Source organism: Bradyrhizobium australiense (assembly GCF_013114825.1).
Classification (GTDB): Bacteria; Pseudomonadota; Alphaproteobacteria; order Rhizobiales; family Xanthobacteraceae; genus Bradyrhizobium; species Bradyrhizobium australiense.
Map to the genome: position 1 here is coordinate 55,971 of NZ_JAAVLX010000003.1, position 57,100 is coordinate 113,070.

Here is a 57,100-nt window from a genome sequence, read left to right on the forward strand (position 1 = left end):
CAATCCGCGCAACGCCTCGGTCGCGGCCTCAGCCATCTGCAACTCTTCCGGACACGCTGCCTTCAATTCGGGCGCATCGATGCCGCGAAGGCGGATGCGCGTGGTCGGATCGAGGCCGGGCGACAAATGCACCCGCGCCTCAAACGTGTCGCCATCAATGATCCGTATGACATCAACGCCGTAGCGCATATCAGGACTTCCGGCCCGCTTCCAGACCATCTCGGCATCGCGCGCCGCCTGGCTGTCGGCGAAACTCGGCAACCACCGGCGTACCCAGTCCCGCACCGGCAGCATCGTGCTCGCGGCCACGCAAAACACGAACACCCACGGCAGTGCTGCCGAAAACCAGCGGCGTCGCGGACCCCGGCGCGAGGACCGGTATGTATTTGTTCTCTCATAGGGAGGCATGTTCCCGACTAAGAGCTGAGTCGGGTCGTCGGGCAAGGGCCCATTGCCCTCGCTTCGACCATCAAAAATCCGAAGCGATCCCTTTGCGCTCCCAATCGCCATAGCGGGTCGGTTCCGGTCCCTTCGGGCCCTGGAATTCCTTCTGCAGCGTGGTGGCGCTGGCTTCCGCAGCCTTGCGACGCGCGTCGGCCTCGGCAAGTGCGCGCTGGGCCGCGGGCGTCAGCATCTTGCGTTCCGCAACCGGCGCGGGGGATGAATAATAATTGGTCATCGCAACTCTCCCATAGCACGGGATGGGCGCACAGATGACATCACATTCGTGAATTTGTCTGTGGCGATTCTTACATTTGGCATATTCGCATGCCAAAAGAGCGTTTCATTTCATTGGCATGAGCCGAAACCTTTCCGCCTTCCGAGACATTCCTGCTCCATGCCCCCTTCAAGATTCGCAGTACCTTCAGAAGTGCCCGGCCTCGCCGCGCGACGGATCGCGGCTGATATTCTCGACGGCGTGCTGCACAAGCATCGCACCCTCGACGATCAGCTCGACGGCTCGGGCGCCCACCCCGGACTGAAAGCGCTCGCCGATCGCGACCGCGCGCTGATGCGGCGACTGGTCGCGACGATCCTGCGCCGGCTCGGCACGCTCGGCCATTTGCTTTCGCGCCTGCTCGATCGCGGCGTCCCGACGGACGCGCCGCGCGCACAGAGCGCGCTGCTGATCGGCGCGGCGCAGATTCTCTGGATGGATGTACCCGATCACGCCGCCGTCGATCTTTCGGTTCGGCTGGTGCAATCGGACCGGCGCGCCGCCAAATATGCCGGCCTCGTCAACGCCGTGCTGCGCCGCTGCGCCCGCGAGGGGCAACCGCTGATCGAGGAAATCAAATCACAGACGCTGGACATTCCGCCGTGGCTGCTCGCGCGCTGGATCGGCGCCTATGGCGAGGCCACCGCGCGGGAGATGGCGCGCGCCATCGGCCACGAGCCTTCACTCGACATCACCGTGAAAGCAGACGCGCCGCAATGGGCGAACCGCCTGCATGGTGAAACCTTGCCGACCGGAACCGTGCGTACGCTGCTGCAGGGTTCGGTGACCATGCTGCCCGGTTTCTCCGAGGGACAGTGGTGGGTGCAGGACGCCGCCGCCGCGCTGCCGGCGCGGTTGTTCGGCGATGTCGCCGGCAAGAGCATCGTCGATCTCTGCGCCGCGCCCGGCGGCAAGACCGCGCAACTGGCGCAAGCCGGCGCGCGCGTCACCGCGGTCGATCGCTCGCCGGCGCGCATGGCGCGGCTGCGCGACAACCTGGCCCGGCTGTCGCTGCAGGCCGATGGCGTCGTGACCGATGCAGCCGAATGGCATGGCGGCGGCAATGGCGGCTTTGACGGCGTGCTGGTGGATGCGCCCTGCACCTCCACCGGCACTATCCGCCGCCACCCCGATGTCGCCTGGCTGCGTCAGGAAGCCGACATTGCGGCGCTGTCGGCGTTACAGAAGCGATTGCTGCAAAAGGCGGTCGCCCTGCTCAAGCCGGGCGGAACGCTGGTCTATTGCACCTGTTCGCTGGAGCCCGAGGAAGGCGAGCAAGCGGTCGCGTCCTTGCTCGCGACCGAACCGGGCGTGCGCCGTGCCCCGATCGAAGTGGGCGAGGTTTCGGGTTTGAGCGAAATCGTGACCGCAAGCGGCGATTTACGCACCCTGCCCTGCCATTTGCCCCATGCCGACCCCCGGCTCGGCGGGCTGGATGGATTTTACACGGCGCGCCTGGTTAAAACCTGATTTTAGGCCGGAATCTCCCTGGCTTCGGGTGATTCGACCGTTTTCAAGATGGTGTCTTACCGGCGTTTCCGGATTAAAAGGATTCGCCAGAATACCCCTCCCTCCCTAAGCCAAGGCACGGCGTGTCGGTCGCTCAACGCAGACGCATCTCGACGCTTATCATGAGCCGCTCGGCGCGGACCGTGATCGCGCGCGCGACCGGCGCCACGGTGGCGGTATCGCGGCTGTGGCCCGGCCGCGCCGACCGGCTGATCATTGCCCCGCACGATCTGCGCACCGCCGATGCCACCCGCGCTGCGGAAATCTATGCCGGCCGCTTCGTGTTCGCCGGCAAAATCGTCACCTGCCATGGCCGCTCGATCTTCGATCTCGAACCGCCATCGGAAGATTGGGAAGTGGCGCTGCTCGGCTTCGGCTGGCTGCGCCACCTGCGCGCCGCCGATACCGCGCTGACCCGCGCCAATGCCCGCTCGCTGGTCGACGACTGGATCTCGAATCCGGCGCGCAAGCGGCCGCTCGAACGCCGCCCCGACGTGCTGGCGCGCCGTGTGATCTCGCTGTTGTCGCAGGCGCCGCTGGTGCTCGGCGACACCGACGGCAAATTCTATCGCAAATATCTGCGCGGGCTGACCCGCGAGATTCGCTATCTGCGCTACACGATGCTCGACATCGCCGACGGCGTGCCGCGGCTGCAGGTCCTGATCGCCCTGTGCTACGCCTCGCTGTGCCTGGCCAATCAGGCGCGGCACATCCGCTCCGCCACGCGACGGCTTTCCGACGAACTGCAGCGCCAGATCCTGCCCGACGGCGGGCATATTTCGCGCAACCCCGGCGCGCTGGTCGAACTGCTCAGCGATCTGCTGCCGCTTCGCCAGACCTTTGCCGCCCGCAATATCGCGCCGCCGCCGGCGCTGTTGAATGCGATCGACCGCATGATGCCGATGCTGCGCTTCTTCCGTCACGGCGACGGCAGCTTCGCGCTGTTCAACGGCATGAGCAACGCGCCCTCGGACCTGGTGGCGACGCTGCTCGCCTATGACGACACCCATGGGGTGCCGATGGCGAACATGCCGCATACCGGCTTCCAGCGCCTCGACGCGGGCACCACGACCGTCATCATCGATACCGGCCCGCCGCCGCCGCCGAATGTCAGCCAGGAAGCGCACGCCGGCTGTCTCTCATTCGAATTGTCGTCCGGTCCGAGCCGGATCGTGGTCAATTGCGGGATGCCGTCGACTGGCCGAGACAATTGGCGCAGCTTTGCGCGCAGCACCGCGGCGCATTCGACCCTGACCTATCACGAGGCGTCCTCGTGCCAGTTCGTCGAATTGTCGGCGATGAAACGCCTGTTGCAGGGCGCGCCGGTCTTCAGCGGTCCGGCCAATGTGGAAAGTTACCGCGAGGCGGTGGCCGACGGCGATCTCCTGACCACCTCGCATGACGGCTATCTTGCACGCTTCGGCGTCGTGCATCGCCGGGTACTGATGATCTCCAATGACGGCGCAAGGTTCGACGGCGAGGACACTGTGTCGCCGGCACCGGGATCGCGCATCAAGGGCGGCGAGACCGATTTTGCCCTGCGGTTTCATCTGCATCCCGCGGTGAAGGCCAGCCGCCTCAGCGATGCGCGCGGCGTCATGCTGGTATTGCCCAACCGCGACGTCTGGACCTTCGAGGCGCTCGACGACAAGGTCGACCTCGAGGACAGCGTGTTTCTGGCCGGCAATGACGGCCCCCGCCGCACCGCCCAGATCGTGATTCGCCAGGATTCCCGCCACGCCTCCTCTGTCCGCTGGAGCTTTGTCCGCTCGAGCACGTCGACGGCCACAACCGCCCGGCGCAATGCGCGGCGCGAGCCGGAATTGCCGCTGTAGAGGATCGTCGTTGCGAGCGAAGCGAAGCAATCCATCTCGCTGTAGGAAAGAAGATGGATTGCTTGGTCGTGGAGCCTGTCATCGGGCGCGCATTCGCGTGACCCGTTGGCTCATCGCAATGACGACGAAACGAGCTGCTTTTGATCTCGCGTTTTGCATGCGCTGGAACTGCCGGTCAAAATCTTCTGCAGAGACAACAATCCGCCCCCATTGTGAACCTCGCCAAAAACTGCTAACCAGCCCGCGCTCGCGCGACTGGCGACTTTGGATGGAGCACCATCGGGAAGCGCGAGAGTAATCGCCGCGCGCCTGGGCATAAGCATCCCCTAACAAAGGACCTTGCCCATGACCGATACGACCCGCCGCGTAACCCGCGCTCTGTTGTCCGTTTCCGACAAGACCGGCCTGATCGAATTTGCCAAGGCGCTCGCAGGCCACGGCATCGAGATGGTCTCGACCGGCGGCACGGCGAAGGCGATCGCTGCCGCGGGGCTGCAGGTCAAGGACATCTCCGAGCTTACCGGCTTTCCCGAAATGATGGACGGCCGCGTCAAGACGCTGCATCCCAAGGTGCATGGCGGCCTGCTCGCGATGCGGGACAACAAGGAGCATGCCGATGCGATGAAGACGCACGGCATCGCGCCGATCGATCTGCTCGTCGTCAACCTCTATCCGTTCGAGGCGACCGTCGACAATGGCGCCGGCTATGAAGACTGCATCGAGAATATCGATATCGGCGGTCCGGCGATGATCCGCGCGGCGGCGAAGAACCATGACAATGTCGCCGTTGTCGTCGAGGCACAGGATTTTCAGGCCGTGCTCGACGAGCTCGCCGCCAACAAGGGCGCCACAACGCTCGCTCTGCGCCGCCGCCTCGCCGCAAAGGCCTATGCACGCACCGCGGCCTATGATGCCGCGATCTCGAACTGGTTTGCCATACAGCTCAAGGACAACGCGCCGGATTTCCGCGCCTTCGGCGGCCGGCTGATCCAGTCGTTGCGCTACGGCGAGAATCCGCACCAGACCGCGGCGTTCTATGCGACGCCCGACAAGCGCCCCGGCGTCTCCACCGCCCGCCAGTTGCAGGGCAAGGAGCTGTCCTACAACAACATCAACGACACCGATGCGGCTTACGAATGCGTCGGCGAGTTCGACCCGAAGCGTACGGCGGCCTGCGTCATCGTCAAGCACGCCAATCCCTGCGGCGTTGCGGAGGGACCTGATCTCGTCACCGCCTATCGCCGCGCGCTCGCCTGCGACTCGACCTCGGCCTATGGCGGCATTATCGCGGTCAACCGCAAGCTGGATGCGGAGGCCGCGCGCGCCATCATCGGCATCTTCACCGAAGTGATCATCGCGCCCGACGCCACCGAAGAGGCGATCTCAATTATCGGCGGCCGGCGCAATCTGCGCCTGTTGCTCGCCGGCGGCCTGCCCGATCCGCGCACGATCGGCCTGACCGCCAAGACGGTTGCCGGTGGCCTGTTGGTGCAAAGCCGCGACAATGCCGTGGTCGAGGACATGGACATCAAGGTTGCGACCAAGCGCGCGCCGACCGACGCTGAAATGCGCGATCTCAAATTCGCGTTCCGCGTCGCCAAGCATGTCAAGTCGAACACCATCATCTACGCCAAGGATCTCGCCACCGTCGGTATCGGCGCCGGCCAGATGAGCCGGGTCGATTCCGCGCGTATCGCCGCCCGCAAAGCACAGGATGCTGCGGCCGAAATGAAGCTCGCCGAACCGCTGACCAAAGGCTCCGTCGTCGCATCCGACGCGTTCTTCCCCTTCGCCGACGGCATGCTGGCCTGCATCGAAGCCGGCGCAACGGCGGTGATCCAGCCTGGCGGTTCGATGCGCGACGAAGAAGTCATCAAGGCCGCCGACGACCACGGCATCGCCATGGTGTTCACCGGCGTCAGGCATTTCAGGCACTGATGCGCGCTGTCCCTGCGAACGCAGGGAGCCATAACCACAGGCTTGCCTTGTTGACGAAAGCCGTCTACCCGCGCGCCAAATAATTCACGCCGCGGCGTAGTGGGGTCCCGGGGCGCGCTCGCGTTGCTCATTTGCCCGGGACGACGAGAGCAAACTGCCCGACGCAAACGCGCCTTCGACCTCTACAGAACTGCGACAAATTCACTTGTCGGGCAAATCATTTCTGATTTTCCGAAACCGTGTCAAGCCCGGGAATCAAAAATATTTCGCTTAACGCGAGACGCAAATCAGTCGCATATTTCCGCCCGTCTCACCCGATTGAGGGGCGGGTCGCGATCGTCACGAACGTGCGGTGAGATGCGGTGGACGCGAAAGGCGCACAAGACGGTGGCGCCCGACGCGTACGGCGAAGTCGTGTGGTCCTGATGCCGCGGTGCTGGCATTAAGTTGCGCTGGGGTTCATTTCCTGCGCAGCGACGGTGGCAAGAAAGCCGTTCGCCGGGGAGAGCTCGAAGTAAGCCGTAAAGCCACTGCGCAGGGAAGGCCGGGATGCTCCCGCTGTACCTGTATGCTCGTGTGCGTTTTCTTTTGCGCACTTTGCACACGAGATCGCGGGTGCAGCAAGCACCCGGTCTTCCCTGCGCCCTCTGACCAAGAGGGCGGGAAAATAAGATGCAAATCTCGGGCACATGATGCTGCGGGATCGCGAAATCATATCTGGTTTTTGCAACGTGTCCGCACGCCGTCACCCCACGAAAGAATGCTCCCTCCCCCCTTGCGGGGGAGGGTTAGGGAGAGGAGTGGCGGCATCGGCAGTGCGTGTGGCTTACCCCTCTCCCCAGCCCTCCCCCGCAAGGGGGGAGGGAGCCGACTGCCCGTGCGTCAAGACTGTCCGCTCGCAATAACATCCGAAAGCGCGGTGCGAGCTCATCGTTCCTCACTCTCTCACGCGCATCAGCAGCGCCAGCCCCGCGACGAAGAACGCCACCAGCAGCGCCATGCCGGCCTTCTGGCTCGCGGTCACGGCCGTGATCGCGCCGATCAGGAGCGGACCGATGAAAGACGTCACCTTTCCGGTCAGCGCGAACAATCCAAAATATTGCGCGATGCGATCCTTCGGCGCGAGACGGATCAACAGCGTGCGCGATGCCGCCTGCAGCGGGCCGCCGGCCGCGCCGATCAGGCACCCGAGCACGAGATAGGCGCGCTCGGCGGCGCCGGAGAACAGCGCGCCACCGGGCGCCGGCGGGGTGACTTTCACGAACAGGATCGAATGCTTGTCGACCAGCAAAATGGCGGCGAGCGCAAACAGCAGGATCGTGAGGCTGCCGGCGATGACGCGCTTGGGTCCGAACCTGTCGTCGAGCTTGCCGCCGAGCCAGGCGCCAAAGGTGCCCGCGATTGCCAGCAGAATTCCGAATGTCCCGATCTGGATCGTATGCCAGCCAAAAATGCCGGCGGCGTAGATGCCGCCGAAGGCAAACAGCGACACCAGCCCGTCGGTATAGATCATGTTGGCGAGCAGGAACGTCGCCACCGATTTCTGCTTCGGCAATTCGACGAGCGTTCGCTTGAGCCCGCTCATTCCTTCGCGCAACGCCTCGCGGATCGGGCGCCTGGCCGGATAATCCGGTGTGAACAGGAACATCGGCGTCACGAAAATGATGAACCAGATGCCGGTCAAAGGACCGGTGATGCGGTCGCCCTGGTGTGTGACCGGATCGAGACCGAACAGCGGCGCCAGGCCGAACAGCGTACGCCCGGTCTCAGGGCTCGCGGCGAGGAAGCCGAGCACCAGGATGAGGCTGAGAATGCCGCCGATATAGCCGGTCGCCCATCCGGTGCCGGACAACCGTCCGATACGATCCGGCGGCACCAGCGTTGGCATCATCGCGTTGTTGAAGACAGTGGCGAATTCGACACCGACGCTCGCGATCGCATAGGAAAGCAACAGCGGCGGGACGACGCCAGGATCGCCAGGCTTTCCGAACCACATCAGGCAGGAGCCGATCACCAAAAGCGAGCCGAAGGCGGCGATCCACGGCTTGCGGCGGCCGCTGGCGTCGGCGATCGCGCCCAGCACCGGCGACAGCAGTGCGATCATCAGGCCCGCGGCCGCGGTGGCGAAGCCCCACAGCGCCTGCCCGCTCGCCGGATCCGGCGCGACGAAGCTCGCGAAATAGGGCGCGAAGACAAAGGTGGTGATCAGTGTGAAATAAGGCTGCGCCGCCCAATCGAAGAAGACCCAGCTGATGACGGCGGCGCGGCACGGATATGCCTGCGGAATCTCGGCGCCAACTGCCTCGGAAGCGATCACCGCCATGCCGGATATTTCCTTCAAAAATCTCGCCAAGCGTTTTGCGCGCCAAATCCAAACCCATATAGCATGCGTCACCAACGCTGGTGCTGTTGCCCACGCGCCACACAGGCTCAAACTGCGGCGGATTTTCGATGACGATCTTTCAAATCAGCCGGCGCAAGGCGATTGCCGCAATCGCGCTGGTATTTGCCTGCGGCGCGACCGCGTTTGCGCAGGAACGCCGCTTTTATTCGCCGCCGGACCTCTCCACCGTTCGCTCCATTTCAGCCGAACACGGCATGGTGGTCGCCCAGGAAAGGATCGCGGCGGAAGTCGGCGCTGACATCCTCCGGCAGGGCGGCAACGCGGTTGATGCCGCGGTCGCGACCGGCTTTGCGCTTGCCGTCACCTACCCGCGCGCCGGAAACATCGGCGGCGGCGGCTTCATGGTGATTCATTTGGCCGAGCGCAATGAAGACGTCGCCATCGACTATCGCGAAACCGCACCGGCCGCGACCACGCGCGACATGTTTCTGGGACCGGACGGCAAGCCCGATACCGACAAGTCGCGCAATTCCGCGCTTGGTATCGGCGTGCCCGGCACGGTGGCCGGGTTGGCGCTGGCGCTGGAGAAATACGGCTCCGGCCGTTTCACGCTCGCGCAAATCCTCAAGCCCGCCATCGAGCTCGCACGAGAGGGCTTCGTCATCGCCGACGACACCGCCGACACGCTACCAGACATGTATCGCCGGATGGCACGCTGGCCGAACTCTTCCAGGGCGTTCTTCCGCGACGGCGGCACGGCGCTGCGAGAGGGCGACCGTCTGGTTCAGGCCGATCTCGCGGCAACGCTGTTGGCGATTGCCGAGCAGGGACCGCACGGATTTTACCAAGGGCCGGTCGCCGAACGGGTGGCAAAAGCGGTCCGCGATGCCGGCGGCATCATGACGGCGGACGATCTCAAATCCTACGAGGCGGTGATCCGCAAGCCCGTGCGCGGCAATTATCGCGGATACGAGATTGTGTCGATGCCGCTGCCCTCCTCCGGCGGCACGGTGCTATTGGAGACGCTGAACATTCTCGAAGGATTTGCGATGGCGGAGATGAAGCAGGGCTCGGCGCCCTCGCTGCATGTCATGATCGAGGCCATGAAGCGCGCCTACGCCGACCGGGCGCGCTATCTCGGCGATCCCGCCTTCGTCAACGCGCCGGCGGATATCCTGATCACCAAGGATTATGCCGCCAAACAGCGCGCCAGCATCGATCTGGCCCGCGCCACGCCATCCGCCGAGGCGTTGCTGGCGACGCCGCACGAGGGCAGCAATACCACGCATTATTCCGTCGTCGACTCCGGCGGCAATGCGGTCAGCAACACTTATACCCTGAATTTTTCCTACGGTATTGGCCTGGTCGCCGAGGGTACCGGTGTGCTGCTCAACAACGAACTCGACGATTTCACAGCGGCGCCCGGCGCGTCGAACGCGTTTGGCCTGGTCGGCTTCGAAGCCAATTTGCCCGGCCCGGGCAAACGACCGCTATCGTCGATGTCGCCCACCATCGTTCTGAAGGACGGCAAGCCGGTGCTGGTCACGGGTTCGCCCGGCGGCAGCCGGATCATTTCGGCGGTGCTGCAGGTCGTGGTCGACGTGCTCGACTACAAGATGGATGTCGCCGCCGCCGTGGCCGCACCCCGCCTGCACCATCAATGGATCCCGGATGTGGTACGCGTGGAGCGCGGCTTTTCCGAGGAGGTGCTGGCCGAGTTGAAGGCAAAAGGGCACCAGGTGACCGAGCCGCTCGGCCAGACCTCGGCCAACTCGATCGCCGTCACGGCCAGCGGCCTGCTCGGCGCCCCCGATCCGCGGACGCGAGGTACGGCAGCGGCGGGACAGTGAGCGTTGCGACAATGAGGACGCGCACTCGTGAGGGACGCAGGTTTGCAAGGAACGTACCGGCGGACGGGTTCCCTCCCCCCCTTGCGGGGGAGGGTTAGGGAGAGGGGTGCCACTTGCTCGAGTGCCCGACTCACGGCACGGATAACACTCGCTCGGCCTCATCGATCGTTTCGCGAGGCTGGTTGATGCAGATCACATTACGGCTGCCGTCTGCGCCCGTGGCTTACCCCTATCTCCAACCCTCCCGCGCAAGGGGAGGAGGGAGCCGTTCGTTCGTGCGTCCATAACCGGAGTCTCATTATGACATCCCTCAAGGACAAAACGCTGTTCATCTCGGGCGCCAGCCGCGGCATTGGGCTGGCGATTGCGCTTCGCGCGGCGCGTGACGGCGCGAATGTCGCGATTGCGGCGAAGACCGCCGAGCCGCATCCGAAACTCAAGGGCACCATCTACACCGCGGCGGAAGAAATTCGCACCGCGGGCGGCAAGGCGTTGCCGGTGCTGTGCGACATCCGCGATGAGGCGCAGGTGATGGCGGCGATCGAGCAAACGGTCGCCGAGTTCGGCGGCGTCGATATCTGCGTCAACAATGCCAGCGCGATCAGCCTGACCAACTCGCAAGCAACCGACATGAAGCGGTTCGACCTGATGATGGGAATAAATACGCGCGGCACGTTCATGGTTTCGAAATACTGCATTCCGCACCTGAAGAAGGCGAACAACCCGCACATCCTCATGCTGTCGCCGCCGCTCGACATGAAGACAAAATGGTTCGAGCATTCCACCGCCTACACGATGGCGAAGTTCGGCATGAGCATGTGCGTGCTGGGCTTATCGGGTGAGTTGAAATCCGCCGGCGTCGCCGTCAACGCGCTGTGGCCGCGCACCACCATCGCCACCGCAGCCGTCGGCAACCTGCTCGGCGGCGAGGCGATGATGCGCGCCAGCCGCACGCCCGAGATCATGGGCGATGCGGCGCACGCGATCCTGACGAGACCGGCGCGGGAATTCACCGGGCAGTTCTGCATCGACGACAAGGTGCTGTACGCCTCCGGCGTCAGGGATTTCGAGCACTACCGCGTCGATCGTTCCGTGCCGTTGATGTCGGACTTTTTTGTCCCCGACGATGACGTGCCGCCGCCCGGCGTCACCGTGCAGGCGCTGCCCTCGGTCGGCGCCGCGCAGACGTCACGCTAGAGGCCTCGCGGAGCATGTGAAGTTGCGAAAGTGGATCGCCCCGGCTGGTGCAGGAAGTAATTTCCGAGGCAGCCCTGACTCCCTGTCCTCGCTTTTGCGGGAGGGGGTCAGGGTGAGGGGCCGCTTCCGCAATTTTGAACGTGGACTGAATGCGCGGATCAACGCCCGACCACATACGGCCCGCCCTTTTCCAGCGCGCGCGCATAGGCCGGGCGCGCGTGAATGCGCTCCAGGAAAGCCATCGCCTTGGGATGACCTTGCTCCAGTCCGCCGCGGGCCGCGGCAGCTTCCAGCGGAAAGCTCATCTGGATGTCGGCGCCGGTGAACTCGCTGCCGGCGAACCACTCGCTCTTCCCGAGTTCGCTCTCCCAATAGTCCATGTGCTGCTTGAGCTGCGGATTGACCAGCGTGGTCAGCGCCTGGTTGGAAACCTTGCGCACCAGCGGCCGCAGCAAGGCCGGCGCGCGCTTTGGCATCAGCGTAAACAGCAGCTTCAGGAGCAGCGGCGACATCGCCGAGCCCTCCGCATAGTGCAGCCAATAGGTGTAGCGCAGCCGCTCCGGCGTGTTCGGCGGCGGGATCAGGCGGCCATTGCCATAGGTGCCGGTGATGTATTCGCAGATTGCGCCGGACTCGGCGATGGTGTTGCCGTTGTCGATAACGACGGGCGATTTGCCGAGCGGGTGAATGGCACGCAATTCCTTCGGCGCCCGCATGTCCGGCTGGCGTTGGTAGCGGACGATCTCATAAGGGACGCCGAGTTCTTCGAGGAGCCAGAGCACGCGCTGGGAGCGCGAGTTGTTGAGATGATGAACCGTCAGCATGGCGTCCCCTTAGAGTTGGCGTGGCGTTGGTGCCAGCCGGGGGACGGAAAGTCGAGACGGCCTTGAACCTGGGTCAATATTTACCCGGATGATATTGACATCATAATTTATCCGGGTAAATATAATGTGCCAAAATCCAGAGTATCTCCAATGGCCGACAAAACCCGCCCCCTATTCACAGCCTTCATAGGCCCACAACGCCTGGCGGAAGGCCCGCTCGCCGAAGTCGCGCTGGCGGTCATGCAGGCTTCCCGGAGGCCTGCCGTGTTGCCGATCATCATATTCAGCGACGCGACCGGCCAGCCGATCGATCTCGACCTTCGCGGCACCGAACGCGACGTCATTGCCCGCCTGCCTCAACCGGCCTCGCCTTCGGATATCGAAGCCGATGAGGCCGCGGCGGCAGAGCCGCGCGGACGCGGCCGGCCGAAACTCGGCGTGGTCGCGCGCGAAGTGACCCTGTTGCCCCGCCATTGGGAATGGCTCGGAGCGCAGCCCGGCGGCGCGTCGGTCGCCTTGCGCAAGCTCGTCGACGAAGCGCGCCGCAACAATGGCGATGCGGACCGCGCCCGCGCGGCGAGAGACGCCGCCTATCGCTTCATGTCCGTGATGGCCGGCAATCTTGCCGGCTTCGAGGAAGCCTCGCGGGCATTGTTCGCCGATGACCGGCGGAGCTTCGTCGGCCTCGTCGCCGGCTGGCCCGACGATATCCGCGACCATGCCGTCAAGCTCGCCTTCAGCGATCGCGGCGAGCCGTAGGCGCGATCCGAATTTCCAAAGTCTCTCGCACGCCACGCCTTCCAGAATATTACGATCGTCATAAGACTGTGGACGCGGCGGCTGCCTTGCGCCACAATGCGCCAAAACATCCAAGGAGACTGCCGTGAGCTCAAATCCACAATTCCTGTTCGATTTCGGCAGCCCTAACGCCTTCCTGAGCCATGAAGCGATCCCGGCGATCGAAAAGCGCACCGGAGTGAAGTTCGAATATGTCCCGATCCTACTCGGCGGCATATTCAAGGCCACCAACAACAAGTCGCCCGCCGAAACGCTCGCCGGCATCAAGAATAAGCGCGAATTCCACGCACTGGAAACCGAGCGCTTCGTCAAGCGGTTTGGGGTCAAGCGCTACGTCTGGAACCCGTTCTTCCCGGTCAACACGCTGAACCTGATGCGCGCGGCGGTCGCCGCCCAGTTCGACGACGTGTTTGAGCAATATGTCGAGGCTGCCTTTCATCACATGTGGGTCGAGCCGAAGAAGATGGACGACCCGGAAATCGCAGCCAAGGCGCTGGCATCGTCCGGCCTCGACGCCGCAAAGCTGCTCGCGCGCTCGCAGGACGCTGACGTCAAGGCCAGGCTGATCGAGAATACGAAAAACGCGGTCGACCGCGGCGCGTTCGGCTCGCCGACATTCTTCGTTGGCAGGGAAATGTTCTTCGGCAAGGAGCAACTTCGCGAAGTCGAAGAAATGGTCTCGGACAAATAGCCGCTTCGATTCGACTGTTTGGCGGGAAGTGATAAAGAAGTGAGTGGCGAATGGCGAATAGCTGGGACTAAGAAAGCAGCCGGCATCTTCCTGCTCGCCTCCCTGCTCGCCACTCGCCGATTCTAAGACCAACAACAAAAGGAAGCCATCGCATGCGTATTCTCGTGGTCGGGGCCGGCGCCATCGGCGGCTATTTTGGCGGCAGGCTGCTTCAGGCAGAAAACGACGTGACCTTCCTGGTCCGGCCGAAGCGCGCTTCCGAACTCGCGAGCGCAGGTCTCGTCATCAAGAGCCCCGGCGGCGACGTGACGCTCGATAACCCGCCGACAGTGCAGGCCGACAAGCTCACCAAGAAATTCGACGTCGTGCTGTTGAGCTGCAAGGCGTTCGATCTGGAGGATGCGATCAAATCTTTTACTCCTGCGGTCGGGCCGCAAACCGCAATCATCCCGCTGCTCAACGGCATGCTGCACCTCAACGTGCTGGACAAGAAGTTTGGAGCCGAGCGCGTGCTCGGCGGCCTCTGCGCCATCGCGGTGATGCTCAACGAGGCCCGCGAGGTGGTGCAGCTCGCGCCGATGCAGTCGCTCAACTTTGGTGAGCGCGACGGCGCGATGTCGGAGCGGGTGCGCGCGATTGCAAGAGTGTTCGACGGTGGCAAGTTCGGCGCCGTGGCCAGCGAACACATCATGCAGGACATGTGGGAGAAGTGGGTCTTCCTCGCTTCGCTCGCAGCATCGACCTGCCTGATGCGCACCTCAGTCGGCAATATCCTGGCGGTCGCCGGCGGCAAGGATTTTCTGCTCGGCATGCTCGACGAATGCAGCGCGATTGCAAAGGCGTCGGGCTACGAGCCGACCGGCCCGTTCTTCCAGCGCACCAGCGGGCTGTTGACCACCGAGGGCTCGCCGATGACCGCCTCGATGTTCCGCGACATCAAGGCGGGACTGCCGGTGGAGGCCGATCACGTGATCGGCGATCTTGTCGCGCGCGCCGATGCCGCCAAGATCCCGGTGCCGAAGCTGCGCATCGCCTATACGCATCTTAAGGCGTACGAGAAGCAGCGCTCCGCGTAGTCATCCGACTCTATCTCGGTCGTCCCTGCGAACGCAGGGACGACGAGCATTTACAAATGCGCGAGATAATGCGCGAGTGCTTCGATCTCTTCCTCGCTGAGGGAATAGGCAACATCCGCCATCGCAGCCATGGCGCCGCCGGATCGCACTCCCGATTTGTACTCGCGCAACGCCTTGACGAGGTATTCCTCGCGCTGGCCAGCGATGCGGGCGACCCCCTTGATGCCGGCGTAGCTATCGGTGTGGCATGAGGCGCAGCGCCGGCCGGCGGCCGCCTGCGCGCCCTTCCTCGACAAGTCGGGATTGTCGTCAGGCTTCGATGCCTTCCGCGGCTCAAGCGAAGCGAAATAGGCGCCGAGGTTGCGGATATCCTCGTTGTTGAGTTGTTCGACGATCGGCTGCATTTGCTCGTTCTTGCGGGTGCCGGCACGAAAGAACACGAGCTGCCACTGGATGAATTGATCGGGCTGCGCCGCCAGCGAGGGAATGTTCTCGATCTGCGAAATGCCGCCTTCGCCATGACAGCCGACGCACAGCTCGGCTTTTGCCTTGCCGGCCGCGATATCGGCGGCGCGGGCGAACGGCACGCAGATCATGAGCGCCAGCAGCGACCCCATCAATGCACTTCGCATTCAACTACTCTCCGCTCTATCCATCAAACAACAAAGGCTGCGGCCACCCGTTCCCGGGCAAACTGCAGCCTCTGCCAATACAAATCCTACTTCTTGGTGTAGCTGATGCGATAGATCGCACCGGCCCAGTCGTCGGACACGAGGATCGAACCGTCCTTATCCAGCAGGATATCGTTCGGGCGGCCGAGATAGCCCTGGTCGCCTTCGAGCCAGCCGGAGGCAAAGATTTCCTGCTTGGCGTTCTTGCCATCGGCATCGACGATCACCCGCTTGATCCGGGCGCCCTGGTACTTATGCCGGTTCCAGGAGCCGTGTTCGGCAATCAGGATGTTGTTCTTGTACTCGGCCGGGAATTGATCGCCGGTATAGAACTTCATGCCGAGCGGCGCGACGTGCGCGCCCAGATTGACGACGGGTGGCGTGAATTCCGAACACTTGTGACCCATCGCGAATTTCGGGTCCGGCATGTCGCCCTGGTGGCAATAGGGATAGCCGAAATGCTCGCCGATCCTGGAGATCATGTTGAGCTTGTCGCTCGGCATGTCGTCACTGATCCAGTCGCGGGCGTTCTCCGTGAACCAGTATCGCCCGCTGCGTGGATCGATGTCGCCGCCGACGCTGTTGCGGACGCCGAGCGCCCAGATCTCGGCATTGCCGGTCCTGGGATCGACGCGGCGGACCTGCGAAACACTTGTCGGCGGAATGCCGATATTGAAGGGAGGTCCGAACGGGAGATAGAACCAGCCATCCTTGTCGACGGTGATGTATTTCCAACCATGGGCGATGTAGGACGGCATGTCGTCATACACCACCTTGCCGGCGCCGAGGTTGTCGAGATTGGCCTCGGCGTTTTCGTATTTGATCAGCTTGTCGACTGCGATGACGTAGAGCGCGCCGTCGAGAAAGGCGAGGCCGGTCGGCATCTTGAGGCCTTTGAGGACGGTCTTCACCTCTTTCTTGCCGCCATTATCCTTGATCGCGTAGACATTGCCGAGGTCGAACGAGCCGACGAACAGCGTGCCCTTGTCGCCCCAGGCCATCTGCCGAGCAGACAATACATTGGAGGCATAGACTTCGATCTTGAAGCCGTCCGGCAGCTTGATCTTCTTCATCAGCGCAGCCAGTTCTGCTTCCGAGGCGCCGGTCGGCGGGCCTGACGGTGGAGCGAGACCCTTTTGTTGTTCGGTCTCATCGCCGAGGAACCAGTCCGGCGGCGGATTATTCCAGAAGTCCTTGGTGCCGGACTCATATTTCTTCAGGGCCTTCTGTTGCGCGGGCGCCTGGCTGGCCCCCGCGACAACAAGGATTGCTGCGAGCGCAAGAATAGATCGATTGAAAGCCGATTTCATCGCGTCACTCCCTATGCGGCCTCACGGCCGCGCCTGTTATTATTTTGAACGTTCGAGAGGCGAACTTGGTCTGGTGAGGTGTGGCAGACCCGAAAATGGTAGCACATCCGTTGCGGCAGAGAAGCGCGCGCCGCGCGGCTCAGTCCGACGAAGACAGATTGTGAGACGGATTGCCAAGCGACGCTTAATCCGCTCTTGCGCCCGCTGCATCGCAATATCGTGTCGGGCTAACGCGCCCCCTTTAGTGCAAGGCGCACAAGTGGGGGGTGTTCCACATCAAGTGGGCCGCGCGCGTTGTCGGTCCAAGTGATAAACGAACGACGCAATTGTGGCCCATTTCATACAGGAGCGGATGAATGCCTGAGAAACCCTTCGGCATGACAAAACGTCGGCCCCCGCAGCCGGATTGAGCGAGCGTCCGTATGGCAAACAAGCGGATCATCCTGCTCTCGGACGGTACCGGTAATTCTGCCGGCAAGGTCTGGCGCACCAATGTCTGGCGCGTTTTCGAATCGCTGGACCTGACGAGTTCGCAGCAGATTGCGTTCTATGACGACGGGGTCGGCACCTCCTCCTTTAAGCCGTTCGCGATTCTTGGTGGCGCCTTCGGCTTCGGCCTGAAGCGGAACGTGCTCGACATCTATAAGTTTGCCTGCCGCAATTATCGCTCGCATCTGGATTATCTGGCGCTCGAGGCTGCCGCTGCGAAGGCCGAGGGTCGCGAGGAGAGATACGGCCCTTGGCAGAGCGACGACATTTTTGCGTTTGGGTTCAGCCGGGGCGCCTTCACCATCCGCGTGGTCAACGGACTGATTTGCGAACAGGGCCTGGTGAAGTACCAGACCGAAGAAGAACTCGATCGAAAGGTCGCTGCGGCCTACCGTGCGCACCGGGCAGAGACGTTCAAATCGCGGTTTCAGGTCGAATGGGTATTTCGAAAGCTGCGCAACCTCTTCGTATCAGCCAAGCACGACAAGAACGAGCGCCCGGTCGATCAGATCGCCTTCCTCGGCCTCTGGGACACCGTCGCCGCCTACGGCCTGCCCGTCGATGAAATGACCCGCGGCGTCAGCCGCTATCTATGGCCGCTCGAACTGCCGGACAGGCAGCTTCATCCCTTGGTCCGCAAGGCATGCCACGCGCTCTCGCTCGACGACGAACGCACCACGTTTCACCCGCTGTTGTGGGACGAGAGTCCGGAAACTGTTGTCACCGGCACGAGGAAAACCAGTTCGGAACGGATCACCCAGGTCTGGTTCGCCGGCGTTCACTCAAATGTCGGCGGCGGATATCCGGATGACTCACTCGCCCATGTGTCGCTGACCTGGATGTTATCGGAGGCGCGCAGCCGCGGCCTCACCTTGAAAGCGGCGCCGGGAGCCGATCCCGACGCGTTTGCGCGGGTGCGGTCGACCCAGGACAAGGACGGCCGCATCTACGATTCGCGCAACGGGCTCGGCGGCTATTACCGATATGGACCACGGAGCGTCGCCGCGCTGTCGGATACGAGATTTTCCGACGACAGGCGCGATTGCGTGAAGATTACGATGCCGAAAATCCATGAAAGCGTATTTGACCGGATCTCCGTCGATGCGCATCTCTATGCGCCAGTCGCACTGCCGCGGGTCTATGAAATATTGACCTACGACGAGAGGATCGTCGCCCCGGACAAGCTGACCGTCCCGCCGGGCAGACCGAAATATGAGAGCACGGCCTCCGCCGGTCAGCGCGAGTTTACCCAGGAGCATGTCGTCGGAAGTTCGATCTGGCGGCGGCGCATTATTTATTTCCTGACCGTCATCGCGTCGCTCTATTTGCTGACTTATCCGCTTACATCTACCGCGCCGGCAGCCGCCGAATTCACCACGCCCTTGCGGCCGCTCTCCGACCTCATTCGCATGGTCGGGCTCGCCTTGCCGGGCGCGGCTTCACGTTGGATCAATGCCTATGCGAGGGAGCCGCTCTGGTTTGTCCTTTGCGCCAGCCTTGTCGCGCTGCTGCTGTGGCTGAGCGCCGGCCTTAAGGACCGAATCACCGACCAGATGCGCCGCGCGTGGCGGGTGAGCCTCGCTAAAGTCGACTTGCACAAGGGCGAAGCCAAATCCCGGGTCGGTCCGAGCACATCGCAAACGGCGGTCTTGGCCGTCCTGCTGTTTATCGCGCTCTATCCGATACCCGGCTGGACCGGCTACAGCCTGCCAAAGTTGTCTGCTTCGCCGCAGACCTTCATCGACCGGATAACCCATCCCTATTTCCAGTTCTTCGCCTTTGCCATCCTGGTCACCATGTTGCTCAGCGACAGGACCATCGCGCGCTTCAGACTAAAGGATGCCTACCGGCGATTGCTCACCAACATCAAACTCAAGGTCGCGCCTGCATTCTTTGCAGTTACCTTTCTGGTCGGCGGCGTCGCTTTCGCCAGCCACTATCTTTTCAACGTTCGCGACAGCCTTGGCCACTTCTGCCAGCCGGCGGAAAAGCCGATCGCGCTTGAGGTTTGCGACCCGGACGACATGAAGCTGTGCAAGCGGGCGCCCGACGGCAGTTTCCCGGGCTCCTGCACGTCGGCGGCGTGCCGCGGCGTCGACTTCGTCGCATTCGACACCGCCGACCTTTGCACGCCCGTAGGCATCATGGTCGAGAGGCGCGGACATTATCAATTCATTCTGGAGAAGGATGGCGACTGGTCGTTTCTCGGCGCGCGTTCGGGCCCGGGCGGAATGCCGCTCCGCGCGTTCCTGCCCGATTGGAAGAAGGACGGTGTAACCGATCCAACCGTCGCACTGGGCCGATTCGCTTTGCTGGCGGCAGCTTACCCACTCAAGCGTACGCTCGACCGGCCCTTTGGCCGCGTTATCCTTCGCTACGGCGAGACCGGCAACGAGGAGAACTTCATTGACGCCGAGCCGGCGAACGGCCGCCTCGACGAGAAGTTCAGGGCGACCCGGGATGGGCAGTTATTCGTCTATCTGAACCAGCCCGTCAGCGGCATCTTCCCCGGCCTGTTCCGCAATCTGAATTCCGGCAAGGCCAGGATCTGGGTCTATCGCATTCCCAGGTGAGCCTGCCGAGGGCGCATCCGCGTTGTCACGCAGCGGCAAACGAAAGGCCGCCAAAATGGCGGCCTTCGTTGGATCAGCGGCGTTGCCGATTGAAGAAAATCTGGAGCGGGCGAAGGGGCTCGAACCCTCGACCCCGACCTTGGCAAGGTCGTGCTCTACCACTGAGCTACACCCGCATCCGAGATGGCGACGATCACTCGCCGTCAACGGCAGACCTATGCCAAATGCGGACTGCGAATGCAACAGTCCGCGCACGGTCCGAAGCTTTTCCGGATAAATCCGATTTCTTTAACAAATAGACCCAAATCCGTCCGAAACAACGGCAAAATGGAGTTTATCGCCGTCGGCCATCGCCGGGAACCCAAGATCATCTGCCAGCGCGCGATTAGCCCGATTCGCGGCGGCGGGCACCGGGCCGCCCAGCCGGTTCGAAGCCCGGCCGGAGCGGCAGTCGCCCCCTTCATTCGCTGAATGTTCCGCGGTCAGCAGAACACGCACAAAGCGGCGAAGCCCGGACCAATTGATTTTTGCAGCCAAGCCGCCATCTAGCGAACGAGAACTTGGTTCCGGACCGTGCTAGAAACAGCCGGACCCCGCAGCCAATATTCTGCGTTCCTTCTCGAGACATCAGGCGAGGATACCGTGACGATAGTTGAGCAGGGCGGCGGCCCAGCACCGCAGGCAGCACCCGATCTGATCAAGGAGACGACCACCCAAACCTTCGTGAAGGATGTCATCGAGGAATCGAAGCGTCAGCCGGTGCTGATCGACTTCTGGGCGGAGTGGTGCGGTCCCTGCCGTCAGCTCACGCCCGTGCTCGAAAAGGCGGTCCGCGCGGCCAAGGGGAAGGTCAAGCTGGTCAAGATGAATATCGACCACCATCCGGCCATTCCCGGCCAGATGGGCATTCAGTCGATCCCGGCCGTGATCGCTTTCGTCAATGGCCAACCCGCCGACGGGTTCATGGGCACGGTGCCGGAGAGCCAGGTGAACGCCTTCATCGACAAGCTCACCAAGGGCATGACGGCGCCGGGCGAACCCAATGTCGCGGAAATTCTCCAGGAGGCCGAGGCCGTGCTGGCGGAAGGCGACCCTGCCGCGGCAGCCCAGATTTATGCCGAGGTGCTCGGCTTCGATGCGACCAATATCGCGGCGCTCGCGGGACTGGCAAAATGCTATGTGACGACGGGCGCGATCGAACAGGCCAAGCAGACCCTTGCGATGGTGCCGGAATCGAAACGCAACGACGCCGCCGTCAAGGCGGTGCAGGCTTCGATCGATCTTGCCGAGCAGGCCCAGGCGGTCGGCCCGGTGACCGAGCTCGAACAAAAGGTTGCCGCAAACCCGCTCGACCATCAGGCGCGATTCGACCTGGCGACCGCGCTCAACGCGATCGGCAAGCGCACGGAAGCGACCAATCAGTTGCTGGAAATCGTCAAGCGCGATCGAAAATGGAACGATGATGGCGCGCGCAAGCAGCTCGTGCAGTTCTTCGAGGCGTGGGGCGGCACCGACGAAGCAACCGTCGAGGGACGAAAGCGACTGTCGACGATTCTTTTCTCGTAGGACGTATTCCACACGCGTGGGACGTGGTTTTGTGAAGAGAACTCGCGCCAAACCAATAAGCTGACCGGGACTGCAGATGCCGATCAATGCCGAATATCGCGGACCCGGCGAGCTTCCCGAAATCATTCCGGTGTTTCCGTTGCCGGGCGCGCTGTTGCTGCCGCGCGGCCAGATGCCGCTCAACATTTTCGAGCCGCGCTATCTGGCGATGGTGGACGATGCGCTGCGCGACGGCCACCGGCTGATCGGGATGATTCAGCCGGATATTTCCCACACCACAGACGAAGCCCGGCCGGTGCTGTTCCAGGTCGGCTGCGTCGGCCGCATTACCCAGCTCGCCGAATCCGGCGACGGCCGCTACATCCTCGAATTGACCGGGGTTGCTCGCTTCAAGGTGGTCGATGAAATCGCAGCGCTGACCGCGTACCGGCAATGCAAGGTGGACTTCTTCCCCTATGCCGACGATTTCGTCGCGCGCAAAGGCGAAGAGGAAGTCGATCGCACGGCCCTGCTCGACGTGCTGAACGATTTTCTCCAGGCCAACAATCTGAAGGTGGATTGGGAGGGCATCGAGAGCGCGCCGAACGAGGCACTGGTCAACGCGCTCGCCATGATGTCGCCCTATGGTCCGGCAGAGAAGCAGGCGATGCTGGAGGCACCCGACCTGAAAACCCGCGCCGAGATCCTGATCGCGGTGACCGAAATGGACCTCGCCAAGAAGCGCACCAGCGGCGACACCGGGCTGCAGTAAGCCTCTAATACCCCGCCACCGCGAGCACGACGACCGCCGCGAGCGCTTTCCAGCCGAAGCCGCGGCCGCGCGACCACCACGCATTGACGGCGGCGGCAAAGGCGTAGACTGCGACGATCGTTGCGACGATCCAGTGCCGCGCGCTCTCCGATCCAAACGAGGGCGCGGCAATCAGCAGCACGCCACCGCCGATCCAGGCCACCGTACCCGTCTGCCATACGAGGCGGATGAGGGTCCGCAGGCTTTCAGGCTGGATAGTCGCCCTGGCAAACATCTTGGTTTCCCCCAGCGCGCCATGAATCAAGGCCACCGCAATTCCGGCGACGCCGGCGCATTGCAGAACGAGATCGCGCATCGCAGCTCTCCATACAGTACTGTATGGCTATGGGCTGCATTCTGGCGCTTGTCAATACAGTGGTGTATGGTGACGATATCGCGGAACCGGGCATGAGCGATCAACTATCGGAAAAGGACTGGCTCGATCAGGGCCTAAAGACGTTGGCGACCCGTGGCTTCACTGCGCTGAAGGCGGAGCCTTTGGCCAAGGCGATGGGAGTGTCGCGCGGCAGCTTCTATTGGCATTTCGCCGATATCGGCGCGTTCCATGCCGCTGTCCTCGCGCGCTGGCATGAGGTCGCGGCCGAGCAGATCATCGCCAATGTCGAGGCGGCTTCGAAGGACGACAACCCGCTCGCGCTGCTGCTGCGCCGCGTCTTCGGCGAACGGCTGATGCTGGAACGGGCGGTCCGCACCTGGGCGAGCGTCGATTCCGCCGCCCGCTCCGCCGTGCAGGCAATCGACCGGCGCCGGCTGAGTTATGTGGAGGGCCTTCTGACGCAGTCCGGATTATCGGCGGAGATCGCCCGCGCCCGTGCTCAAATTTTCTATTGGGCGTTTCTCGGCTTTGCGCTATCGGATCAGTCGTTGCCGAAGGCACGGCAGCAGGCCGTGGTCGATGAACTGGTGCGGATGTCGGCGTCATGACATCACGCGATCTTATAGGCTAAGGACCACGTCAGTCCGGAGAGAGCAAATGAACGCCCCGCCCGAACGCCTCGACGGCACCGTCGATCCAAAGCTGCTGGAGATCCTGGTCTGTCCGGTGACCAAGGGTCCGCTCGAATTCGATTCGAGCCGGCAGGAACTGATTTCGCGTTCCGCCAAGCTCGCCTATCCGATCCGCGACGGCATCCCGATCATGCTGCCGGAAGAGGCTCGGAAGATCGAGTGATAAATCTGTTGTAGCCGGATGAAGCGAAGCGCAATCCGAGGTTTCGCAAGCCGCAAGACTTATCCCGAATTTCGCTTCGCTTCATCCAGCTACGAACGGCTTTACAGCGCCTCGCCCTTCAACAGCCTCGGCACCTCGCCCGACAATCCTGCCGCCTGGCGGATGAAGAAGTTTTTCAGCGGCGGCGCCCGGTCGACGAGGCCGAGCCCGATATCGCGGACGGTGCGCAGCAGCGTTGATTCGTTCGAGAACAGAAAATTCAGCGAGTTGGTCGCAACGCCCATTGCCATGGTGTCGAACCGCCGCCAGCGCTGGTAGCGGTCGAGCACGTCGGCCTGCCCGGGATCAATGCCGAGCCGGGCCGCGTCGACCACGACTTCGGCCAGCGCGGCGACGTCCTTCAGGCCCATATTGAGCCCCTGCCCTGCGATCGGATGAATCACATGCGCGGCATCGCCGACCAGTGCCAGCCGCTCGGCGATGAATGAGCGTGCGACGAAATAGCCGAGCGGAAATGCCCGTGGCTTGTCGAGCGCCTTGATCTCGCCGAGGTGCAGCCCGAAGCGCTTCTCGAGTTCATCGTGGAATTCGGCTTCGCTGAGTGCAGTGATGCGCACCGCCTCGGTGCGGCTCTCGGTCCACACCAGCGATGAACGCTTTCCGGTCAGCGGCAGGATCGCGAACGGGCCTGCGGGAAGAAAATGCTCTTCGGCGCGGCCGTGATGATCCCGCTCATGGCCGACGGTGACCACGATGCCGGATTGATCGTAGTCCCAGCCATGGGTAGCAATGCCGGCGCGCTCGCGCAGTCTTGAGCGCGCGCCGTCGGCGGCGACCAGCAGGCTTGCTTCGATGACAGCGCCGTCGGCGAGCGTCACCGTGACGCCGTCGGAACGTGAATCATAGGTCGAAACGGCGGTAGCCCGCAGATCGATGCCATCGGCCTCGGCGCGCTCCACCAGCGCGTCGATCAGGCGGCGATTCTCGACCATGTGCGCAAACGGCTCGCCGGGTTCGACGTCTCCCGCAAACGTCAGGAATACCGGGCGCGTCGCGTCATCCAACCGGGAATCGGTAACGACCATGTCGAGGATGGCTTGCGAATCCGATACCTGTTTCCAGACGCCAAGCGTCTCGAACAGCCGCCGGCAGGCGGCCACAATGGCGGTCGCGCGTGGGTCGCGGCTCGGCCGCACCCCGAGCGCGGGATCGGCGACGACAACGGGAATCTCCGCGCCAAGGCCTTGGCGGAGCGCCAGCGCTAGCGCCAGCCCGGCAAAGGCGCCGCCGCAGATGACGATACTTCGCTGTGCGGCCATGCGATCCGTCCCGGTTACGCCCTCAGACCAGACTTGCTACCTGATATTAGCTGAGCGAAACAGGGCCAAGAAGCAAGGTCCTTAACCAGACCGTCATTCCGGGGCGCGCGCCAGCGCGAGCTCGGAATCCAGAGGTTTTGGCACGAGATTCCGGGTTCGCCTCTTCGAGGCGCCCCCGGAATGACGGCGCCTCCACGAATTGAAAGCAGACCATGTCCAAAGGCCTGATTGACCTGATTTCCATCCTCGATCTGGAGCCGCTCGAGGTGAATCTGTTCCGCGGCAACAGCCCGAAGACGAGTTGGCAGCGGGTGTTCGGCGGACAGGTGATCGGGCAGGCCATGGTCGCGGCCTGCCGCACCGTCGAGGGGCGCCTGCCGCATTCGATCCATTGCTATTTCATCCTGCCCGGCGATCCGCAGATTCCGATCATCTACGAGGTCGAACGCTTACGCGACGGCAAGAGCTATTCGACAAGGCGCGTCACCGCGATCCAACACGGCAATGCGATCTTCTCCATCATGGTTTCTTTTCATGCCGAGGAGGAAGGCGCTTTCGACCATCAGGATAAAATGCCTGACGTGCCGCCCCCGGAGAAACTCACGGCGGAGGAAGTGGCGAAGCAGCCGATGTTCCGCGAGATGCCGGAATTCATCCGCCGCTATTACGAATCCGACCGGCCGATCGAACTGCGCCCGGTCGAGCTCGGCCGTTATTTCGGCCAGAAGATCGACGACGGGCGCATCCATGTCTGGATCCGGACGGCGGCCAAGTTGCCCGACGATCCGGCGCTGCACATGTGCGCACTGGCCTATGCATCGGATTTCTCGCTGCTCGACGCGGTGATGGCGCGCTACGGCCGCACGCTGTTTGACAAGCGCATGATGCCGGCAAGCCTCGACCACGCGATGTGGTTTCACCGGCCGTTCCGCGCCGACGAATGGCTGCTCTACGCGCAGGATTCGCCGAGCGCGCAAGACGGCCGCGGATTGACCCGCGGCCTGATCTTCAAGCCTGACGGCACACTGGTGGCGTCGGTCGCCCAGGAAGGCTCGGTGCGCCAGCGCAAGTGAGGCTTACGCCTCCACGCTCGCGCCGCGCTCCGCCAAAACAGTCTGCGACGCAAGCCACTGCGACATCCACCGATACACCCAAGGTATCGGGATGATGAAGAAGAAGCCGATCACAGCCACGATCGCGCGCCACAGAAATTCCAGTCCGCTGCCGATGAAGAGGACTTCACGCCGCGTGCCCTGGATGTTCCGGCAAAACCATCGCAGCCAGGCGACGTAGACCCAAGCCCACCCGACAATCGTGATGACGGAGATCACAGCCAGAATTGACCATCCGATATAGGCCCAGACCGAACCGGAGAAGCTCAGCCCGAGCGGCTGCCCATTGGACGAAAGGTTCGCGACCAACCACTTCACGAAAAGCCAATAGAGTACCAGCTGCCCGAGATTGACCAGATTGCTGAGCCACTCGATGCCAGTCAGGCCGACGCCGATAAGAACGACGGCAGCTCCGAAATACCAGGGAACGATCGTCATCGCCTCGCCTGCGAAGCCGAGGTCCGGCCGTCCCGGCACCTTCACGCACGAAATAATCCACTTGGTGTACCACACCAGGACCCACGGTCCTGGGATGATGAAGATGAGACCGAGCACGAGCACGAGGCTGCGCCAGACGAACTCCAGAATTCCGAAGTCGATCGACAGCGGGCCTCCGCTATAGCTTGCAGCCATTTGTGGCGGGCCGCCGGGCTGCGCGAAAGATGGCGGGCCTGATCCGCCGGGGATCATCCCCGGGATTTCTGCTGCCCGCTGCCAGCCCGACATTCCTTCGCTCCAGACCAGCGTATCCGCCCCGACCACGCCGCGGGTAATGAGGTCGCGAAGCTGAGCCTCCGGATAAGGGCCCTGTTGCTGGCCGTTGGCTGCATAAAACCACGATCGGTTCGACATTTTATTTCCTTGACCCGTGGAAAATGGAGGTAGCCGGCGGGCGGCTGGGGGTGAAACCGCATTTTGGCGGACGTTACAGGTGCCTGTACAGTGATCGATGTCACCAGCTCGAAATGTTTTCCCCTTCTACCTGCAACTTTTTTGTGCCATTTGCCCAGAAAGATGCCAGATTTGGATCGGCGGTCCGCCGTCGGGGCACCCAGCCTGCCGCGTGCTCAAAAAAATACCCCAGAGAAATGAAGGCCTGACCATGAAACTCGTCGTCGCGATCATCAAACCTTTCAAGCTTGACGAGGTACGCCAGGCGCTGACGGCCATCGGCGTCCACGGCATGACGGTGACCGAGGTCAAGGGCTACGGCCGGCAGAAGGGCCACACCGAAATCTATCGGGGCGCAGAGTATGTGGTGAACTTCCTGCCCAAGCTCCGAATCGAAATCGCGGTCGCCTCGGATGTTGCGGACAAGGCGGTCGAGGTCATTACCGCGAACGCGCGTACCGGGCAGATCGGCGACGGCAAGATCTTCGTCACGCCGATCGACCATGCGCTGAGAATCCGCACCGGCGAGACCGATAGCGACGCGCTCTGAGACATCACCGAATTCAAGGCGCGGCGGCAACGACGCTGAACGCGCGAAGCCAAAAAGCGGCGACGAAACGACAACAGGCCGGGGGAATTTTATGGGGGCACCATCGTATCGTGCAGCAGGCAGTGCTGCGTTCATCACGCTTGCGGCGAGCTTTGCGCTCACTACGCCGGCTCTAGCCGAGACGTCTACCATCAACGCCGCCGACACCGCGTGGATGATCGTCGCCACCGCGCTGGTGCTGATGATGACGATACCGGGCCTGGCGCTGTTCTATTCCGGCATGGTGCGCAAAAAGAACGTGCTGGCGACCATGGCGCAGAGCCTCGCCGCCGTCGCGATCATCTCGATTCTCTGGGTGGCGTTCGGTTACTCGCTCGCCTTCGTCGGCGACGGCGCCTGGATCGGCACGCTCGATCGCTGGTTTTTGGTCGGAATGACGATGGAGAGCGTCAACCCGGCGGCGAAGACGATTCCGGAAGCGCTTTTCATGCTGTACCAGATGACGTTTGCGATCATCACGGTGGCGCTGGTGGCGGGCGCGGTGGCCGACCGAATGCGGTTCTCAGCCTATCTCCTGTTCTCCGTCGGCTGGTTCATGTTCGTCTATGTGCCGCTCGCGCACTGGGTATGGGGCGGCGGATTCCTTGGGACCATGGGCGTGCTGGATTTCGCCGGTGGCCTTGTCGTGCATCTTTCCGCCGGCGTAGGCGGGCTGGTCGCCGCGACGGTGATGGGCCGGCGTCACGGCTATGGCAGCGAGAACCTCGCGCCGTTCGACCTCTCGCTCGCCGTGATCGGCACCGGATTGTTGTGGGTCGGCTGGTTCGGCTTCAACGGCGGCTCGGCACTGGCCGCGAATTCGCGTGCGGTCATGGCGATCACCGCGACGCACCTGGCCGCCTGCGCCGGCGCGCTCACCTGGGCCGCAATCGAATGGGCGACACGACGCAAACCCTCGGTACTGGGCATGATCTCGGGCGCGGTCGCGGGCCTTGGCACAATCACGCCGGCCTCCGGATTTGTTGCGCCGTGGCACGGCGTCTTGATCGGCATCGTGGCAGGAACGCTCTGCTTCTGGGCCTGCACCTGGCTCAAGCAGCGCTTCAAATATGACGACTCGCTCGACGTGTTCGGCGTCCACGGCATCGGGGGATTGACCGGCACATTCCTCGCCGGCGTCTTCGCGGTGAACGCGATCGGCGGCACCCCGGGCCTGATCGAGGGCAATCCGCAACAGGTGCTGACCCAGCTCTACGGCATCGCGGTTACCTTCGTCTGGTCCGGCGGCGTCACCTTTGTGCTGCTCAAGCTGGTGGGCGTGTTCGCGCCGCTGCGGGTGTCATTGCAGCAGGAGCTGGAAGGCCTCGACATCTCGCAGCATGGCGAAGCCCTGCAATAGGCCGCCCACCCAATTACCGTTTTCTTGCCCTGCTGCTGAGCACGATTGCGTCCGACCGTCAGGCTCTGCCCACGATTTGAGCAGGCCTGATTACGATTTGGGCGCGACGGAATGGCGCAGGAAGATGCAATCCCCGCGGAGGGCGAAAAGGTCCGGATTCATAATCTGTTAGGGAGCGATCGCGATCTGGCACGGCATTTGATTCTAAGGGTCCCGGCTGTGCCCGCGTAGTGAACATCTCCGCGTGGTGAACCTCAGTCGAGAACGCCCGGTCCGCTGACCCGGGCCCAAGCGGGGACCAAGACCCATGAAAATTGTTATGGCGATCATCAAGCCATTCAAACTCGAAGAAGTCCGGGACGCTCTGACCGCCATTGGCGTTCACGGTCTCACCGTGACGGAAGTCAAAGGTTATGGCCGCCAGAAGGGCCACACCGAAATCTATCGCGGCGCCGAATACGCCGTGAGCTTTCTGCCCAAGATAAAGATCGAGGTTGCCGTCGCCTCGGACCAGGTCGACAAGACCATCGACGCCATCACATCAGCCGCCAAGACCGGACAGATCGGCGACGGCAAGATCTTCGTCATCAACCTCGACCATGCGGTTCGCATCCGCACCGGCGAGGCAGATGCCGCGGCCCTCTGATTTCGCGCACAAATCTTACCACTCAGGAGTGAAACCAAATGACGTTTAAACGTCCCTATAGCGCGGGATTGGCGGCCCTCGTAGTCGGCCTGTTCGCCGCGACCGCTGCCTACGCCGAGCCGACCGTCAACAAGGGCGATAACGCCTGGATGTTGACGTCGACGGTGCTGGTTCTGTTGATGACGATTCCGGGCCTGGCGCTGTTCTATGGCGGTCTCGTCCGCTCCAAGAACATGCTCTCCGTGTTGATGCAGGTATTCTACACCGTCTGCATCGTGACCCTGCTCTGGGCGCTCTACGGCTACAGCCTTGCCTTCACCGGCGGGTCCGACTTCATCGGCGGCTTCTCCAAGGCGTTCCTGATGGGCGTGACCACCGACTCGAAGGCCGCGACCTTCAGCGTCGACGCCAACATCTCGGAGCTGGTCTATGTCTGCTTTCAGATGACTTTCGCGGCGATCACCCCCGCCCTCATCGTCGGCGCGTTCGCCGAACGCATGAAGTTCTCGGCGATCGCGCTGTTCATCCCGCTCTGGGTCACGCTGATCTATTTCCCGATCGCCCACATGGTCTGGTACTGGGCTGGTCCGGATGCGATCACCGATGCCGCCAAGGCGCTTGCCGCTGCGGCTGATGGCGCTGCCAAGACCGCGGCGCAAGCCAAGCTCGACGAGATCAACGCCGACGCCGGCTGGATCTTCAAGAAGGGTGCGATCGACTTCGCGGGCGGCACCGTGGTGCACATTAACGCCGGCATCGCCGGTCTGGTCGGTGCGCTCCTGATCGGCAAGCGCGTCGGTTACGGCAAGGAACTGATGGCCCCGCACTCCCTCACCATGACCATGATCGGCGCTTCGCTGCTCTGGGTCGGCTGGTTCGGCTTCAACGCCGGATCGAACCTCGAGGCCTCCGGCGGCGCCGCGCTCGCCATGACCAACTCCTTCGTTGCAACCGCAGCGGCGGCGATGGCCTGGATGTTCGCGGAATGGATCGTGAAGGGCCACCCCTCGGTGCTCGGCGCGCTGTCGGGCGCGGTGGCGGGCCTCGTCGCGGTCACGCCGGCGGCCGGCTACGCCGGTCCGATGGGGGCAATCGTGCTCGGCCTCGTGGTCGGCGTCGTCTGCTTGTTCTTCTGCACTGTGGTGAAGAACTCGCTCGGCTATGACGACTCGCTCGACGTGTTCGGCGTCCACTGCATCGGCGGCATCGTCGGCGCGCTTGGTACCGGCATCCTGGTAAATCCGGCGCTCGGCGGTACCGGTGTCATGGACTACGCCGCGGGCAAAATCGGCGACTATGACTTCGTTGCGCAAATGACCTCGCAGCTGTGGGGCGTCTGCACCACGCTGGTGTGGTCGGGCATCGGCTCGGCGATCCTCTATAAGGTGGTCGATGTGATCGTCGGCCTGCGCGTCAATGTCGAGACCGAACGTGAAGGGCTCGACGTCACCGAGCACACCGAGCGCGCCTACAACATGTAAGTTCTCCGGGGTGCGATCTCTTTAGGTCGCATCCACAACTCCGGTTCGGGCACATACCCGGCAATGCCCTGACCGTTGAGGGGCTCCAGCGCAAGTTGGAGCCCCTTTCTTTTTGTGGCTTGTTCTTTTTGTGGCTTGGCCTCGCCCGAGGAGGTGTTTTCAAACCGGGTGCGGGCCGTCCGATCTACGCCTTCGACGGGCAGCCCTTCCACCACATCCCCGAGGGGCATGCCGAGCTTTGAGCGGCTATCGGCGCGGTAGGCCTCCGGCTACGCGCCTGTCTCGCTGTTCGGTGCGATCAACGTCACGGTCGGAAAGTAGGTTCGATAGCGGCGCGTATCACGTGTCAAAAGCGGAAGCTGTTCGACCGCCGCATGAGCGCCAATAAAAAAATCCGGCAGTACGCCGCTGCGGGCGCCGCCCGCGCTGCGGTACTGAACGGAGGTTTTACCTGCAAGGAACAGCGCCATTCTCGGTGTCGGCGCGACGGTGATGCCTGCTTGCGACAAGGCTGCCTCGAAATCTTCGATCACCGGAAAGCGAGTGGAGGTTTCAGCGAAAATTACGTCATTGATCAGCAGCGGACCTTCGCGGGCGGCGTCCTCCAGACGTGCAAGCGACCACTCCCACCAGCCCGGAGTCTGGATAAAGATGTCGAGCAGGACGTTGGAATCTACGAGCGTCACGCGCTAATCCCCGCGCGTGATCGCCATGATCTCCTCCGTGGAAAGACCCGGGCCGACGATACCAACCAGTTTGGCAAAACGGCTGGGCTCGCGTGTATCGGCTTTTTCGATCACGATGCTGCCGTCGGCCGCACATCGGAACTCAACCTTGCTTCCCGGAACGATCCCGAGATGCTCACGTACCGGCTTGGGTATGGTCACCTGGCCCTTACTCGTAACTGTCGTTGCCATTGGAGCCTCTCCGGCCTCGGTAATACCTGCTCAAAATATGGTAATACCGGCGCAAATTGTCCAGACCGGCCGATGGTTAATCGCGTCTTAACCTCGCCGTATCTATGGTGGTTTGATGGGTTTCCGGGGTTCACTTAAGCCCCTCGACCGCTTTTGAAAGTGCTGGCGTTTCAGACATGGCAATGACCGCCTCTTCCGGCGTGGCGCAGGGCGCTGGCAGTGCAATCCCTGCCGGTCAGTCCGAACGCTCGCCATTCTTGCGCACGACCGAGCTGCTGGCGCCCTACCAGCCCGCCAAACCATTGATTACGCTATCATTAGGCGAGCCGCAGCACCCGGTGCCCGCCTTCGTCGGGCCGGTGCTTGCGAAACACATTGCCGAGTTCGGCCGCTATCCCCTTGCCAAGGGCATCGAGCCGTTCCGGCGCGCCGCCGCCAACTGGCTTTCGATCCGGTTCCAGCTCCCCCGCCCGGTCGATCCCGAGAGCGAGATCCTGGTGCTGAATGGCAGCCGGGAGGGGCTGTTTTTCGCGGCGATCACTGCCGCCCGCTATGTTGGCCCGCGCAAGGGCAGGCCCGCGATCCTGATGCCCAACCCGTTTTATCCGGCCTATGGCGCCGGCGCCCGCGCCGCCGGTTGCGAACTGATCTACCTGCCGACCACGCTCGCCAACGGGTTCCTGCCGGATCTCGACGCGCTCGACGACGCGACGCTGGCCAGAACGGTGGCGATGTTCATTGCCTCGCCCGCCAATCCGCAGGGCGCGGTTGCCTCGCGCGACTACTTCACGCGGCTGAAGACACTCGCCGATCGCCACGGCTTCATGATCCTGAGCGACGAGTGCTATTCGGAAATCTACACCAGGCAGGCGCCGGGCAGCGCGCTGGAATGCGCCGGGCCCGACTTCACCAACGTCGTTGCATTTCAGTCGCTGTCGAAGCGCTCCAACCTGCCCGGCATGCGCGTCGGCTTTGCCGCCGGCGACAGCAAATTTCTCGCCGTCTTCCATGAGCTTCGAAACGTCGCCGCGCCGCAAGTGCCCGTGCCGCTGCAACACGTCGCGGTCGCCGCCTATAGCGACGAGACCCATGTCGAAGAAAACCGTCGCCTGTATCGCATCAAATTCGATCTTGCCGACCAGATCCTCGGCAGCCGCTACGGCTATGCGCGGCCGGCCGGCGGCTTCTGCGTGTGGCTCGACGTATCCGAACACGGCGGCGACGAAGCGGCGACGGTGAAACTCTATCGAGATGCGGGCGTCCGCGTGATCCCCGGAAGTTACCTGTCGCGGCTACAGAACGACGGTTTCAATCCCGGTGCCGGCTACATCCGTCTGGCGCTGGTCTCCGACAGTGAATCAACGGCCGAGGCATTGCACCGCCTGGTCGAAACTCTGGATTAATCGCAGGGCCTTAATGAGCATGCCAGCGATCGAACGTGTCATCCCCCTGGTCGGCCATCTGCCGGTCTCGATCCGCGAGGCCCTTGCGCGGCGCCTGCGCGAGCTCGCCGGCCTCAGCCTGATCGCATTGTCCGGCGTGGCGGCAGCGGCGTTGATGACGTGGTCGGTGCAGGACCCAAGCCTGAGCCACGCGACGTCGCGCCCGATCCGCAACGTTCTCGGCTATCCCGGCGCGATCGGTGCCGATCTGTTGATGCAGATTCTTGGTCTCGGCGCGATCATGCTGATCCTCCCCGTCGCAGTGTGGGGCTGGCGCATGCTGACCCATCGCTCCTTCGACCGCGAAGCGCTGCGCCTTGGGTGCTGGATTCTCTGCACAGTAATCGCGGCAGGGTTTGCAAGCTGCTGGCCGCATGGCGGTGCGTGGGCGCTGCCGACCGGCCTTGGTGGCGTCGTCGGCGACGCGCTGGTGCGTGCGCCCGCCGTGGTGTTCGGTCCGGCCGGCTTCACCTATCGTCTGGTTCTCGGCACCATCCTGTTCGCGGCGATGGGTGCGGCCTTCCTGTTTGCCAGCGGCTGGGGCTCGCGCCCGAGAGAGGAAGAGCTGACGCCGATCGAGGACGATGACGCGCCCTTCGTTGAAGAAGAGGATCGCAGTTCGGTGTCGCTCGGATGGGCGTACCATGCCCTGATGAGCGCAAAGGCTCGGCTCGGATGGCTGATGGGAGCGGCCTATCGCTCGCTGGTATCGAGTGCGCCGCCGCCTCGCAAATCTTCGTTCGAGCGCCAGGAACCGAGCCTCAGCGGCCGCGCCGCACCGGCACTGGCCCCTCGCGAAGAGGAATTCGAGGACGAGGAAGAAGAGGAAGAGGAGGACGAGGAAGTCCCGGCCGCCCGCGCTCCGCGCAAGAAGCCCGCACCGCGCGCGGCGGCGCGCAAATCCGAAAAGTTCGAACTGCCTTCGGTCTCAATGCTGACGGCGCCGAAGGCGTCGGACCGGCAGCCGCTGAGCAAGGCTGAACTGGAGGCCAATTCGCGCGCGCTGGAAGGCGTGCTCGGCGATTTCGGCGTCCGCGGCGAGATCGTCAAGGCCAATCCTGGCCCGGTCGTGACGCTGTACGAACTCGAACCGGCGCCCGGCATCAAATCCTCGCGCGTCATTGGCCTCGCCGACGACATCGCTCGCTCGATGAGCGCGCTTTCGGCACGCGTCGCCGTGGTCGCCGGCCGCAATGCCATCGGCATCGAGCTGCCGAATGCGCATCGTGAAAAAGTTTACCTGCGCGAATTGCTGACCACAAAGGACAGCAACGAATCGACGGTGAAGTTGCCGCTCTGCCTCGGAAAAAATATCGGCGGCGAATCCATCATCATCGATCTTGCCCGCACGCCACATATGCTGATCGCCGGCACCACCGGCTCCGGCAAATCGGTGGCCATCAACACCATGATCCTCAGCCTGGTCTATCGCCTGAGGCCGGATCAGTGCCGCCTCATCATGGTCGATCCCAAGATGCTCGAACTCTCCGTCTATGACGGCATCCCGCATCTGCTGACGCCGGTCGTGACCGATCCGAAGAAGGCGGTGGTGGCGCTGAAATGGGCCGTGCGCGAGATGGAGGAGCGCTACAAGAAGATGGCCAAGCTCGGTGTGCGCAACATCGATGGCTATAACCAGCGCCTCGTCGAAGCCAAGGCCAAGGGCGAGGAGCTGACGCGCACCGTGCACACCGGCTTCGACAAGGAAACCGGCAAGGCGATCTACGAGGAAGAAAAGCTCGAGCTTGAGCCGCTGCCCTATATCGTCATCATTGTCGACGAAATGGCCGACCTGATGATGGTGGCCGGCAAGGACATCGAAGGCGCGGTGCAGCGCCTGGCGCAGATGGCGCGCGCCGCCGGCCTCCACGTCATCCTCGCTACGCAGCGTCCGTCGGTCGACGTCATCACCGGCACCATCAAGGCAAACTTCCCGACCCGCATAGCATTCCAGGTCACGTCGAAGATCGACAGCCGCACCATTCTTGGGGAGATGGGCGCCGAGCAACTGCTCGGCCAGGGCGACATGCTCTATATGGCCGGCGGCGGTCGCATCAGTCGCGTGCATGGACCATTCGCTTCAGATGAAGAAGTCGAGAAGGTGGTGCGTCACCTCAAGACGCAGGGCGCACCGGAATATCTGGAAGCCGTTACGGCGGAAGAACCCACCGACGAGGACGGCGCGGTGTTCGATTCCACCGGCATGGGCAGCGAGGGTGGCGGCGATTTGTTCGCGCAGGCGGTTGCGATCGTCAAGCGCGATCGCAAGGCCTCGACCTCTTATATTCAGCGGCGGCTGCAAATCGGCTACAACCGCGCCGCCTCGCTGATGGAACGAATGGAACAAGAAGGCATCGTTGGGCAGGCGAATCACGCCGGCAAACGCGAAATTCTGGTCGAGGAGGAAGAGGGCGGATTCTAAAGCGCTGAAGGTGGATTCGGCGCAATGATTTTCACGGAAAAACGATATCCCCTTTGCTCGAAAGCGCGATAAACTGGCCGGCAGCGGGATGCCTCGTCGAATAGAGATCCGAAATATCTGATGACACAACAACCCACCCATCGCGGGCTGCGCTCCGGACTGGCGCTTTTGATCGCCACATCCGTCGCCGGCTTCGCAACATCGGCTCACTCGCAGACCGTGCCGGTTCCGAAGCCCGCGCCCAAGGCCCGCGACGGCAGCGTGCAGATGAGCGCGCAGGAAAAGGCGCCGATGACCACCGGCGCCACCCAGGCGCCGCCGAACCCGGTGATTCCCGACCCGCACCGCAATGTTCCGGCCAATATTTTTGCAACCTTCGATGCCAACCAGAAGGCGCAGGCCGCGCGGGTGAGTTTATATCTATCGTCGCTGCAGACGCTGGTCGGAAATTTCGTCCAGGTCGGCCCCGACGGCAGCAAGACTAAGGGCGATTTCTACATCCAGAAGCCGGGCAAGGTCCGTTTCGAATACGACGACCCGAGCCCGATCGCGATTATCGCCGATGGTTCGTCGCTGGCCGTGCGCGATCGCAAGCTCGCGACCCAGGACATCTATCCGCTGTCCCAGACGCCGCTGCGTTTCCTGCTGTCGGACCGGATCGATCTGTTGAAGGACACCAACGTCGTCAGCGTCACGGCCGATGACGTCTACATCAGCGTCACCATCGAGGAGAAGCAGGCCCTGATCGGCACCAGTCGGTTGATGCTGATGGTTGGCGTCAAGGACGGCCAGCTCAAGCAATGGACGGTAACCGACCCGCAGGGTTACGACACCACAGTTGCGGTCTACAATCTGGACTCGTCCAAGAAGGTCGATCCCGGCCTGTTCAAGATCGACTTCACCAACTACATCACTCCGGCCAACTGAGCGGCGCGCTTTCCATTCTTTTGTGACGACCGTAGGTGGGCAAAGCCACCGGGTCGCGCGATTGCGCGCCCGATGACAGGCTCCGCGTGCCCACCATTCTCACCGAGACTAGGATGCACGGTGGGCACGGCGCAGATGCGCCTTTGCTACCCTACGATTCCACCTGTGGACAAGCGAGCGACGACATCAGGAACCGTGGTAATACACGGCTCTCATGCGGTTTTCCCTCACAACGTGGAATATCAATTCGGTGCGCCTGCGCATCGATATCGTCGCCAAATTTCTCAAATCGGCGCGGCCGGATGTGCTGTGTCTGCAGGAAACCAAATGTATTGACGACGCTTTTCCGCTGAAGCGGTTCAAGCGTCTCGGCTATGAGCACGTCGCGCTGAACGGACAAAAGGGCTATCACGGCGTCGCCATCATCTCGAAATTGCCCTTCGACACCACCGATATCAGAACGTTCTGCGACAAGATCGATTCGCGTCACATCTCGGTGGCCTTCGGCGGGAAGGCCCAGCTTGCAAAACCGCTGATGCTGCACAATTTCTACGTTCCGGCCGGCGGCGACATTCCAGATCCCGTTCTCAATCCGAAGTTTGATCACAAGCTGAAATTTCTCGACGAGATGAAGGCCTGCGAACCGCTGCATCCGCGCGGCGACGACCGACATATCCTGGTCGGCGATCTCAACGTTGCGCCACATGAAAATGACGTGTGGTCGCACAAGCAGCTTCTGAAGGTCGTCTCGCACACGCCGATCGAATGCGAAAAACTCCTGGCCGCGCAGGCCCATGGCGAATGGTTTGACGTCGCGCGCGAGCGAATCCCGCTTTCGGAAAAGGTCTATACGTGGTGGAGCTACCGCGCCGCCGACTGGACGGTCGGCGACCGCGGCCGTCGGCTCGACCATATCTGGGTCTCGCGCGCGCTGAAGGATGCTGTCACTGATTTCAAGATCACGCGCGATGCCCGCAGTTGGGAGCGACCGTCCGACCATGTGCCTGTCACGGTCACGCTGGAAGTTTAGCTCTGTTGTCGTCCCTGCGAACGCAGGGACCCCTAACCACCACTTTAGTTCGTGCAAAGGTAATTAGCCCCAGCGCAAAACTGTAAGGCCGCGGCGTATGGGTCCCGGATCGCGGCTCGCCTTGCTCTCTTGTCGGGGAGACGAGTTTCGGAGATCAAATATTCAGTTTCGCGCCGGCCATCAAAATATCGCTGGCGAGTTGGCTCGTGCGGGTGGCGAGTTCGTCGCGCAGGCGGCGCGCGGCGGCAGGATCGCTTTCAAGCACACGCTGAAACAGGCTGCGCGCCACCCGGATCACCGAGGAATGCTCAAGCGCGACCGCACTCGACGGCCGCTTCATCGCAACGATCAGCGCCAATTCACCGATCAGGGCGCCAGGGCCGGCAACGACTTCGGCGCCACCATCTTCGACGCGGAACGAACCGCGCTGAACGATGTAGCCCGCATCCGCATTGTCGCCCGCGTTGAACAGATAATCGCCGGGTGAGAAATCGCGCTGCTCCGAACCGATCGCCAACATGCGCAGCGCCGCTGTCCCTAACAGCCGTAGTGTCGGGACCCGCTCAAGCAGGGCTACATCATCGTCGATCGACATGGACCGTTGACCGGGATGCGCGAAATTTACAAATCGTGTCTGCGAATCGTATCACGGCACCAGTTTGTAGCCACCGGCTTCCGTCACCAGGATTTCCGGGTTGGCAGCATCCTTCTCAATCTTCTGCCTGAGACGGTAGATATGGGTTTCCAGCGTGTGCGTGGTGACGCCCGAATTGTAACCCCAGACTTCCTGCAGCAGCGTCTCGCGCGATACCGGCAACTGGCCGGCGCGATACAGGAAGCGCAGGATCGCGGTTTCCTTCTCGGTCAGCCGTACTTTTCTGGCATTGGCGGCGGTCAGCATCTTGGAGCCGGGCCGGAAGCTGTACGGGCCGACGGAGAATACCGCGTCCTCGCTGGCCTCGTGCTGGCGGAGCTGCGCCCTGATCCGAGCGAGCAGGACGGCAAACCTGAACGGCTTGGCGACGTAGTCATTGGCGCCCGATTCGAGGCCCAAAATAGTGTCCGAGTCGGTGTCGTGGCCGGTCAGCATGATGATCGGCGCCTTGAAGCCGCCCTTGCGAAGGCTGCGCACAACTTCTCTTCCATCGGTATCCGGCAAGCCGACATCCATCAGCACCAGATCGGGAGAATTGGCTCTGGCGGCACTGGCGCCCTTGGCGCCGGTATCGACTGCGGAGGCTTCGAATTCCTCATGCAGCGACAATTGCTCCACCAACGTATCGCGCAGATCGGTATCGTCGTCCACGATCAGGATCTTGCGGGCATTGGGCATAGGATACGATCCTCTTGAGGCAGGCGGCGGACACAAGCGAGAGCGTCTCAAGCCGGGTCTTGGTCGATGACAAACCTGATTCGCGGGCAAACCTCACAAGCAAGCCGGGTCATCAGGCACTGATTCGCATTGAGGTAGGAGATTGTTACAGTTTCACAAGCCGAACCGCAGTCTATCCCAAATTTGAGGCGCGTTTGGATGAATGTCCTGTAATGCCGTCAAATAGAGCAACTGAGGCAGAGCAAGCAACCCCAGGATTCGGGCTTTGGCATGGAAAGCAGCGCCATTTCAATCACTTGTCAGACAGATGCGCGTGATCGGCCATTGACGGCAATTCGGGTGTACCGAGCTGCCGGCCATCCCTGCAGGGGCTGGCTGACGGCGGACGGCTGGACCGTGCCGGTGGCACTTGGCCGCGGCGGCATCCTCGCCAACAAGCGGGAAGGCGACGGCGGCACCCCGAGAGGCACCTACCATCCGCTGCAATTGTGGTGGCGCGCCGACCGCCATCCCAGGCCGCGGACCTATCTGCCGGTCCGGCCGATCCGGCCTGAAGACGCCTGGTGCGAGGACCCGCGGGACCGCCGCTATAATCAGCCAATCCGTCTGGTCCGGGATCAGCCCGGCGACCGCCTGACCCGCGAGGATCATCTCTACGACTTCATCGTCGAAATCGATCACAACAGCGCGCCACGCATTGCCGGCCGTGGCAGCGCCGTGTTCCTGCATCTGGCGCGGACCAATTTCTCACCCACGGCGGGATGCGTTTCGATGATGAAACCCGCCATGCTGCGGCTGTTGCGGCGGATGGGACCGCGGACGAAAATCATGATCGGCTAATGGGATCAATACAATGCTCGACAGGAACGCGATCGCGGCCGCGTCAAAGACCCTGCACGACCACTGGCGCGCCGGCACCAAATTTTCCGGCCTCAACGAATCGCTGCGGCCACGCGACCGGATTGGGGCCTACGCGGTCCAGGCGGGAATTGAAAAATACTCATCCGACAGCTTGTTCGGCTGGAAGATCGCGGCCACCAGCGAGGCCGGACAAAAGCACATCAACGTCGACGGCCCGATGGCCGGGCGCATTCTGGCCGAGACCGTCATCCCCGACGGCGGAACGGCTTCGATGGCAGGCAACGAAATGCGCGTCGCTGAACCCGAATTCGCCTTTCGCATTCGGGTGGATCTGCCGGCGCGCGCGACACCCTACACGATGCAGCAGGTGCTCGATGCGGTCGATACGCTGCATCCGGCCATCGAAATTCCGGATTCGCGCTTCCAGGACTTCGTCAGCGCCGGCGCCGAACAGATCATCGCCGACAATGCCTGCGCACATCAGTTCGTCCTCGGGCCTGCCGCAACAGCCGATTGGCGTTCAATGGACCTCGTCGAGGAACGGCCGGTTATCACGATGCGCGGCCAGCAATTCGTTGGTCACGGGAAGAACGTGTTGGGCGATCCACGAGTTGCACTGACCTGGCTTGCCAACGAACTGCGCCAGCTTGGCGTGACGCTGAAAGCCGGCCGTGTCGTCACCACGGGCACTTGCCACGCACCGTTGCCGATTCAGTCAGGAGATTTCTTCGCGGTCAATTTCGGCGCGCTCGGAAAAGTATCGGTGGGTTTCAGCTAAGCTCTTTCCACGTCATTGCGAGCGAAGCGAAGCAATCCACTCTTCCTATCCGTAGGGAGAGATGGATTGCTTCGTCGCTTTCGCTCCTCGCAATGAGGGAGCGGGAGGCGCGCTCAACGCGCTCCAAAAATCGCCGAGCCGATGCGCACATGCGTCGCACCCATCTGAATCGCGACCGCAAAATCGGCGCTCATACCCATCGACAGATTTTTCAATCCATTGCGCGCGGCGATCTTGGCGGTCAACGCGAAATGCGGGGCCGGCGCGTCGTTGACCGGCGGAATGCACATCAGGCCGGAAATGACCAGACCGTATTTGTCGCGGCAGCTCGCGATAAACGCATCGGCGTCGACGGGAGCAATTCCGGCCTTTTGCGGCTCCTCGCCGGTGTTGATCTGAACGAACAATTCCGGACTCTTGTTCTGTGAATTGATCTCCTTGGCGAGCGCTTCGCAGATGCTGGGGCGGTCGACCGAGTGGATGGCGTCGAACAGCGCTACGGCCTCCTTCGCCTTGTTGGATTGCAGCGGCCCGATCAGGTGCAACGCAGTTCCGGGGTAGGCTGAGACCAGCGCCGGCCATTTCGTTTTGGCCTCCTGCACGCGGTTTTCGCCGAACACGCGCTGCCCGGCATCGAGGACAGGCGAAATGGCTGCGGCGTCGAATGTCTTCGACACCGCGATCAGCGTCACCGACGCGCGCTCACGGCGCGCCTCCTTGCAGGCGCGCGCGATGTCCTGTTCCACCCGAGCGAGACCATTTGGTAAAGACTTCGTTAGCGATGTCGCCATTTCTCTCGCGTCATGTCCTGAATTCGGCCGAAAATTTTACGGCATTTCCTCGAATTTTACCAAGTTCGGGAAAGGCTTTTTGATTCCTTCACACTAGCCTGCGACGTGGGGGGCAGAATGTCTGGCGTTACTTTCAACCGCAATCGGGTCAAACTCAAGAAGCTTCTGGGAATCCGGGCGCGGCTTGCGCTGCTCGCCGTGATGCTGGTGGCGCCCCTGATGCTGGAACGGGTCCGTTCGCTCGAAGACGCGCGCGCCAGGCAGATCGCGATGGCTTCGGAGGAATACGCCAACATCACGCTGCACACTGCGGAGACCCAGCGCGAGGTCGTCTCCTCGGTCGAAACGATGCTGAAATCGGCGGCCTATATCCGCGCATCCAGCGGTATCGGGCGCAGTTGCGAAATCCTGCGCGCCAGTCTGCCGACCAACCTGCCCTGGATTCGCAGCATCATGATCGTCAGCAAAGAAGGCGTGGTGCAGTGTTCGACGCTGAACCTGCTGGTGGGCCTCAACATCGGCGACCGCGAATACTTCAGAAAAGCACAGCAGACCCGCGACTTCGTTTTCAGCGACTATCTGTTCGCCAGGGCAAGCAAAAGACCGATCCTGATGGCAGCCTATCCGGTAGCCGCGATCAATCCGGAAGAAGACGCCGTGGTGGTCGCCGGCATCAATCTCGATTGGATGTCGAAGATCATGGCCAAGCTCGGCGGACGGCCGGGCATTTCGGCACTGCTGGTCGACGGCGCCGGCGTGGTGCTGGCCGCGCCAGAGGACGAGGCCAGCATGATCGGCAAGCCGCTCAACAACGTGCCGCTGTTGACGGCCATCGCCCACAAGGCGCTCGTTTCCGACACCCCGACGGGTTCGCTTTCATTTACCGCAGCCGACGGGTCGCAACGCGCGATCAGTTTCGCGCGCATTCCCGGCACGCAATCGCGCCTGATCGTCAGCATCGACGAGGCCAGGATCACAGCTGCGATCAATCGCGACATCCGCACCGCCTATCTGCAGCTCGGACTAGTCTGCCTGTTCGTGCTGCTCGGCGCGTTGATCGGCGCGGAGAAGCTCATCATCAATCCGATCGAAGTCATGACCGGCATGGCCAGGCGATTCGGCGAAGGCGACTGGTCGGCCCGCGTCTCGCGCAGCCGCCTGCCGTCGGAGTTCATGCCGCTGGCGCGCGCCTTCAACGCCATGGCGGCGCAACTCAGCCAGCGCGAACGCGAGCTCGTTGCCACCAACGACCGGCTCACCGTGATGGCCTCGATCGACATGCTTTCCGGTCTCGCCAACCGGCGCGGCTTCCAGAGCCGGCTCGATTTCGAATGGATGAAGGCGCAGCAGTACCATAGCGAGCTGTCGCTGCTGATGATCGACGTCGATCACTTCAAGCTCTACAACGACACCTATGGTCATCCGGAAGGCGATGCGTGCCTCAGCCGGATCGGCGAAGCGCTAGCCGGTGTCGCCGCCGACATGCTGGGCTTTGCCGGCCGCTACGGCGGCGAGGAGTTCTGTCTGCTGCTGCCGAACACCAGCCCGCAGAAAGCCCTCGAGATCGGCGAGACCGTGCGCGCCACCGTTCAGGGCCTCGGCTTGCCGCACATCACTTCCAGCCACCGGACCGTCACCGTCAGCGTCGGCGTCGCCGCGACGCTTCCGAACGACGCCCAAACCCCCGGCGACCTGATCGAAGCCGCCGACGCCGCCCTCTACGCCGCCAAACACCGCGGTCGCAATACCGTGGTCGAGCACGGGTTCGCCAGGCTGGTGGACGAGGCGGGGATAGCAATGGCGGGTGAGCTGACGCTCCGCGCCATTGGTTAAAACGCCCCTTCCCCACTGTCCCAACCCGTTGACCCCGCAGCTGCTTTTGTGGCCTAGTCCGCCGTCCTTTGGACGGGACCCGAATCCACAAAAAGCCCTGCGATTCCATGACCTCCGAACGTTACAACGCCCGTGAATCCGAGCCGCGCTGGCAGCGCCAGTGGGACGAAAAGGCGATCTTCGCCTCGAAAAATGACGACCCGCGGCCGAAATACTACGTGCTCGAGATGTTCCCCTACCCGTCCGGGCGAATCCATATCGGCCACGTCCGCAACTACACGCTGGGCGACGTGCTGGCCCGCTTCATGCGCGCCAAGGGCTTTAACGTGCTGCACCCGATGGGCTGGGATGCATTCGGGCTGCCAGCCGAGAACGCCGCGATCGAACGAAAGGTCGCGCCAAAAGCCTGGACCTACGACAACATCGCCACGATGAAGAAGCAGTTGCGGTCGATCGGGCTGTCGCTGGACTGGTCGCGCGAGTTCGCGACCTGCGATCCCTCTTATTACAAGCATCAGCAAAAGATGTTTTTGGACTTCTTGCGCGCCGGTCTTGCCGAGCGCGAGAAGCGCAAGATCAACTGGGATCCGGTCGACATGACCGTGCTCGCCAACGAACAGGTGATCGACGGCCGCGGCTGGCGCTCCGGCGCCGTCGTCGAGCAGCGCGAGATGAACCAGTGGGTCTTCAAGATCACGAAATACTCGCAGGAACTGCTGGACGCACTGGACGGGCTGGATCGCTGGCCGGACAAGGTCCGGCTGATGCAGCGCAACTGGATTGGCCGCTCCGAAGGCTTGCTGATCCGCTTCGCGCTCGATCCGGCGACGACACCGGGCAGTGAGCGCGAGCTGAAGATCTTCACCACCCGGCCCGACACGCTGTTCGGCGCAAAATTCATGGCGATCTCGGCAGATCATCCACTGGCGCAGGCGGCGGCCGCGAAGAACCCAAAGCTCGCTGAGTTCATCGCCGAGGTGAAGCGGATCGGCACCGCGCAGGAGATCATCGACACCGCCGAGAAGCAGGGGTTTGATACCGGCATCAAGGCCGTGCATCCGTTCGATCCGAACTGGAAACTGCCGGTCTATGTCGCGAACTTCGTGCTGATGGAATACGGCACCGGTGCCATCTTCGGCTGCCCGGCGCACGATCAGCGCGACCTCGACTTCGTCAACAAATACGGTCTCGGCAACACGCCGGTGGTCTGCCCCGAGGGCCAGGATCCAAAGAGCTTTGTCATCGCCGACACTGCCTATGACGGCGACGGCCGCATGATCAATTCGCGCTTCCTCGACGGCATGACCATCGAAGAAGCCAAGGAAGATGTTGCGAAGCGGCTGGAAAAGGAAATGCGCGGCAACGGGCCCGTCGGCGAGCGGCAAGTGAATTTCCGCCTGCGCGACTGGGGCATTTCACGCCAGCGCTATTGGGGCTGCCCGATCCCGGTGATCCATTGCCCGAAATGCGACGTGGTGGCGGTGCCGGACGACCAGTTGCCGGTGACGCTGCCGGAGGACGCCACTTTCGACAGGCCGGGCAATGCGCTCGACCATCACCCGACCTGGAAGCACGTCACTTGCCCGAAATGCGGCGGCAAGGCGCAACGTGAAACCGACACCATGGACACTTTCGTGGATTCGTCCTGGTATTTTGCGCGCTTCACTGATCCCTGGAATGAGAACGCGCCGACCACGCCTGACGTCGCCAACCGGATGATGCCGGTCGACCAGTATATCGGCGGCGTCGAGCACGCGATTCTACACCTGCTCTATAGCCGCTTCTTCACCCGCGCGATGAAGGCGACCGGCCACATCGGCATGGACGAGCCGTTTGCCGGCATGTTCACGCAAGGAATGGTGGTGCACGAGACCTATCAAAAGGCCGACGGCACCTATGTTATGCCGGCCGAGGTGAAGGTCGAGACCGGCGGCAACGGCCGCCGCGCCGCGCTGCTCGACAGCGGCGAAGAGGTCACGATCGGCGCGATCGAGAAGATGTCGAAGTCGAAGAAGAACACGGTCGACCCCGACGACATCATCGCGACCTATGGCGCCGACGTCGCCCGCTGGTTCATGCTGTCGGACTCGCCGCCGGATCGCGACGTGATCTGGAGCGACGAGCGCGTGCAGGGCGCCTCACGCTTCGTGCAGCGGCTGTGGCGGCTGGTGAATGAATCGGCCGAGATCGCCAAGATAGCCCCGGCCGTGCGGCCGGCCTCGTTCGGGGCGGATGCGCTTGGCTTGCGCAAGGCTGCCCACGGCGCACTGGACAAGGTGTCGTCCGGCATCGAGCGGCTGCACTTCAACGTCTGCTTGGCTCATATCCGGGAATTCGCCAATGCGCTGGCCGAGGTGCTGGGCCGCGAGGGCAAGCCGGCGCCGGACCTTGCCTGGGCGGTCCGCGAGGCCTCGGTCATTATGGTCCAATTGTTCGCGCCGATGATGCCGCATCTGGCCGAGGAGTGCTGGCAGGTTCTGGGCCAGTCCGGGCTGATTTCGGAGGCCAACTGGCCCCAAATCGAACGCGATTTGCTGGTTGAAGACACCGTGACACTGGTGGTCCAGGTCAACGGCAAGAAGCGGGGTGATGTTACCGTGCCACGGATCGCCCAAAATCCGGAAATTGAGACTGCCGTTTTGGCGCTCGATGCGGTAAAACTCGCCCTCGGCGGCAAGACCGTCCGCAAGGTAATCGTAGTTCCGATGAGGATCGTGAATGTCGTTGGTTAGGACCCGGATCGCCGTTCGGCTCATCGCCGTCGCCGCTCTGGCGGCGCTCACGGCCGGCTGTTTCCAGCCGATGTATGCGGAACGTACCGATGGCAAGCCCGGCTTGCGCGAAAAGCTGATGGGCGTGGAAATCCCACCGGTCGACAAGAACAACGCGTCGCGGGAAGCCCGAATTCAGGTCGAGATCCGCAACGCGCTGGCGTTCAAGCTATACGGCAACGCCACCGGCATGCCGCCGACGCACCGGCTGGTGCTGCGCTTTACCACTTCGCGCTCCTCGCTGATTCTCGATCCGGCCACCGCGCTGCCCTCGAGCGAAAATTACGGCATCGACGCCCAGTACAATCTGATCGATCTCGCCACCAACAAGTCGGTCATGACAGGCACGACTTTCTCCCGCGTGTCCTATGATGTCCCCGGCCAGTTGCAGCGCTTCGCCCGCGCCCGCGCCTTCCACGACGCGGAAGACCGCGCCGCCAACGAGATCGCGGAAAATATCCAGACCCGGCTGGCGTCTTACTTCTACGCCGGCACCTGACAACGGCGTCATTCCGGGGCGCGAAGCGCGAACCCGGAATCTCGTTCCGACAATCTCCAGATTCCGGGTCTGCGGGCTGCGCCCGCATCCCGGAATGACGAATGAAGGTCCGATTGTGGTCGCGCTTCGCGGAAAAGACATCGACGCTTTTCTGGCCCGGCCTGACGTCGGCCGCCCTATCATCCTGCTGTACGGCCCCGATGCCGGCCTCGTGCACGAGCGCGCCGACGCGTTGATCGCGTCCGCGGTCGACGATCCCAACGATCCCTTCTCGCTGGTGCGGCTAGACGGTGACGAGCTGGCGGCCGAGCCGTCGCGGTTGGTCGATGAGGCCATGACGATTCCGATGTTCGGCGGTCGGCGCGCGATCCGTGTGCGCGCCGGCTCCCGCAGTTTTGCCAGCGGCGTCGATACATTGGCCGATTCGCCGATCAAGGATTGCCGCATTGTGATCGAGGCCGGCGAGTTGCGGCCGGAATCGCCGCTGCGCAAGGCCTGCGAGCGCGCCAAAACCGCGGTCGCCATCGCCTGCTATCCCGACACCGAGCGCGACCTTGCCAGGCTGATCGACGAGGAATTACGGACTTCCAATTTGCGCATCGCCTCAGACGCCCGCGCCGTGCTGATGTCGCTACTTGGCGGCGACCGCCAGGCCTCGCGCAACGAACTCCGCAAGCTCGCGCTCTATTCCCACGGCAAGGGCGAGATCACGCTCGACGACGTCATGACTGTCGTCTCCGATGCGTCCGAACTAAAACTCGATCCGATCGTGGACGGAGCCTTTGCCGGCAAACCTGACCTGGTCGAAAGCGAGTTCGCGAAGGCGATGATCGCCGGCACCTATCCCGGCGTGATCATCTCGGCCGCGCAGCGTCAAGCCGCATGGCTGCACAAATCGGCGCTCGCGGTGGCCGAAGGCACGCCGGTCTCGACCTTGCTCGAAAGCGGCTATCCGCGCCTGCACTTTTCGCGAAAAGGCGCCGTCGAAATCGCGCTGCGCAATTTCAGCGCGCCCCGGCTGGCCACTATCATCGATCAGCTCGGAACCGCCGCGCTCGATATGCGTAAGCAGGCCTCGCTGGCATCTGCCATCGCGCAACGCACGCTGCTTTCGATAGCTGCGAATGCGAAGCGACGGGGGTGAGCAGCTTTCACAAAACCCCCCAGCGTCGTCCTTGCGAAAGCAAGGACCCATAGCCACTGGGTTGCGTAGTCAGGCTCGATGGAGCCCCAGTCTGCTCAACCCGATTCATTGGTGGTTATAGGTCCCGGGTCGCGCTTCGCTTGCCCGGGACGACGGAGATCTTAGCCGCCCTTCTCCAGCCGTCGCATCACCTCGTCGAGTTGTTCGAGGTTGCGATAGGTGATCTGGACGGAGCCGCCGGGATCGCGGTGGTTGACGGTGACGGTAAGGCCGAGCGCGTCGCTGACACGCTTTTCCAATGCGATGGTGTCTGGATCTTTGGTCTTGCCGCCACCCCTCGCCTTCTGCGGCTTGCGCTCCGGTACGCCCTCTTCATGCGCCAGCGCCTCGGTCTGGCGTACGTTGAGACCTTCTTCGACGATGCGCTTTGCCGCTGCCAGCGGATCGGGCACGCCGATCAGCGCACGGGCGTGTCCTGCGGACAATTCGCCGCTCGCGATGAGGGCCTGCACCTCCGCCGGCAATTTCGTCAGCCGCATCATGTTGGCGACATGGCTGCGGCTCTTGCCGACCTCCTTGGCGATGTCTTCCTGGCTGCGTTTGAACTCATCGGCCAGCGCGTGATAGCCTTGCGCCTCTTCCATCGCATTTAGGTCTTCGCGCTGCACGTTCTCGATGATCATGATCTCGAGCGCGTCGCTGTCGCTGACATCGATGGGAACGATCGGCACCTCGTGCAGGCTGGCGAGTTGCGCGGCACGCCAGCGGCGTTCGCCGGCGATGATTTCGTAGCGATCCTGCGCGCCCTTCACCGGCCGCACCACGATCGGCTGGATCACGCCGTGCTGCTTGACGGAGGCCGCGAGCTCACCAAGCTCGGCATCGGAAAAAGTCCGGCGCGGGTTTCGTGGATTCGGTTTCAGGAACTCGATCGGCACCTTGCGCTGGTTGCGCGGCCGTTCGACATGCGCGGCCTCGCCGCCGACGTCCCCGATCAGACTTGCAAGACCACGCCCCAATCGCGAACGCGTTTCGTCGGCCATCGCCGCCAACTCCCTAGGATTCACTTAAGTACTCCGGAACAAATTCGGTTGCTCGGTAGGGTGGGCAAACCGATGCGTGCCCACCAATTTCGCGATAGGGCGTAGGATGGGCACGCTTCGCTTTGCCACCCTACGATTCCTCGCTAATGCCGCAGCTCGCGCTCGCGCTGGATCACTTCGGTCGCAAGCTTGAGATAGGCTTCGCTGCCGACGCATTTGAGATCGTAAACCAAGACCGGCTTGCCGTAGGACGGCGCCTCGGAGATCCGCACGTTGCGCGGGATCATGGTGTCGTAGACCTTGGAGCCCATGAACTGTCTGACATCCGCGACCACCTGGTTCGACAAATTGTTGCGCGAGTCGAACATGGTCAGCACGATACCGTGGATCGACAGGCTCGGATTCAGCGTCGAGCGCACCTGCTCCACCGTCTGCAGCAATTGTGACAGACCTTCGAGCGCGAAGAACTCACACTGTAGCGGCACCAGGATCGCGTCCGACGCTGCCATCGCGTTAACGGTGAGGAGGTTGAGCGATGGCGGGCAATCGATCAGCACATAGGTGTAATCGGTATCCGGCGCCGCGTTCTTGTTCAACGCCGCGATCGCATCGCGCAGCCGGAACGCACGGCCGGGCGTGGTGCCGAGCTCGAGCTCGAGGCCCGACAGATCCATGGTCGAGGAGGCGATGTGCAGTCGCGGCACCGCGGTGGCAACCACGGCGTCGCGCAGCGGCGCTTCGCCGATCAGCACGTCGTAGGTCGAGCAGTTGCGGTTGCGGCGATCGATGCCAAGACCCGTCGAGGCGTTGCCCTGCGGATCGAGATCGACGATCAGCACACGCTCGCCAATCGCTGCGAGTGCGGTGCCAAGATTGATCGCGGTAGTTGTTTTGCCGACGCCCCCCTTTTGATTGGCGAGCGACAGGATGCGCGGATGGGGCGGCGGAGTGGGTTCCCTATGCTCTTGATATAACTCATCTAATTCGGTCATGCCCGATCGCCATGTGTGATCGCGGAAGGGTTGCGCCGCTCGATCCGATCGAGTTCGACGATCCAGCCGTGCCCGCCCGTTCGGCTGGAATGGAGTCGCGGTTCAATATTCCAATATTTGGTGGCTTCGGTCAATTCAGCCTCTACATCTTGGCCCTTGAGAAACAGCGCTTTCGCACCACTGCTCACAAACGGCTCCGCGAAACCGACAAGTTGATGTAATGGAGCCAGCGCCCGCGCGGTGACGCAATCGACGCGGCTGCCAATTCTATCCACAATATCCCCGATTCCCGCCAAATGCACGGTCGCCGCCGCAGATGTCACGCGGGCCGCTTCACGAAGGAAGGCCGCCTTCTTGGCGTTGCGCTCGACCAAATGGACGTTGGCGCCGGGGGTATTCGCCAATGCGCAAGCGAGCACCACGCCGGGAAAGCCTCCACCGCTGCCGAGATCGATCCAGACTTTGGCTGATGGTGCCACGCCGAGGAGCTGCAGCGAATCGGAGACGTGCCGCGTCCATAGGTGCGGAAGCGTCGATGGCGCGACGAGATTCGTTTTGACCTGCCACTCCAACAGCAGGGCGACGTAGCGCTCGAGCCGCGACTCCGTTTCACGTGAAACGGGGGTGAGGGCCAGAGCGGTGGCCTTGTCGGAGGGTAAAACTGGAGAAGAGATCTGGGCGGCGACTTTCGCCATTGGATGGTCTCGGCCTGAGCTTTCAACGATGGTAGGATGGGTTGAGCGCAGCGAATCTTCATGTACAAGCAATGACGGGTATCGCTTCGCGCCACCCACCCTACATGAACGTTTCACGTGAAACAGACTTTTACGCGCTGGCCTTCGCGTTCTTCCGTCGCGCCTCACGACGCAGATACGCCGCCAAGATACCCAGCGCCGCCGGCGTCAGACCATCCAGCCGGCCCGCCTGCCCCACCGTCCGCGGCTGTGCCGCTTGCAGCTTCGATCGCGCTTCATTGGAAAGCCCGGGCACATCGGCATAGTCGATGCCAGTCAAGACCAACCCCTCGTCGCGCCTGAAAGCGTCAACGTCGGCAGTCTGGCGCTTGAGATAGACATCGTATTTGGCGTCGATCTCGAGATGCACTGCGATGCCCGGATCGATAGCTGAGAGCTCCGGCCAGATGGCGCGCACGGTTGCCCACTCGATCTCGGGATAGGCCAGCAACTCGAACGCCGAACGGCGATGGCCGTCCCGGTTGAGCGCAAGGCCATGTTTGGCCGCTTCATTCGGAGTGATCGTCAGTGACTTGGCCAATGACTTGGCAGCCTCCAACGCCGCCATCTTGTCGCGATGCCGCTGCGAACGTGCCTGCCCTACGCAGCCCAAGGCAATGCCCTTGTCACTCAGGCGCTGGTCGGCGTTATCGGCTCGGAGCGTCAGGCGGTACTCGGCCCGCGAGGTAAACATCCGATACGGCTCGGTGATGCCGCGAGTCACGAGGTCGTCGATCATCACCCCGAGATAACCGTCAGCGCGATCAAACACGATCGGATCAGCGGCACCCGCCATTAACGCAGCGTTCAGACCGGCAACGATTCCCTGGGCCGCGGCCTCTTCGTAGCCGGTTGTCCCGTTGATCTGTCCGGCCAGGAAAAGGCCCGGCAGGCGCTTGGTCTGTAAGGTGGGCTCAAGTTCACGGGGGTCGACATGGTCGTATTCGATGGCATAGCCCGGCCGGACCATCTTCACCCGTTCAAGCCCGGGAATGGTCGCGAGGATCGCGAGCTGAACTTCTTCGGGCAGCGAGGTCGAGATGCCGTTGGGGTAGACCGTGGAGTCGTCGAGCCCCTCCGGCTCCAGGAAGATCTGGTGGCCATCGCGGTCGCCGAACCGGACAATCTTGTCCTCGATCGAGGGACAATAACGCGGCCCGCTGCTCTTGATCTGCCCGGAATACATCGGCGAGCGATGCACATTGGCCCTGATCACCTCATGGGTGGCCGGAGTCGTCCGGGTGATCCCGCATTGGATCTGTGGGGTCGTGATCCGATCGGTCATGACGGAGAACGGCTCAGGCGGATCGTCGCCGGGCTGCATTTCAACGGCGGCCCACTCGATGGTCCTGCCATCGAGCCGCGGCGGCGTGCCGGTCTTCAACCGCCCAAGCGTAAAGCCAACGCGCTCGAACGAGGCCGACAGTCCCATCGCAGGCGCCTCCCCGACCCGGCCCGCTGGCCAGTTCTTTTCGCCGAGATGGATGAGCCCGCGCAAAAAGGTCCCGGTCGTGATGACCACAGCGCCTGCCGAAAGTTGCCTTCCCTCGACCAGGCAAATTCCCGTGACCCGGCCATTCAAGACAATCAGCTCATCCGCCTCGCCTTCGATCACGCTGAGATTGGCGGTCTCCCGGATGGCGGCCTGCATGGCGGCGGCGTAAAGCTTGCGGTCCGCTTGGGCTCGCGGTCCGCGAACGGCCGGACCCTTGCGACGGTTTAGCATCCGAAACTGGATGCCACCGGCATCGGCCATCCGACCCATCAGGCCATCGAGGGCATCAACTTCGCGGACCAGATGGCCCTTGCCGAGACCGCCGATGGCGGGATTACAGGACATCGCCCCAATGGTCGCAAAGCGATGGGTAACCAAGGCAGTCTTCGCACCCATCCGCGCGGCTGCGCTAGCGGCTTCACAGCCGGCGTGGCCGCCGCCGATGACGATGACGTCAAAGGAGTCTGCTGGAAAAATCATACCGCGACTTCTATCGCGGAGTTGCAAAATGCGGAAGAAAGAATTGCCTGAAGGAGAAGGTCCGCTGTTTCACGTGAAACACCTAGAACCGCGAAACCGTTTCACGTGAAACATGGGTAGGGAAGGCTCACTTACCCACACAGAACTCCCGGAAAATGACGTCAAGGATGTCCTCGACATCCACGCGCCCCAAGAGCCTTCCGAGTGAATGGGCTGCGATACGCAATTCTTCCGCCGCCAGCTCCTCACCCCGCCCGACTACCTGAACGCAGCGCGATAGCGAGGCTGCCGTCTCTTGCAGGAGTCTGCGCTGCCGGGTCCGGCCGATCAGACCACCCTCATTAGCGCCAAAATAATTTTGCGCGAAACCGACCAGAGCCGCGATCAGCTCAGGCAAGCCGTCGCCCCGGCTCGCCGAGATCTGAAAAACGCCCTGCCCTGACACGTCGGCCAATGGCCGACCTACCTCTTCGAGATCGATCTTGTTTCGCACCAACCAAACCGGCACGGTCCCCTGGCTCTTGCCCGGGTTCTCGGCGTCTGATGTATCCGCCAGCCACAGCACAAGGTCCGCATCCGCCGCACGCGCCTGAGCACGACGAACCCCCTCCTGCTCGACCGGATCGTCGGTCTCCCGAATACCTGCGGTATCGATCACGGTCACCGGATAGCCGTCGAGATCGAGCTGCACCTCAATGACGTCGCGCGTGGTGCCAGCATGCGGCGAGACGATCGCGACCTCCCGCCGCGCGAGCTGATTCATCAGCGTCGACTTGCCGACATTCGGCGGTCCGGCGATCGCGACGACGAGGCCATCGCGAAGCCGCTCGCTCCGCCCCTGCCCCGCAAGGACCTCCTCAATTTCGGCCAGCAGCGCTTCGACCTTCGCCAACGCTGGCGCGATCAATTCTGCCGGTACGTCGCCCTCATCCGCGAAATCGATCCCGGCCTCGATCAGGGCTGACGCTTCGATGATTCGCGCGCGCCAGTCGCGCGCTCTGTCGCCAAGCAATCCCTTCAATTGGCGCAACGCCTGGCGTCGCTGCCGATCGGTATCTGCATGGATGAGATCGTCGAGACCTTCGGCTTCGGTGAGATCGAGCTTGCCGTTCTCAAACGCGCGTCGGGTAAATTCGCCTGGTTCGGCCGGTCGAACATTTTCGAATGTGGACAGCGCCGCGAACAAGGCGGTCAGCACCGCGCGTCCACCATGGACATGAAATTCCGCGACGTCTTCGCCAGTCGCGCTGGCCGGGCCCGGAAACCACAGCACCACGGCATCGTCGATCGGCCGCTGGCCGACGTCCCGTAGCAGCGCCCGGGTGGCCATTCGCGGCGGCGGTAATTTGCCGACAAGCACCGTCACGACTTTCCCGGCCTGCAAACCCGAGACGCGCACCAAGGCAATCGCGCTCGGTGGCCGGCCCGACGACAGTGCAAAAATGGTCTGATCCCGTGGATGCATGGCCTATTTGTGCGGGAGGTCCTGAAAAGGCAACGCGATTCCGATTCGACGTTTGGCATGCTGCCGACGCCTGCCGCTCGACTGCAGCATAGCTGCAGCAGTTATGCTGCGAAATCCGCAGAGACCCTCGCCTTCAGGTACGCGCGCCAACATAAATCGTATAAAATTCAGTACCTTAAATGGTTAATCAATCAATAAAACCAATTTTCCCATGCTGCGTTTGCACCGCAGCGACGACCGCAACATGAAAAAGGCGCCCCGCGATGCGAGGCGCCCTCCCCTAAGCCTAGCCTGACGACGGATCAGGTATTCATGGAATCGAAGAACTCCGAGTTGTTCTTGGTGTTGCGGAGCTTGTCGAGCAGGAAGTCGATCGCGTCCATCGTGCCCATCGGATTGAGAATCCGGCGCAGCACGTACATCTTTTTCAGGAGCTGCGGATCGGTGATCAGCTCTTCCTTGCGGGTGCCGGAGCGCGAGATGTCGATCGCCGGGAAGGTCCGCTTGTCCGAGACCTTGCGGTCGAGGATCAGTTCGGAGTTACCGGTGCCCTTGAATTCTTCAAAGATGACTTCGTCCATGCGGCTGCCGGTATCGACCAGCGCGGTTGCGATGATCGTGAGCGAACCGCCCTCCTCGATGTTGCGCGCGGCGCCGAAAAATCGTTTCGGCCGTTGCAGCGCGTTGGCATCGACACCGCCGGTCAGCACCTTGCCCGATGACGGCACCACCGTGTTGTAGGCGCGGCCTAGACGCGTGATCGAGTCGAGCAAGATCACAACGTCGCGGCCGTGCTCGACCAGGCGCTTGGCTTTCTCGATCACCATCTCGGCGACCTGGACGTGACGCACGGCGGGCTCGTCGAAGGTGGACGACACCACCTCGCCCTTCACCGAGCGCTGCATGTCCGTGACTTCTTCCGGACGCTCGTCGATCAGCAGAACGATCAAATAGCATTCGGGATGATTGGCGGTGATGGAGTGCGCGATGTTCTGCATCAGCACCGTCTTGCCGGTGCGCGGTGGCGCAACAATCAGCGCGCGCTGGCCTTTGCCTATCGGCGCGACGATGTCGATCACCCTTGCAGAAAGGTCTTTTCTTGTCGGGTCTTCGAGTTCGAGGCGGAAGCGCTGGTCCGGAAAAAGCGGGGTCAGGTTATCGAAATTGACCTTGTGCTTGGACTTTTCCGGATCCTCGAAATTGAGCGTGTTGACCTTCAACAGGGCGAAATAGCGTTCACCTTCTTTCGGGCTACGGATGTGGCCTTCGATGGTGTCGCCGGTGCGCAGGCCGAAGCGGCGGATCTGCGACGGCGAGACGTAGATGTCGTCTGGGCCGGGCAGGTAGTTGGCGTCGGGCGAGCGCAGAAAGCCGAAGCCGTCGGAGAGAACCTCGACGACGCCTTCGCCGATAATGTCGATTTCCTGAATCGCGAGCTGCTTGAGAATCGCGAACATCAGCTCCTGCTTGCGCATGGTGCTGGCATTTTCGACCCCTTTCTCTTCCGCGAAGGCGACGAGCTCGGCCGGCGTTTGAGATTTGAGGTCCTGGAGTTTCATTTCCCGCATTGGGGTGGTCCTGTAGAGTGTCTTTAAGGAAGGGGTGCGAGGTGGCTTTAGAAAAAAGCGGACAGCAAAATTGGAAGGTCCGCAGGTCTAAGCAAGGAAAGTGCCGGTGAGGCTTCAAACCTGATGCGGCGGCCGGTCCAATGAAGGAGCCGGAACGCAGCCACATCCGCCTGCGTGGGGTGGGATTTCGATAATATAGAAAATCAGCCGCCGCTTCGCAAGCAGGTGAGAAACGGCCATATCAGCGAAAACCCGCCCTAGAACGGCTTCACGATCACCAGGAGGACGATAAAAATCATCAGGACAGTCGGTATCTCATTGATAATACGATAGAATTTCTTGGTTCTGGTATTCTGGTCCGCAGCGAAATCCTTTACCCAACGGGAAAAAAAGCCGTGGACACCCGACAAAACCAGCACCAGCGTAAGCTTGGCATGAAACCAGCCGGACGTGTACCAATGCCCGCTCCAGACCAGATAGATGCCGGCCAGCCAGGTGACGATCATCGCGGGGTTGATGATCACCTTCAGCAGGCGCCCTTCCATTATCTTGAACGTCTCGGACTGCTTCGATCCGAGCTCGGCTTCGCAATGGTAGACGAACAGCCGCGGCAGATAGAGCATGCCGGCCATCCACGAGATGACGGCAATCACATGCAGCGCCTTGATCCACGGGTAGGCGGTGATCGTGATCCACTCATACATTGCAGCCGCCCTGATCTCCGGACCGTTCCGATCTTCTCAAGCGTTGCAAGGAAGATCCGCCAGCATGGGACGCAAGACATATCCGCAAAGCACCGCTTCTCTAAACTAATAATTTTAGAATCTTAGGTTTGAGTCTAAGTGACGGTGATTTGGACTCACACAAAACCGTCCCGCATTTTTGCGCAGCTTGTTCACATCCATCACCAATTCGGGCCGAATACTGGATCGTCCTGATAACGCCACGTGCATCAATCGCTTGCGATGATTTGTGGTCAGCTTATGAAGAGACAAATCCACATCTTCTCACTATCATTGCCGCGAGGCGGTGGACTTGTCCTCGCGTGAGGCCCTGTGAAGAAACCAAAGGTTTTCCCGGAGGCGGCGATCCAGGGCCCGATATCTCGGTTAAGCTCCACAGGATTCACAGGAATACACAGGGGTTCTGGTGCCCACGACCGGCAACTATTTTCATCTTCATCTGGTCTCGGACTCGACCGGCGAGACGCTGATCACCGTGGCGCGCGCGGTGGCTGCGCAATACGCCAACGTGACGGCTGTCGAACATGTCTATCCGCTTGTGCGCAGCCAGAAGCAGCTCGATCGCGTGCTCGACGAGATCGAGGAGGCGCCGGGCATCGTACTCTTTACGTTGCTGGAAAAGGACTTGGTCGGTCGGCTGGAAACCAAGTGCAGGGACATCAACATACCGAGCCTCTCGATCATTGGTCCGGTGATGCAGTTGTTCGAGGCCTATCTGGGCGCCGCGACGACGGGCAGGGTAGGCGCCCAGCACGTTCTGAACGCGGAATATTTCAAGCGCATCGATGCCCTGAACTACACCATGATGCATGACGACGGTCAGCACGTCGAAGGCCTGGAAGAGGCCGACGTGGTTCTGGTCGGCGTATCCCGCACCTCGAAGACGCCGACCTCGATCTATCTCGCCAACCGCGGCGTCCGTACCGCGAACGTGCCGCTAGTACCGGGCATTCCGCTGCCGCATCAACTGGAGACATTGAAAAGGCCGTTGGTCGTCAGCCTTCACGCGACGCCGGAGCGGCTGATCCAGGTTCGGCAAAATCGACTGCTGAGCATGGGCGCC

51 protein-coding genes, 1 tRNA gene and 1 riboswitch (2 of these 53 only partly in view) are annotated in these 57,100 nt (G+C 62.4%); of the genes, 29 read left to right on the forward strand and 23 right to left on the reverse strand.

Going from position 1 to position 57,100, the window contains the following annotated elements:
- On the reverse strand, positions 1-408 hold the 5' portion of the coding sequence (locus HCN58_RS07390; RefSeq protein WP_171578718.1) for a thermonuclease family protein. 192 nt of this gene lie to the left of the window's left edge; the window shows 408 of its 600 coding nt (coding positions 1-408); the start codon lies at positions 406-408; its stop codon lies off the left edge, out of view.
- Positions 409-469: 61 nt separating this feature from the next.
- Positions 470-679, reverse strand: coding sequence for a DUF1674 domain-containing protein (locus tag HCN58_RS07395; RefSeq protein ID WP_171578719.1), 210 nt, complete (start codon positions 677-679; stop codon positions 470-472).
- A gap of 159 nt (positions 680-838) precedes the next feature.
- Between HCN58_RS07395 and HCN58_RS07400 the strand changes: the two genes are divergently transcribed.
- The 3 genes from HCN58_RS07400 (at position 839) to purH (ending at position 6,000) form a co-directional block, all read left to right on the forward strand.
- Positions 839-2,188, forward strand: coding sequence for an RsmB/NOP family class I SAM-dependent RNA methyltransferase (locus HCN58_RS07400; protein WP_171578720.1), 1,350 nt, complete (start codon positions 839-841; stop codon positions 2,186-2,188).
- 161 nt (positions 2,189-2,349) lie between these two features.
- Positions 2,350-4,062: a heparinase II/III family protein gene (locus tag HCN58_RS07405; RefSeq protein WP_171578721.1), complete on the forward strand. Its 1,713-nt coding sequence runs from the start codon at positions 2,350-2,352 to the stop codon at positions 4,060-4,062.
- Positions 4,063-4,303: 241 nt separating this feature from the next.
- Positions 4,304-4,384: riboswitch (ZMP/ZTP riboswitch) on the forward strand.
- Positions 4,385-4,407: 23 nt separating this feature from the next.
- A complete protein-coding gene (purH, locus tag HCN58_RS07410; protein WP_171578722.1) occupies positions 4,408-6,000 on the forward strand; it encodes a bifunctional phosphoribosylaminoimidazolecarboxamide formyltransferase/IMP cyclohydrolase in 1,593 nt (530 codons plus the stop codon).
- Positions 6,001-6,937: 937 nt separating this feature from the next.
- Here purH and HCN58_RS07415 read toward each other — a convergent pair.
- Complete coding sequence (locus tag HCN58_RS07415; RefSeq protein WP_171579508.1) at positions 6,938-8,323, reverse strand: MFS transporter; 1,386 nt, start codon at positions 8,321-8,323, stop codon at positions 6,938-6,940.
- 128 nt (positions 8,324-8,451) lie between these two features.
- Here HCN58_RS07415 and ggt point away from each other — a divergent pair, with 128 nt between their 5' ends.
- Both ggt and HCN58_RS07425 read left to right on the forward strand, forming a co-directional pair.
- Complete coding sequence (gene ggt, locus HCN58_RS07420) at positions 8,452-10,194, forward strand: gamma-glutamyltransferase (protein ID WP_171578723.1); 1,743 nt, start codon at positions 8,452-8,454, stop codon at positions 10,192-10,194.
- 300 nt (positions 10,195-10,494) lie between these two features.
- Positions 10,495-11,391 carry an SDR family oxidoreductase gene (locus HCN58_RS07425; RefSeq protein ID WP_171578724.1) on the forward strand — a complete coding sequence of 299 codons (897 nt, stop codon included), beginning with the start codon at positions 10,495-10,497 and terminating at the stop codon, positions 11,389-11,391.
- 158 nt (positions 11,392-11,549) lie between these two features.
- On the opposite strand, the gene HCN58_RS07430 is transcribed toward HCN58_RS07425, so the two are convergent.
- The gene (locus HCN58_RS07430; RefSeq protein WP_171578725.1) at positions 11,550-12,215 is read right to left on the reverse strand and encodes a glutathione S-transferase family protein; all 666 of its coding nucleotides are present in this window, start codon (positions 12,213-12,215) and stop codon (positions 11,550-11,552) included.
- Between the two features lie 150 nt (positions 12,216-12,365).
- Between HCN58_RS07430 and HCN58_RS07435 the strand changes: the two genes are divergently transcribed.
- The 3 genes from HCN58_RS07435 to panE all read left to right on the forward strand — a co-directional run bounded on the left by HCN58_RS07435 (position 12,366) and on the right by panE (position 14,780).
- Positions 12,366-12,974, forward strand: a complete 609-nt coding sequence (locus tag HCN58_RS07435; protein WP_171578726.1) for a DUF2239 family protein — start codon at positions 12,366-12,368, stop codon at positions 12,972-12,974.
- A gap of 124 nt (positions 12,975-13,098) precedes the next feature.
- Positions 13,099-13,704, forward strand: coding sequence for a 2-hydroxychromene-2-carboxylate isomerase (locus HCN58_RS07440; RefSeq protein WP_171578727.1), 606 nt, complete (start codon positions 13,099-13,101; stop codon positions 13,702-13,704).
- Positions 13,705-13,856: 152 nt separating this feature from the next.
- On the forward strand, positions 13,857-14,780 hold the full coding sequence (gene panE, locus HCN58_RS07445) for a 2-dehydropantoate 2-reductase (protein WP_171578728.1): 924 nt from the start codon (positions 13,857-13,859) through the stop codon (positions 14,778-14,780).
- Positions 14,781-14,830: 50 nt separating this feature from the next.
- Here panE and HCN58_RS07450 read toward each other — a convergent pair whose 3' ends face one another.
- Positions 14,831-15,412 carry a c-type cytochrome gene (locus HCN58_RS07450; protein WP_171578729.1) on the reverse strand — a complete coding sequence of 194 codons (582 nt, stop codon included), beginning with the start codon at positions 15,410-15,412 and terminating at the stop codon, positions 14,831-14,833.
- Between the two features lie 86 nt (positions 15,413-15,498).
- Complete coding sequence (locus tag HCN58_RS07455) at positions 15,499-16,761, reverse strand: PQQ-dependent sugar dehydrogenase (protein WP_171578730.1); 1,263 nt, start codon at positions 16,759-16,761, stop codon at positions 15,499-15,501.
- 422 nt (positions 16,762-17,183) lie between these two features.
- Between HCN58_RS07455 and HCN58_RS07460 the strand changes: the two genes are divergently transcribed.
- Positions 17,184-19,823, forward strand: coding sequence for a T6SS phospholipase effector Tle1-like catalytic domain-containing protein (locus HCN58_RS07460; protein ID WP_171578731.1), 2,640 nt, complete (start codon positions 17,184-17,186; stop codon positions 19,821-19,823).
- 101 nt (positions 19,824-19,924) lie between these two features.
- On the opposite strand, the gene HCN58_RS07465 is transcribed toward HCN58_RS07460, so the two are convergent.
- Together HCN58_RS07465 and HCN58_RS07470 are read right to left on the reverse strand one after the other, a co-directional pair.
- A tRNA-Gly gene (locus HCN58_RS07465) sits at positions 19,925-19,999 on the reverse strand.
- Between the two features lie 112 nt (positions 20,000-20,111).
- On the reverse strand, positions 20,112-20,360 hold the full coding sequence (locus HCN58_RS07470) for a hypothetical protein (RefSeq protein WP_171578732.1): 249 nt from the start codon (positions 20,358-20,360) through the stop codon (positions 20,112-20,114).
- A 105-nt stretch (positions 20,361-20,465) separates the two neighbouring features.
- On the opposite strand from HCN58_RS07470, the gene trxA reads away from it, so the two are divergent.
- Positions 20,466-21,389 (forward strand): thioredoxin, encoded by a 924-nt coding sequence (gene trxA / locus HCN58_RS07475; RefSeq protein WP_171578733.1) that lies wholly within the window; start codon positions 20,466-20,468, stop codon positions 21,387-21,389.
- A gap of 76 nt (positions 21,390-21,465) precedes the next feature.
- A complete protein-coding gene (locus HCN58_RS07480) occupies positions 21,466-22,140 on the forward strand; it encodes an LON peptidase substrate-binding domain-containing protein (RefSeq protein ID WP_171578734.1) in 675 nt (224 codons plus the stop codon).
- A gap of 4 nt (positions 22,141-22,144) precedes the next feature.
- On the opposite strand, the gene HCN58_RS07485 is transcribed toward HCN58_RS07480, so the two are convergent.
- A complete protein-coding gene (locus HCN58_RS07485; protein ID WP_171578735.1) occupies positions 22,145-22,495 on the reverse strand; it encodes a hypothetical protein in 351 nt (116 codons plus the stop codon).
- A 92-nt stretch (positions 22,496-22,587) separates the two neighbouring features.
- Here HCN58_RS07485 and HCN58_RS07490 point away from each other — a divergent pair, with 92 nt between their 5' ends.
- Positions 22,588-23,124 (forward strand): TetR/AcrR family transcriptional regulator, encoded by a 537-nt coding sequence (locus HCN58_RS07490; RefSeq protein WP_171578736.1) that lies wholly within the window; start codon positions 22,588-22,590, stop codon positions 23,122-23,124.
- Positions 23,125-23,173: 49 nt separating this feature from the next.
- The gene (locus tag HCN58_RS07495; RefSeq protein WP_171578737.1) at positions 23,174-23,371 is read left to right on the forward strand and encodes a Trm112 family protein; all 198 of its coding nucleotides are present in this window, start codon (positions 23,174-23,176) and stop codon (positions 23,369-23,371) included.
- A gap of 101 nt (positions 23,372-23,472) precedes the next feature.
- On the opposite strand, the gene HCN58_RS07500 is transcribed toward HCN58_RS07495, so the two are convergent.
- Complete coding sequence (locus tag HCN58_RS07500; RefSeq protein WP_171578738.1) at positions 23,473-24,690, reverse strand: ubiquinone biosynthesis hydroxylase; 1,218 nt, start codon at positions 24,688-24,690, stop codon at positions 23,473-23,475.
- A gap of 212 nt (positions 24,691-24,902) precedes the next feature.
- On the opposite strand from HCN58_RS07500, the gene tesB reads away from it, so the two are divergent.
- A complete protein-coding gene (tesB, locus tag HCN58_RS07505; protein ID WP_171578739.1) occupies positions 24,903-25,763 on the forward strand; it encodes an acyl-CoA thioesterase II in 861 nt (286 codons plus the stop codon).
- Between the two features lie 3 nt (positions 25,764-25,766).
- Here the strand turns inward: tesB and HCN58_RS07510 are convergent, their stop codons facing one another.
- Positions 25,767-26,654 carry a DUF4339 domain-containing protein gene (locus tag HCN58_RS07510; protein ID WP_171578740.1) on the reverse strand — a complete coding sequence of 296 codons (888 nt, stop codon included), beginning with the start codon at positions 26,652-26,654 and terminating at the stop codon, positions 25,767-25,769.
- 250 nt (positions 26,655-26,904) lie between these two features.
- On the opposite strand from HCN58_RS07510, the gene HCN58_RS07515 reads away from it, so the two are divergent.
- The 4 genes from HCN58_RS07515 to HCN58_RS07530 all read left to right on the forward strand — a co-directional run bounded on the left by HCN58_RS07515 (position 26,905) and on the right by HCN58_RS07530 (position 30,769).
- Positions 26,905-27,243 carry a P-II family nitrogen regulator gene (locus tag HCN58_RS07515; protein WP_028348351.1) on the forward strand — a complete coding sequence of 113 codons (339 nt, stop codon included), beginning with the start codon at positions 26,905-26,907 and terminating at the stop codon, positions 27,241-27,243.
- Between the two features lie 91 nt (positions 27,244-27,334).
- A complete protein-coding gene (locus HCN58_RS07520) occupies positions 27,335-28,642 on the forward strand; it encodes an ammonium transporter (protein ID WP_171578741.1) in 1,308 nt (435 codons plus the stop codon).
- Positions 28,643-28,949: 307 nt separating this feature from the next.
- Positions 28,950-29,288: a P-II family nitrogen regulator gene (locus HCN58_RS07525; RefSeq protein ID WP_008142813.1), complete on the forward strand. Its 339-nt coding sequence runs from the start codon at positions 28,950-28,952 to the stop codon at positions 29,286-29,288.
- A gap of 38 nt (positions 29,289-29,326) precedes the next feature.
- Entirely contained in the window at positions 29,327-30,769 is a 1,443-nt protein-coding gene (locus HCN58_RS07530) for an ammonium transporter (protein ID WP_171578742.1), read from the forward strand.
- A gap of 269 nt (positions 30,770-31,038) precedes the next feature.
- Here HCN58_RS07530 and HCN58_RS07535 read toward each other — a convergent pair whose 3' ends face one another.
- Entirely contained in the window at positions 31,039-31,455 is a 417-nt protein-coding gene (locus tag HCN58_RS07535; protein WP_171578743.1) for a type II toxin-antitoxin system VapC family toxin, read from the reverse strand.
- Between the two features lie 3 nt (positions 31,456-31,458).
- Entirely contained in the window at positions 31,459-31,686 is a 228-nt protein-coding gene (locus tag HCN58_RS07540) for an AbrB/MazE/SpoVT family DNA-binding domain-containing protein (protein ID WP_171578744.1), read from the reverse strand.
- A 176-nt stretch (positions 31,687-31,862) separates the two neighbouring features.
- Here HCN58_RS07540 and HCN58_RS07545 point away from each other — a divergent pair, with 176 nt between their 5' ends.
- From HCN58_RS07545 to HCN58_RS07560, 4 genes are all read left to right on the forward strand, one after another.
- On the forward strand, positions 31,863-33,089 hold the full coding sequence (locus HCN58_RS07545) for an aminotransferase class I/II-fold pyridoxal phosphate-dependent enzyme (protein ID WP_171578745.1): 1,227 nt from the start codon (positions 31,863-31,865) through the stop codon (positions 33,087-33,089).
- A 13-nt stretch (positions 33,090-33,102) separates the two neighbouring features.
- Positions 33,103-35,550, forward strand: coding sequence for a DNA translocase FtsK (locus HCN58_RS07550; RefSeq protein ID WP_171578746.1), 2,448 nt, complete (start codon positions 33,103-33,105; stop codon positions 35,548-35,550).
- A 120-nt stretch (positions 35,551-35,670) separates the two neighbouring features.
- Entirely contained in the window at positions 35,671-36,477 is an 807-nt protein-coding gene (locus HCN58_RS07555; protein WP_171578747.1) for an outer membrane lipoprotein carrier protein LolA, read from the forward strand.
- Positions 36,478-36,691: 214 nt separating this feature from the next.
- Positions 36,692-37,507 carry an exodeoxyribonuclease III gene (locus HCN58_RS07560; protein ID WP_171578748.1) on the forward strand — a complete coding sequence of 272 codons (816 nt, stop codon included), beginning with the start codon at positions 36,692-36,694 and terminating at the stop codon, positions 37,505-37,507.
- 154 nt (positions 37,508-37,661) lie between these two features.
- On the opposite strand, the gene HCN58_RS07565 is transcribed toward HCN58_RS07560, so the two are convergent.
- Together HCN58_RS07565 and HCN58_RS07570 are read right to left on the reverse strand one after the other, a co-directional pair.
- Positions 37,662-38,102, reverse strand: coding sequence for a cyclic nucleotide-binding domain-containing protein (locus HCN58_RS07565; RefSeq protein ID WP_171578749.1), 441 nt, complete (start codon positions 38,100-38,102; stop codon positions 37,662-37,664).
- 51 nt (positions 38,103-38,153) lie between these two features.
- Complete coding sequence (locus tag HCN58_RS07570; protein WP_171578750.1) at positions 38,154-38,840, reverse strand: response regulator transcription factor; 687 nt, start codon at positions 38,838-38,840, stop codon at positions 38,154-38,156.
- A 270-nt stretch (positions 38,841-39,110) separates the two neighbouring features.
- Here HCN58_RS07570 and HCN58_RS07575 point away from each other — a divergent pair, with 270 nt between their 5' ends.
- Together HCN58_RS07575 and HCN58_RS07580 are read left to right on the forward strand one after the other, a co-directional pair.
- Positions 39,111-39,680, forward strand: a complete 570-nt coding sequence (locus HCN58_RS07575; protein ID WP_171578751.1) for a L,D-transpeptidase family protein — start codon at positions 39,111-39,113, stop codon at positions 39,678-39,680.
- 13 nt (positions 39,681-39,693) lie between these two features.
- On the forward strand, positions 39,694-40,479 hold the full coding sequence (locus tag HCN58_RS07580; protein ID WP_171578752.1) for a 2-keto-4-pentenoate hydratase: 786 nt from the start codon (positions 39,694-39,696) through the stop codon (positions 40,477-40,479).
- A 113-nt stretch (positions 40,480-40,592) separates the two neighbouring features.
- Here the strand turns inward: HCN58_RS07580 and HCN58_RS07585 are convergent, their stop codons facing one another.
- Positions 40,593-41,270, reverse strand: a complete 678-nt coding sequence (locus HCN58_RS07585) for a YggS family pyridoxal phosphate-dependent enzyme (protein ID WP_171578753.1) — start codon at positions 41,268-41,270, stop codon at positions 40,593-40,595.
- 117 nt (positions 41,271-41,387) lie between these two features.
- Here HCN58_RS07585 and HCN58_RS07590 point away from each other — a divergent pair, with 117 nt between their 5' ends.
- The 4 genes from HCN58_RS07590 to holA all read left to right on the forward strand — a co-directional run bounded on the left by HCN58_RS07590 (position 41,388) and on the right by holA (position 47,517).
- The gene (locus tag HCN58_RS07590; RefSeq protein ID WP_171578754.1) at positions 41,388-43,103 is read left to right on the forward strand and encodes a diguanylate cyclase domain-containing protein; all 1,716 of its coding nucleotides are present in this window, start codon (positions 41,388-41,390) and stop codon (positions 43,101-43,103) included.
- Positions 43,104-43,210: 107 nt separating this feature from the next.
- Positions 43,211-45,835, forward strand: coding sequence for a leucine--tRNA ligase (gene leuS / locus HCN58_RS07595; protein ID WP_171578755.1), 2,625 nt, complete (start codon positions 43,211-43,213; stop codon positions 45,833-45,835).
- Complete coding sequence (gene lptE / locus HCN58_RS07600; protein WP_171578756.1) at positions 45,822-46,373, forward strand: LPS assembly lipoprotein LptE; 552 nt, start codon at positions 45,822-45,824, stop codon at positions 46,371-46,373. The genes leuS and lptE overlap by 14 nt, the downstream gene beginning before the upstream one ends.
- 115 nt (positions 46,374-46,488) lie before the next feature.
- Entirely contained in the window at positions 46,489-47,517 is a 1,029-nt protein-coding gene (holA, locus tag HCN58_RS07605) for a DNA polymerase III subunit delta (protein ID WP_171579509.1), read from the forward strand.
- Between the two features lie 161 nt (positions 47,518-47,678).
- On the opposite strand, the gene HCN58_RS07610 is transcribed toward holA, so the two are convergent.
- From HCN58_RS07610 to hemJ, 7 genes are all read right to left on the reverse strand, one after another.
- Positions 47,679-48,560, reverse strand: coding sequence for a ParB/RepB/Spo0J family partition protein (locus tag HCN58_RS07610; RefSeq protein ID WP_171578757.1), 882 nt, complete (start codon positions 48,558-48,560; stop codon positions 47,679-47,681).
- A gap of 143 nt (positions 48,561-48,703) precedes the next feature.
- Positions 48,704-49,552, reverse strand: coding sequence for a ParA family protein (locus HCN58_RS07615; protein ID WP_171578758.1), 849 nt, complete (start codon positions 49,550-49,552; stop codon positions 48,704-48,706).
- Complete coding sequence (gene rsmG, locus HCN58_RS07620; RefSeq protein WP_171578759.1) at positions 49,549-50,247, reverse strand: 16S rRNA (guanine(527)-N(7))-methyltransferase RsmG; 699 nt, start codon at positions 50,245-50,247, stop codon at positions 49,549-49,551. The genes HCN58_RS07615 and rsmG overlap by 4 nt, the downstream gene beginning before the upstream one ends.
- Positions 50,248-50,377: 130 nt before the next feature.
- Positions 50,378-52,261, reverse strand: a complete 1,884-nt coding sequence (mnmG, locus tag HCN58_RS07625) for a tRNA uridine-5-carboxymethylaminomethyl(34) synthesis enzyme MnmG (RefSeq protein WP_171578760.1) — start codon at positions 52,259-52,261, stop codon at positions 50,378-50,380.
- A gap of 127 nt (positions 52,262-52,388) precedes the next feature.
- Positions 52,389-53,726 carry a tRNA uridine-5-carboxymethylaminomethyl(34) synthesis GTPase MnmE gene (gene mnmE / locus HCN58_RS07630; RefSeq protein ID WP_171578761.1) on the reverse strand — a complete coding sequence of 446 codons (1,338 nt, stop codon included), beginning with the start codon at positions 53,724-53,726 and terminating at the stop codon, positions 52,389-52,391.
- A gap of 302 nt (positions 53,727-54,028) precedes the next feature.
- Positions 54,029-55,294, reverse strand: coding sequence for a transcription termination factor Rho (gene rho / locus HCN58_RS07635; protein ID WP_171578762.1), 1,266 nt, complete (start codon positions 55,292-55,294; stop codon positions 54,029-54,031).
- 257 nt (positions 55,295-55,551) lie between these two features.
- Complete coding sequence (hemJ, locus tag HCN58_RS07640; protein ID WP_171578763.1) at positions 55,552-55,998, reverse strand: protoporphyrinogen oxidase HemJ; 447 nt, start codon at positions 55,996-55,998, stop codon at positions 55,552-55,554.
- Between the two features lie 445 nt (positions 55,999-56,443).
- On the opposite strand from hemJ, the gene HCN58_RS07645 reads away from it, so the two are divergent.
- A protein-coding gene (locus HCN58_RS07645; RefSeq protein WP_171578764.1) for a pyruvate, water dikinase regulatory protein crosses the window boundary here: on the forward strand, positions 56,444-57,100 show its 5' portion. 183 nt of this gene lie beyond the right edge of the window; the window shows 657 of its 840 coding nt (coding positions 1-657); the start codon lies at positions 56,444-56,446; its stop codon lies off the right edge, out of view.

Excerpts from the sequence above, each read along its gene's own strand:
- HCN58_RS07395 (WP_171578719.1), bottom strand. The coding sequence starts at position 679 with ATGACCAATTATTATTCATCCCCCGCGCCGGTTGCGGAACGCAAGATG.
- HCN58_RS07400 (WP_171578720.1), top strand. The coding sequence starts at position 839 with ATGCCCCCTTCAAGATTCGCAGTACCTTCAGAAGTGCCCGGCCTCGCC.
- HCN58_RS07405 (WP_171578721.1), top strand. The coding sequence starts at position 2,350 with ATGAGCCGCTCGGCGCGGACCGTGATCGCGCGCGCGACCGGCGCCACG.
- purH (WP_171578722.1), top strand. The coding sequence starts at position 4,408 with ATGACCGATACGACCCGCCGCGTAACCCGCGCTCTGTTGTCCGTTTCC.
- HCN58_RS07415 (WP_171579508.1), bottom strand. The coding sequence starts at position 8,323 with ATGGCGGTGATCGCTTCCGAGGCAGTTGGCGCCGAGATTCCGCAGGCA.
- ggt (WP_171578723.1), top strand. The coding sequence starts at position 8,452 with ATGACGATCTTTCAAATCAGCCGGCGCAAGGCGATTGCCGCAATCGCG.
- HCN58_RS07425 (WP_171578724.1), top strand. The coding sequence starts at position 10,495 with ATGACATCCCTCAAGGACAAAACGCTGTTCATCTCGGGCGCCAGCCGC.
- HCN58_RS07430 (WP_171578725.1), bottom strand. The coding sequence starts at position 12,215 with ATGCTGACGGTTCATCATCTCAACAACTCGCGCTCCCAGCGCGTGCTC.
- HCN58_RS07435 (WP_171578726.1), top strand. The coding sequence starts at position 12,366 with ATGGCCGACAAAACCCGCCCCCTATTCACAGCCTTCATAGGCCCACAA.
- panE (WP_171578728.1), top strand. The coding sequence starts at position 13,857 with ATGCGTATTCTCGTGGTCGGGGCCGGCGCCATCGGCGGCTATTTTGGC.
- HCN58_RS07450 (WP_171578729.1), bottom strand. The coding sequence starts at position 15,412 with ATGCGAAGTGCATTGATGGGGTCGCTGCTGGCGCTCATGATCTGCGTG.
- HCN58_RS07455 (WP_171578730.1), bottom strand. The coding sequence starts at position 16,761 with ATGAAATCGGCTTTCAATCGATCTATTCTTGCGCTCGCAGCAATCCTT.
- HCN58_RS07460 (WP_171578731.1), top strand. The coding sequence starts at position 17,184 with ATGGCAAACAAGCGGATCATCCTGCTCTCGGACGGTACCGGTAATTCT.
- HCN58_RS07480 (WP_171578734.1), top strand. The coding sequence starts at position 21,466 with ATGCCGATCAATGCCGAATATCGCGGACCCGGCGAGCTTCCCGAAATC.
- HCN58_RS07485 (WP_171578735.1), bottom strand. The coding sequence starts at position 22,495 with ATGCGCGATCTCGTTCTGCAATGCGCCGGCGTCGCCGGAATTGCGGTG.
- HCN58_RS07490 (WP_171578736.1), top strand. The coding sequence starts at position 22,588 with ATGAGCGATCAACTATCGGAAAAGGACTGGCTCGATCAGGGCCTAAAG.
- HCN58_RS07495 (WP_171578737.1), top strand. The coding sequence starts at position 23,174 with ATGAACGCCCCGCCCGAACGCCTCGACGGCACCGTCGATCCAAAGCTG.
- HCN58_RS07500 (WP_171578738.1), bottom strand. The coding sequence starts at position 24,690 with ATGGCCGCACAGCGAAGTATCGTCATCTGCGGCGGCGCCTTTGCCGGG.
- tesB (WP_171578739.1), top strand. The coding sequence starts at position 24,903 with ATGTCCAAAGGCCTGATTGACCTGATTTCCATCCTCGATCTGGAGCCG.
- HCN58_RS07510 (WP_171578740.1), bottom strand. The coding sequence starts at position 26,654 with ATGTCGAACCGATCGTGGTTTTATGCAGCCAACGGCCAGCAACAGGGC.
- HCN58_RS07515 (WP_028348351.1), top strand. The coding sequence starts at position 26,905 with ATGAAACTCGTCGTCGCGATCATCAAACCTTTCAAGCTTGACGAGGTA.
- HCN58_RS07520 (WP_171578741.1), top strand. The coding sequence starts at position 27,335 with ATGGGGGCACCATCGTATCGTGCAGCAGGCAGTGCTGCGTTCATCACG.
- HCN58_RS07525 (WP_008142813.1), top strand. The coding sequence starts at position 28,950 with ATGAAAATTGTTATGGCGATCATCAAGCCATTCAAACTCGAAGAAGTC.
- HCN58_RS07530 (WP_171578742.1), top strand. The coding sequence starts at position 29,327 with ATGACGTTTAAACGTCCCTATAGCGCGGGATTGGCGGCCCTCGTAGTC.
- HCN58_RS07540 (WP_171578744.1), bottom strand. The coding sequence starts at position 31,686 with ATGGCAACGACAGTTACGAGTAAGGGCCAGGTGACCATACCCAAGCCG.
- HCN58_RS07545 (WP_171578745.1), top strand. The coding sequence starts at position 31,863 with ATGGCAATGACCGCCTCTTCCGGCGTGGCGCAGGGCGCTGGCAGTGCA.
- HCN58_RS07550 (WP_171578746.1), top strand. The coding sequence starts at position 33,103 with ATGAGCATGCCAGCGATCGAACGTGTCATCCCCCTGGTCGGCCATCTG.
- HCN58_RS07555 (WP_171578747.1), top strand. The coding sequence starts at position 35,671 with ATGACACAACAACCCACCCATCGCGGGCTGCGCTCCGGACTGGCGCTT.
- HCN58_RS07560 (WP_171578748.1), top strand. The coding sequence starts at position 36,692 with ATGCGGTTTTCCCTCACAACGTGGAATATCAATTCGGTGCGCCTGCGC.
- HCN58_RS07565 (WP_171578749.1), bottom strand. The coding sequence starts at position 38,102 with ATGTCGATCGACGATGATGTAGCCCTGCTTGAGCGGGTCCCGACACTA.
- HCN58_RS07570 (WP_171578750.1), bottom strand. The coding sequence starts at position 38,840 with ATGCCCAATGCCCGCAAGATCCTGATCGTGGACGACGATACCGATCTG.
- HCN58_RS07575 (WP_171578751.1), top strand. The coding sequence starts at position 39,111 with ATGGAAAGCAGCGCCATTTCAATCACTTGTCAGACAGATGCGCGTGAT.
- HCN58_RS07580 (WP_171578752.1), top strand. The coding sequence starts at position 39,694 with ATGCTCGACAGGAACGCGATCGCGGCCGCGTCAAAGACCCTGCACGAC.
- HCN58_RS07585 (WP_171578753.1), bottom strand. The coding sequence starts at position 41,270 with ATGGCGACATCGCTAACGAAGTCTTTACCAAATGGTCTCGCTCGGGTG.
- HCN58_RS07590 (WP_171578754.1), top strand. The coding sequence starts at position 41,388 with ATGTCTGGCGTTACTTTCAACCGCAATCGGGTCAAACTCAAGAAGCTT.
- leuS (WP_171578755.1), top strand. The coding sequence starts at position 43,211 with ATGACCTCCGAACGTTACAACGCCCGTGAATCCGAGCCGCGCTGGCAG.
- lptE (WP_171578756.1), top strand. The coding sequence starts at position 45,822 with ATGTCGTTGGTTAGGACCCGGATCGCCGTTCGGCTCATCGCCGTCGCC.
- HCN58_RS07610 (WP_171578757.1), bottom strand. The coding sequence starts at position 48,560 with ATGGCCGACGAAACGCGTTCGCGATTGGGGCGTGGTCTTGCAAGTCTG.
- HCN58_RS07615 (WP_171578758.1), bottom strand. The coding sequence starts at position 49,552 with ATGACCGAATTAGATGAGTTATATCAAGAGCATAGGGAACCCACTCCG.
- rsmG (WP_171578759.1), bottom strand. The coding sequence starts at position 50,247 with ATGGCGAAAGTCGCCGCCCAGATCTCTTCTCCAGTTTTACCCTCCGAC.
- mnmG (WP_171578760.1), bottom strand. The coding sequence starts at position 52,261 with ATGATTTTTCCAGCAGACTCCTTTGACGTCATCGTCATCGGCGGCGGC.
- mnmE (WP_171578761.1), bottom strand. The coding sequence starts at position 53,726 with ATGCATCCACGGGATCAGACCATTTTTGCACTGTCGTCGGGCCGGCCA.
- rho (WP_171578762.1), bottom strand. The coding sequence starts at position 55,294 with ATGCGGGAAATGAAACTCCAGGACCTCAAATCTCAAACGCCGGCCGAG.
- hemJ (WP_171578763.1), bottom strand. The coding sequence starts at position 55,998 with ATGTATGAGTGGATCACGATCACCGCCTACCCGTGGATCAAGGCGCTG.